Below are 55075 nucleotides of genomic sequence, written 5' to 3' on the forward strand. Positions count from 1 at the left end.
CGAGTACGTCACCGTCTCCGCCGGCTACGGCGTCGCCCCCCTGCCCGAGGGCCTGACGGCGCAGGAGGCCGGCGCGCTGGGCCTGGCCGGGACCGCCGCGCTCAACAGCGTGGACGCCGTCGCCCCGGCCGAGGGCGAGACGGTACTGGTCTCGGGGGCCACCGGCGGGGTCGGTGCGCTGGCCGTGCAGCTGGTCGCCGCCCGGGGCGCCCGCGTGATCGCCACCGCCCGCCCCGGCGCCGAGGCCGACTTCGTCACCGGCCTGACCGACACCGCGGTGGAGCTGGTGGACTACACCGGCGACGTGGAGGCCCAGGTCCGGGCCCTGGCACCGGAGGGCGTGGACGCGGTGCTGCACCTGGCCGGCGACGCCACCCAGCTGGTGGGCCTGCTGCGCAAGGGCGGACGGATCGCCTCCACCCTCGGCCTGACCCAGGAGGCCGTCGGGACCGGCGACGTCACCGTCCACCCGATCATGGCCGACCCCAACGCCCAGACCCTGGCCGCGCTGGCCGGCCGGGCCGCTGCCGGTGAGCTGCGGGTCCCGGTCACGGCCACCTACCCGCTGGAGCAGGCCCCCGAGGCGTTCGACGCCTTCCGCGCCGGGACCCTGGGCAAGATCACTGTCTCCTGCTCCTGACCGCCCCGCCGTGCCGCGTCCGGGCCGTGGCGGCCCGGACGCGGTGGGGCGGCAGCCGCCCACCACGTCCTCACACCCTGAGCACCCCGCGAAGGAACGAAGCCAGATGAACGTCACCGTCTTCGGTGCCACCGGCGCGATCGGTTCCCTGACCGTCGCCGCGCTCCTGGAGCGCGGCCACCGGGTCACCGCCTACGCCCGCAATCCGCAGAAGGTCCCCGCCTCGTGGGGCGACCGTGTCCGCGTCGTGGTCGGCGAGATGTCGGACGAGGAGGCCGTCGACTCGGCCGTGGACGGAGCGGAGGCCGTCGTCAGCGCACTGGGGCCGAGCATGGACCGCAAGGCCACCGGCCTGCCGCTCGTCGCCGGTACCGGCCACGTCCTGGAGGCCATGAAGCGCCACGGCGTGCGCCGCTACGTCGGCCACGCGACCCCGGCGGTACTCGACCCCCGGGAGAAGCCGACCCCGGTCACCCGGCTGATCGGCTTCATGCCGCGCACGTTCATGCCGCGCGCCTACGAGGAGATCACCGGCATGACCGAGCAGATCATGCGCTCAGGCCTGGACTGGACCGTCGTCCGCTTCATCGCCCCCAAGGACACTCCGGGGCAGGGCGGGCTCCGCGTCGGCTTCTTCGGCACGGACAAGCTCGGCTTCGCCGTCAGCCGCGCCGACATCGCCGCGTTCACCGCGGCGCAGGTCGACGACGACACCTACGTCGGCCGCGCACCCGCCATCAGCAACTGAAAAACCCGATCCCACACGAAGAGGGAAGAGTTCCCATGACCATCGCGATCATCGGCGCCACCGGCAAGCTCGGGGGCCTGACCATCGACGCCCTCCTCGACCGCGGCGTCGCCCCCGGCGACGTCCTGGCCCTGGGCCGCGACACCGAGCGTCTGGCCGAGCTCGGCGGGCGCGGGCTGCGCACCGCCGCCGTCGACCTGGACGACGTGGCCGGCACCGCCACGACGCTCGCGGGCGCCGAGAAGCTGCTCCTGGTCTCCTTGGGCGCCCCGGGAGACCGCGTGGCCCAGCACGACAACGCGATCGAGGCGGCCCGCCAGGCCGGCGTGCGGCACCTCGTGTACACGTCGGGCCTACAGGCGCCGACGACGATCCTCGAACTCGCCGCCGACCACAAGGCCACCGAGGAACTCGTGACCGCCTCCGGCATCCCCGCGACCTTCCTGCGCAACGGCTGGTACACCGAGAACCACCTACAGGACTTCGCCGGTGCCCGTGAGCGCGGCGTCATCGCCAACAGCATCGGCGACGGCCGCATCGCCACCGCCCCGCGCAAGGACCTCGCCGAGGCCGCCGCCGTCGTGCTCAGCACGCCCGGCCACGAGGGCCAGGCCTATGAGCTGTCGGGTGACACCGCCTGGTCGTTCGAGGAGTTCGCCGCCACCGCCCAGGAGGTCCTCGGTACCCCGGTGCGCTACCAGGCGCTCACTCCCGAGCAGGAGCGCGAGCAGCTCCTCGCCGCCGGTCTGGACGAAGGAACCGCGGGTTTCATGGTCACGCTCAACGCCAACATGCGCGACGGCGCCATGGCTCCCACGCCGGGTGACCTGTCCCGGCTCATCGGCCGCCCGACCGAGCCGCTGGCCACCACCCTGAAGACCTGGGTCTGACCACCGGGGCCGTCAGCGGAGGAGGAGGTCCCGAAGGCCTCCTCCTCACCCCTTCCCGCTCTTTCCCACCCCGCGTACCCGAAGGATTCCCTGCCGTGACCATCGCCCTGTGGACCGTGCAGGCCGTACTGGCCGCCATGTTCGCCGTCGCCGGTATCAGCAAGTCCACCCAGCCCAAGGACAGGCTCGCCGAGAAGCTGCCCTGGGTGGCCGACTTCTCCCTGACCACCGTCCGCGTCATCGGCGTCGCCGAACTCGCCGCCGCCGTGGGGCTGATCCTGCCCGCCCTCACCGGCGTCGTCCCCGTCCTGACCCCGCTGGCCGCCACCGGGCTGGTCGTGGTGATGGCCCTGGCCGCCCTCACCCACGCCCGCCGCAAGGAGCCCGGCGCCATCGTCTTCAACACGGTCCTGCTGTTGCTGGCCGCGTTCGTGGCCTGGGGCCGCTTCGGCCCCTACAGCTTCTGACCCGGCAGCACTTCCCGTCACACCCGGACCATCACGATCAGGTCGGAGGACCACCATGTCCGAGCCCACCCGGTTCAACACCGAGATCACCGTCCACCCCCGCCTACAGCACATCGGCATGACCACCGGCAACCTCGAACCCCTGCTGGCCTGGTACGAGACCGTGCTGGGCATGCGTCCCATGCACACCTCCGAGGACCCCGCCGGGCTCAGGAGCCAGGGTCTGGAGATCAGGGCCGTCTGGCTGAGCAACGACGAGCAGAACCACCGCATGGCCGTCATCGAGATCCCGGGCCTGACCCCGGACACCGAGCGCGCCGGTCACCACCGGCTCCAGCACCTGGCGTTCGAGTACAGCACCCTGGACGAGCTGTTGGGCACCTACGTGCGGCTCAGGCGCGAGGACATCCTGCCGGTCCTGGCCGTGGACGAAGGGTTGCAGACCGCGTTCTACTACGCCGACCCCGACCAGAACATCATCGAGATCAACGTCAACAACTACGACGACCCCTTCACCGCCATCGAGCACATGCGCTCCTCCACCGACTTCGCCCGCAAACCGCTCGGCGTTGACGTGGACCCCGAGCTGATGGTCGCCGCGCGTGAGGCCGGAGCGTCCGCCTGGCAGGTGCACAAGCGCGCCTGGGGCGACGAGTTCGCCCCCGCCCGGCCCTGGGACCCCACCGTCCTGCTCTGAGGCCACCGCGTCCGGGCCGACGGGGGCTGCGCTCCTGTCGGCCCGCACACCCACCGCACCGTCCCGGCACGGCGGGGCCGGGCCACGACCCACCCCGAGCCGCTCGGGCCCGACCGTCCTCACCGGGCAGCTCTCCGGCACCCGTGACCAGCGGGCCGTGCCCGCCACCAGCGACCGAACCAGGAACCGTCATGACCTTCGAACTTGGCGTCTACACCTTCGGCAACACACCCCGCACACCCGACGGCCGCCCGGGCCCCACCGCCCAGGCCGTCCGCGACGCACTGGAGGCGATCAAGCTCGCCGACGAGGTGGGACTGGGATACTTCGGGGTGGGCGAGCACCACATGCGCACCATGCCGCTGTCCTCACCCACCGCCCTGATCAACGCCGCCGCCGCGTCCACGAAGCGGATCAAGCTGAGCACCGCGGTCACCGTCCTGTCGACCGACGACCCGATCCGGGTGTTCCAGCAGCTGGCCACCGCCTCGGCCCTGGCCCCCGGACGCATCGAGGTGGTCGCCGGGCGCGGGTCCTCGACCATCACCTTCCCGCTCTTCGACCACGACGAGCGCGACTACGACATGCTCTACGCCTCCAAGCTCGCCCTGCTCATGGCCGTCAACAACGACGAGAACCTCACCTGGAACGGCCCGCACCGGACCCGGCCGCTACAGGACGTCACCGTCGTGCCGCGTCCCGAGGAGCCGCTGAGGATCTGGCTGGGCACCGGCGGCAGCCCGAACTCGGTCTACCGCGCCGTCGAGCTGGGGCTGCCGATGTTCCTGGGCATCCTGGGCGGCACCCCCGAGCACTGGGCGCAGTACGGGCACGCCTACCGCGACGCCTGGGCCCAGGCCGGGCGCCCCGCCGAGCGGGCCGACATCGCGGTGGCCGTGCACGGGTTCGTCGCCGAGTCCGGGGAGCGGGCGCGGGCGACCTATCTGGACTACGAGCACCGCATGATGGCCGACGGCTCGGCCGAACTCGGCCGCCCGGCCCCGGCGCGCACCGACCGCGCCGCGGCCCTGGGCCCCGGCGGGATGGTCTTCGTCGGCGACCCGAACGAGATCGCCGACCGGATCCTGCACCTGCACGGGCTGCTCGGCCACAGCCGCCAGATCCTACAGATGGACGTCGGCGGCATGCCCCAGCGCGACTTCCTGCGGGGCATCGAACTGCTCGGCACCCAGGTGCTCCCGCAGATCCGCGCCGAACTGGGAACCCCGTAGGCGCGGATCGCGGCACGGCGGAGAAGGGCCTCGACGGCCAGACCCGGCCAGGACCACGCAGAGCGCCGAGGGTTCCGCGTCACGAGTCGTCGCGCGGGGCCCTCGGTCGCACGGCTCCGGTTCACGCGCCCCCGGTGAGGTCCTCCAGCTCCCGACAGGAGGCCACGGTGCGCACCTGCTGCTCGGTGAGGCGGTTGAGCCGGGCCTTGGCCGCCCGCGCCTGCGCCCCCGTGGGCAGGAAGCCCCGGTGGATCTCGGGCAGCCACAGTTCCCAACCGCACACCACCCTGGCCGGGTAGCGGTACCACTGGCGCACGACCACCGAGCCGACCCGGATCGCGTGTTCGTTGCCCGGGGGCACGGCCGGTCGGTCGGGCTCCCGGGCCAGGTAGCGGTGCCCGTCGGCCAGGTCGCAGGGACCGCAGCCCAGCTCGCCCGAGCCCAGTGCCCGCACGCACTCGGGGCACACCAGGCGGTCCATGGCCGCGTCCACCACCCGCCAGGGGAACTGGCCGGGGTCGGAGAGCACGAGTTCGGCGAAGTCGCGTTCCCTGTCGCTGCCCGGCTCGGCGTCCCACTCGGCGCACGCCTGTGCCCAGGCCCGGTCGGTCTCCGCGCCGATGAGGCGCATCGTCTCGGCCAGTTCCCGGGTACGCCAGCCGTCGCGGGTGGGTGTCATACCCCGGACGTTAACCCGGCTGGCCCGTTCCGAGCGACGGGTTTTCCCGGTCGCCGAACCAGTCGGCTCGGACCAGGTGACAGCCGGGCGGGGGCCGCACGAACCCCGTCACGGGTTCGGACGACCCCTGCCCGGAACCGGGTCAGCACCAGGTGATCACGCCGCCGAACCGGTCGGCGAAGCGTTCGACGTCGCCGAAGGAGTGGATGCCCGGACCCTCGATCGGGCGGGCCAGTCCCCCGCCGGTCGGGTGGAAGACGCCGAAGTAGGCGTGCACGAGCTCGTCGGTGTCCTCGTCCCACATGTCCACATAGAACGCGCGAGGGCGGTTCTCGGAGTCGTGGTTCTGGTAGACAGGAGCCGGATCGAAGGGGCTGTTCGCGTTCATACGCGCCTTCCTTTGGTTCCAGGCCCGGGCGGGGAGCTGCCAACTACGCCGCCCGGGCCACTGTTTTGTACACCGCCAGCGTCCGATTTTCCGGATTCTCTGTGACGGCGACCTCACCTGCTGCTACGGTAAGTCACACGATCTAGGTGCACAAGCTTTTCTAAAAAAAGCTTCCAGAAGCTAGGAGGTCCGGATGGCACCCGTCCGCAAACCCAAGCGTGTGACGTTGCGTGGCCGCTGGCTGGGACAACGCCTGCGGGACCTACGTGAGGCGGACGGTCGCACCATCGAGGAGGTCGCCGACTACCTCCAACGGGCTATGGGCACCGTCAGCCGGTTCGAGACGGGCATCTACCCGATCCGCCGCACGGAGGTCATGGCGCTGTTGGACCTGTACGGCGCCAATGACCCGAAGCTGCGCGCGAACCTGTTGAAGATCTCCGACGACGTGTGGCAGACGGGTTGGTGGGACGGCTACACGAAGGACGTCGAGGACTGGTTCATCGACTTCGTGTGGCTGGAGGAATTGGCGGTAGAGCAGTGGCTCTTCAACAACACCCTCGTCTCCGGAATCCTCCAGACCGAGGCATACGCTCGTGTGGTCATGAGGGTGGCGGAACCGGAGGCCACCGATGACCAGGTGGACCGTTGGATCGAACTCCGAATGGCACGTCAGGCACTGTTGGAGCGGCAGGACCCGCCTCTCGTGCGCGTGGTGCTGGACGAGTCCACATTGCGTCGACAGGTGGGGTCTGCCCGGGTCATGCGAGGGCAGTTGGAAGCGCTGGCCACCACGATGGAGCGAGAGCATGTGGACATCCGGGTGCTTCCCTTCGATTCGGGAGCACACGCGAGCCCGAACGGATCGTTCAACATCTACCGGATGGCGAGCCCCTACCCGGAGGTCGCCTACGTTGAGACGCCCCAAGGGGCCCTCTACATCGAAAGCCCTGATTCTGGGCCGATGATGGAAATGTACGATCGGCTGTGGGACGCCTCCCTTTCGGCTGAGGAATCAGCTGGATTCGTCACGACCCTCAGCAAGGAACTCAGGTGACCGAAAAGACTTCGCAGCACATCGCCCCTCAGGAGCTGGACGGTGTCGCCTGGCACATCAGCAGCTTCAGCGAAAGCGGAGGCGGTAGCTGCGTCGAGGCCGGTCCCCTCAACGACGGTTCGGGGCGGGTCGCGGTTCGCCACAGCCACTTCCCCGATGGCGCTGCGATCGTCTACACCCGCGCCGAGTGGGAGGCCTTCACCCAGGGCGTCCGCTCCGGAGAGTTCGACTTCCACCGGTAGGCAGCACCCTCTCCCCCGACGTGACCGCTAGCGGGGACCGCACTCGGGGCCGAAGGTCCACACGCGCCCCGTGTTGCGGCCGTTCCTGCGGGTCGGTTCCCCCAGGAGCGCGGTGAGGCCGTTCTCGACGCGGTCCAGCAGATCCCGTCCGAACACGCACAGGGTGTTCTCCCAGGGATGTCCGAACGTGCCCATCCGCAGGTCACGGGTGGTGTAGATGTAGTAGTCCCCGTCAGGGAAAACCTGGCCGGGGACCTCGGGCTGACCGGGGCCGCCAACACGACGCGGGTCGAACCGGTAACCCGTGTGGTTCCAGTCCAGCCAGTACAGAAGCTCGTCAGGGCGCGCGAGGGCGAGCACCTCGGGAACGATGACCTGTTCCAGTTCGGGGTCGTTGGGCCTGTCCAGGAACCAGGTGGCCGAGCCCACGGGCTCGCGGATCCCGGGATACACCTCGATGCTGGGCTTGAAGGAGAACCGCTCGTAGAAGCGGTCCCACAGGTCGTCGTGCTCGGGGTCGGACAGGAGTTGCCGCACCGGTCGCTCCACGGCCGGGACCCCCGCCGGGGACCAGTGGTAGGAGCGCACGCTCGTCACCTCGTGGAAGCCCGAGCCGAGGTACATCCGCCGCAGCTCACCGTCGGCCTCGGCGGCGGCGAAGCGAATCCCGGCGCCGAACCACCCCCACCTGCGGGGCGTCGTCGGGCGGGTCCACTCCACCATCTCGCTGAGCAGGGTGGGACACGGCGCGGTCATACCCTCCACCACGGCGAACGGGGTTCCCGTGAGGACCTGGAACCAGGCCACCGCGTGAACGCGCCCCTCCTCCACCAGCTTCAGCGAGACTCCCTCGAACCGTGTCCCGTCCCTCATGTGCTCGGTGAGCGGTCGCCTGTGTGGTTCGCTCGCCTCGGCCAGACGCAGGGCCTGCTCGTCGTAGTGGTGGGTTCCCGGAAGGAGAATGTGGCCCGGAGGCGGGTCCACGTCGGGGACGGCGTCCAGCGGCGCGGCCAGGACCGGGCGTTCCCACCCGGGTGTGAATCCGGCCGTGACCAGGGCTTCGGCCAGGCCCGGGCTGTCGTGGGCGTGCACGCGCCACTCGACCGGTTCCGTCCTCCTGTCGGCCTCCTTCTGCTGGCCTCGGACGAGGGCGGTCATGTCGACGCCCGTGGTGTCGGTGTGGTCGACCACCGCGTGTGTGCCGTGGTGCACGCTCACCAGTGGCCCCTCGCGTTCCACGACCGCTCCGAGCGGTGGATGTTCGGGGACGTGTCCGCGTACGTGGGTGTCGTAGGCGGCCAGTAGCTCGCCGGTGTCCACAGCCACGCGTTCGCTGGTCACGGCTGTACCTCGGCCACCGCGTAGCCCGGTACGGACGGCCAGCGAACCGTCAACACCACGGACTCCTCCTCCGCGGTCCAGGAGTGGTCGGTTCCGTGCCCCCACACGACGTAGTCCCCCTGGTGTTCCAGGACGATGTCACGGTCGGGGAGTTCGACGCGGAAGCGCCCGCTGATGAGTACCAGGAGAGCGGTCCGTTGCTCACCCCTCACCCACTGCTTCCTCGTGTCTCCACGAGGGTGGACGCCCCACTTGATCTCCATAGATTCGCTGTATCGGGGATCATCAGCGTCCTTGAAGTGCCCGAGAAGCCACCCTCGATCCAGTGCCGCGTCCTTGCCCGCATTGCCCACGTACACACCGTTGTTCACACGAGTGGACGCTAGCAGTCGCTCCGGTCATGGGAACGTCCACGCCGGAGAGTTCGACTTCCACCGGTAACGAAAGCACCCGCCCGCAGTCGATCTTCCGGAGACGAGCGAGAGGGCCCGGCGGGATTCCGCCGGACCCTCCTGTCACATCAACCGGCGGGATCAGCCGCCGTCGTGTGCGGCCGACTGGCCGACCAGGCGGGACGCGGACGCCCCCGGGGCCAGCGTGAGCCGCTCCCACGAGGCGACGTCGCGCTGGAGCTGCCGGTCGTGGGTGGCGAGCACCACCGCCGCCCCGGTGGCGCCGAGACCCTCGGTGAGCTCGTCGACGAGGGCGATCGAGAGGTGGTTCGTCGGCTCGTCCAGCAGCAGCACGTGCGGCCGGGACGCCAGCGCCAGGGCCAGGTCGAGCCTGCGCTGCTGCCCCATGGACAGCTCACGCAACGGCTTGTCGGCGTCCGTCGACGAGAGCAGCCCCAGAGAACTCAGCGAGACCGCCTCGCCCTCCCGCAGGACTCCCCTGCTGACGAGCCGTCCCAGGTGGGCGGCGAACACCTCCCGAGCACGACGTGTCCCTGCCTGCGGCGACTCCTGCGTCAGCAGTTGCACCCGTGCGGTGCGCGCGGTGCGCACACCGCCGCCGGTCGGCTCGATCCGCCCGGCGAGCACCGCCAGCAGCGTCGACTTGCCCGCCCCGTTGGCCCCGGTGACCACCAGTCGCGAACCGGAGTCAAGGGTGACCGTGACCGGCTGGTCCAGACGCCCCGCGACGGTGACCTCGTCGGCCCTGACCAGGGTCACGCCGGGCAGCGCCGACAGCTCCGGCATCCGGAAGCGCAGCGGGGGCGGCGGCATGGTGACCGCGTGCGCCTCCAGGTCGTCGCGCCGACGGTGGACGGAGCGCACGAGCCCGGGCGCGCGGGTCGCCCGCTGGTGCTTGCCGGTGCCCTTGTCCGGACGCCAGCCGCTGACCAGCCGGTTCTGCGCCTCGGACAGGTCCTGGGTGAGGCGGGCGTGCTCGGCCTGCTGCTGCTCGTACTCGGCCGTCCAGCGTTCGCGTTCGGCGCGCCGTCCCTCCTGGTATCCGGCGAACCCGCCGCCGTGGACGCGCGGCCCGCCGTCGCGGCTCGGGTCGAGGTCGAGCATCGTCGTGGCCACGTCCGAGAGCAGGGCGCGGTCGTGGCTGACGAGCACCACGCCGTTGCCGTGTCCGCGCAGTTGGGCGGTCAGGAAGTCGAGCCCGGCGGCGTCGAGGTGGTTCGTGGGCTCGTCCAGCAGAAGGAAGTCGTGCGAGGCGCCCAGCAGGCAGGCCAGCCGGACGCGGTAGCGCTGGCCCACCGAGAGCTCCGCCAGCGGCCGTGACCGGTCGGTGACGGCGCCCAGGTTCTCCAGGGCGAGGTCGACGCGCCGGTCGGCGTCCCAGGCGTCCAGCACCTCGGCGGCGTTCAGGGCCGCCGCGTATTCCTCGGCTGCTCGGGGATCGCCCTCGGCCAGCCCTTCGGCGCTGGCGTCGAGCGCGGCCAGGGCCGCGCGGGCGTCGGCGAGTTCGATGTCGACCAGGTCCCCGACGGTGCGGCCGCCGGTCGCCCGCATCTCCTGTTCGGCGACGCCGAGGGTGCCGATGCGCCGCACGGTCCCGGCATCGGGTTCGAGCGCACCGGTGAGGATGTGCAGCAGCGTGGACTTGCCGCGGCCGTTCTCGCCCACGACTCCCCAGCGGGATCGTGGTGTGACGGTCATGTCGACGCCGGAGAGGACCGTGCGGCCGCCGCGGTCGATGTGGACGCCGTTGGCGGTCAGTTGCGCCCGCTCACCGGCGGGCAGCACGAGTTTGGGGTTGAGGGTTGCCACTGTTCCTCCGAACAGAGCTCCGCCCGGCGCGATGGCGGGTGTGCGGGAGCTCTTCGAGCTGACGGAAAGACCCGGAAGCGGGTCGGTGTACACGTCGGGCACCCGCGGCCACGCGGAGGCGGGGCGGGCGCTCAGGCTCGGATCAGAGGTACAGCGGTAGATGCACGAGGTCACCGTAGCAAACCGGTCAGTGCGAACGGAAAGGAATTTCGAGGCCCCCCGGGGGGCCAAGCGCCCTCGCCGTGGATGATGTTCAGCGCAGACCGTAACAGCGCCTTGCGGTCCTCGGCCATGGGGGTTCCCGTCCGGTCTTCGGGGAGGGCCGGATGGCACGTTGGCGGATGGCGCCGACACGACTCTGATCATCACGGTTACCAGGATCACGGTCCACCACAGCGGTTCCATATGCCACGGATACGGGCGCTGAAAACCGCGGATAAGAACGTGCGAGCAGGAATTCCAGGTGCCGTCGACCGTCTTACCGGTCCGGCAGAGCATGCTGTCCGCGGCGTGACGACATGTCCTCCTTTACCGCTAAAGATGGGGTTGACCAGCTGGAATGCCAGGTGAACACGTGCGGTGGCCGAATCCTTTGCGTGGGCATGCGCCTGACACGGGAAACGCCCGTCATGCAGAGAAAGGACGTGCTCATGCCTGTTCCCGCTGAGGAGATGGGATTCCTGTCCGAGGAGGACTGGGGAAAGCTGGCCAGGGCGCTCGACGCCAACCCCGAGCGCCTCAAGGCCCAGTACGCCGAGGCCGTCGCCGCGCACCTGCGTGACCCCCAGCCGGTGGTGCTGAAGGAGCAGCGCAACGCCCCGGCCCCGTCCAACGCCCCCTCCTTCGACTTCAGCAAGACCTTCGAGGCGACCATCGTTCCGGGTGTGCTGACTCTGCGGGTCGTCGTCTCGGCCTCGACCGGTGAGAACTGGTCCGCCCACGTCAAGGTCAGTGCGGTGGTCTTCGGTACGGAGCTGGGCAGCGCCGAGGCCAACCTCTCGGCGGTCAATTCCTACGTTGAGATCCACCCCAGCGTCCTGCTGGCCAAGGCCGATCTGAGGATCGGTTTCTCCGGTGAGCGGCTGTGCTTCTTCGTGCAGGGGCAGGCCTGCTACTGGGCCCTGAGCTGGCACTGCACCTCGGTGGACGCCCACAACCTGTTCTGCCTGCGCTCCTGAGGCCGAGGCCAGGACCGGGGAGCACAGGTGCCCCTGCGCTTTTCCGGTCCGGATCTCGCCGTGGAGACGTCCTGCCCGCGCCGGTCGCTGTGTCAGCGGTCAGGGCGAGAGGACGGCAGCCCCCGTGCGGCACCGACGTCGTACGGGGGCCGCCGTGCGCTCGTGCGGTGGCGGCCGTCCTCACCCCGGCCAGTGGCGTACAGGTACAGCAGCGCGTTCATGGAGGTGCCGCTCACCAGTTGACGCTGCCTGACCAGATCGGGGACCCGGTCCAGCGCCACCCATTCCACGCGCTCGGCCTCCCAGGCGTCCTGGGGCTCGCCGACCCTCTCGGCCGTTTGGGCGACGAAGATGTGGTGTTCGCTGTCGGTCAGCCCGCTGGAGGGCTGGACGTAGACCAGCGGGCGCAGCGGCCCCGGCCGCCACCCGGTCTCCTCCAGCACCTCGCGCGCGGCCGCCCGCTCGGGGCTCTCCTCCGGGTGCACACCACCCATGGGGATCTCGTAGCCCCAGGTGTCGGTGATGAACCGGTGCCGCCACAACAGCAGCGCCCGGTCCCGTCCGTCGAGCACCACGGCACCGGCCCCGGGCGGTCGGCGGATGAGCCGGTGGTCGAACCGGTGCCCGTCGGGCAGTTCGACGTCCGCGGCCCGCACGTCGATCCACGAATCGGTGTACAGGGGCTTTTCGGAGTGGACGGTCCAGCGCACGGGTGGCCCTTTCCGTTGGACGGGAAGCGGGAGCAGCAGACTCCCATGTTCGCGTGTGCGCGCGTGGTTGTCGGTTCGCGCGGCCTGGCCGGGTCCTGCCGCGCTGCTTCTCCCGGCCACCCCGCCCGCTCGCTCGCCACGAACGCGGCGCGGCTACGCGGGGCTTCTGCTTTCAGTGGCCGGTGTGGTCCGGGCGCGCTCGTGCCGGGCTGTTGCCACGGTCACGTTCGCGCTGGTCCCTCCGTCGGCCGCACACCGACGAGGCCTAGAAACGGGCCCATGCCGTCTGACCAGGGGGTTGCTCAGGTTTGGTGTTGTCTTTCCCACCCGCCTCACGTGGTTTCCAACACTTTCCAAAGCGTTGACCAGCGCATACGTTGCACGGGTGAACTTTATGCGATCGATACCCAAGCTGACGTTTACCGCGACCTCCAGCCTGCTCATCACCGGCGGGCTGCTTCTGGCCGGACCGGGCGCCGCAGCCGCGGACACGGCCTCCGCCAAGGAGATCGCCGACACCCTCAACGACAAGCTGAATGACGACATGGCCGGTCACATGACCGAGGAGCACGTCGAGAACGCCCGCGCGATGGTCGAGGCGGCCAAGGACCGCGACCTGGGCGAGGACGCCGCCGCCCTCGCGGTCGCCACCTCCATCGTCGAGACCCACCTGGACAATCTCGACTGGGGCGACCGTGACAGCGTCGGCCTGTTCCAGCAGCGCGACCACTACGGCTCGCAGGAGGACCGGCTCGACCCCGCCTGGGCCACCAACGCCTTCTTCGACGAGCTCGAGCGCGTCCACCCCGACGGCAGCTGGGACGACGACCCGATGGGCAGGGTCGCCCAGGACGTCCAGCGCTCGGCCTACCCCGACCGGTACCAGCACCAGGTCGACGACGCCGAGACCATCGTGGACCATCTCTGGTAACAGCCGTCCCAAGGCAGACAGTGGAGCGTGCGAACCCCGCTCTCGCATGCTCGTCCGGCGGAGGCCGGTGACCGGACACCCGGTCACCGGCCTCCGCCGTTTCCGGCTTTTGTGCCGGGTTCTCGGGCGCCCCGCGTGTGCGGGGCCGGTTCACGCCTCCTGGCGGGCGGCGTTGGCGGCGAAGGCCTCGCGCAGGTACACGCTCAGCCCCTCGGCGTGGGCGTCGACGGTGGCGGTGAAGCGCTCGTCGTCCACGTACAGCTGCCCCAGTCCCCGGTGGACGCAGGTGGTGCAGTCGTAGAACCAGCGGGTGATGTGGGCGCGGTGCCGCTCGGCCAGGTCCATCACGGCGGGGCTGTCGGGCGCCTGCCCGTCGTTCATGGCCGCGGCCAGGGCCAGGTAGATCTCCTCGCCCTCGGCGTTGAGCCGCTCCCAGTCGGCCTTGGTGTAGGAGCTCACCCTGCGCTGGGACTGGGTGTAGGCCTCGCTGCCGCCCCAGCGCTGGCGGGCCTCCTCGGCGTGGGCGTCCACGTCGAAGTCGCCGAAGAGTTCGAGGCGTTCGGCGGGGGTCAGGTCGAGTTGCATGGTGTCGGCCTCCATCAGGCGTTCGATGCCGCGCGCCATCGTGCGCAGGCGTTCGATGCGTTCGGTCACCAGCCGGTGCTGACGGGCCAGGTGGGCGCGGGTGTCGGCGGCGGGGTCGTCGAGCAATGCGGCGATCCGGTCCAGGCCGAAGCCCAGCTCCCGGTAGGTCAGGATCTGCCGGAGCCGCTCCAGGTCCCCGTCGCTGTAGCTGCGGTAGTCCGACGGGGTGCGTCCGGCGGGAACGAGCAGTCCGATCCGGTCGTAGTGGTGCAGGGTCCGGACGGTCTGTCCGCTCATCCGGGCGACCTCGCCGACGGTGTGTCCCATCTGTCCTGGTGCTTCCTCGCTGGTGGTGACGTGTGCCCGAAGTTAGGGCCTGACGCCGCGTCAGGGTCAACCACTTTCCCCGGCCAGGCCGCCCCGCGTCCACCACCGTCCCTTACCCATCGGTAACATCTGGGGGCATGAGCCCTGACCACACCGCCGATGACTTCCGGTTCGACCGGGACACCCGTGTCGAGAAGCTGGCCGACGGCGAGTTCGCCGCCACCCTCACCAACGCCTGGACCACCTTCACCTCCCACCCCAACGGGGGCTACGTCCTGGGCGCCGCCCTCAACGCGCTGCGCCAGAACCTGAGCCAGCCCGACCCCCTGGCCGTCTCGGCGTTCTTCCTGCGCCCCGCCGCCCCCGGCGCGGCCACCGCGCGCACCGAGGTGGTGCGCGAGGGACGCCGCACCGCCACCGGTCAGGTCCGCCTGGAGCAGGGCGGCAAGGAGATCGTGCGCGCCACCGCCACCTACGGCGACCTGTCCCCCGACCCCACGGCCCGGGTCCTGACCCTGGACGAGCCCCCGCGCCTGCCCGCCCCCGAGGACTGCCCCGTCCCGCCCGAGTTCGACCGCCCCGAGGGCCTGGGCATCGCGCGCAGCGTCGAGTACCGCTACCCCGGGCGGCCGGGCTGGCTGGACGGCCGCAAGGACGGCCGCCCGCACGCCGAGTTCTGGATGCGCTTCGCCGACGGGCGCGAGCCCGACACCCACGCGCTGGTCTCGATGGTGGACTTCGCTCCCCCGGCCGTGCTGGAGATCGGTGAGTTCGCCACGATCACCGTCGAGCTGAGCGTGCACGTGCGCGCCAGGCCCGCCCCGGGGTGGCTGGCCTGCCGTGTGTTCACCAAGCACGTCTCCGGCGGCCTGCACGAGGAGGACATGGAGATCTGGGACGGCACGGGCACACTGGTCGCCCAGTGCCGCCAGCTGGCCATGCTCCTGTAGCCGCCGTTCCCCGTTGTGGGACGGGGCCCCGTCACTCGCTCCGGCGGCTCGCGGAGCTCGCCGCCATGGCGGTGTGGGGACCCCTGTCCCTCACACCGTCCCGGGTGAACGCCGTGCCGGACGGTAACCGGTGAGCCAGGCGGCGGCGGTGGTGGCGACCAGGGTGGCGACAAGGGGACCCCAGGGAACCGCGGGCGGCCACTCGCCCCAGGCGTGCAGTGCCGCCGCCATCGCCACGCCGCCTCCGGTCAGGCCCAGGAGCGCGGCTGGGACGGTGAGGGCGAGCAGACGTGCCGCGACCATGCGGCGCACGAACCGGGGTGGTGCGCCCACCGCGGCCATAACCTCGTCATCACGGGCGTTCTCCGCGGCCGAGAGCGCCCCCGCGATGGCCGCGGTCCCCACCGCCGTGGCAGCGGCCAGGCCCGTGAACAGCCACAGCACGTAGGAGATCTCCGCTCCGTCGTAGCCGCTCTCGACGTGGAGGCTGGCATGTCCTCCCAGGTGACGTTGGGTGGCGGAGCGAGCTGCCTCGACCTGCTCGGGGGCGGGCGCGGTCTCCGTCACCAGCAGGGCGTCACGAACCGGGCCGCTCACCAGGCCGTGTTCGTCCAGGGTCCGCGGCCAGATCAGGGCATGGGGCAGGTGTGTCTGGACGTCGTCGGGGACCACGGACTCCGCCTCCAGTTCGACGGCCTCCCCAGAGGAGCTGCCGCCCGGCCGCAGGAGGACCCGTCCCGAGCTGTGTCGCAGTGCGCTGTCCGTCAGTACGACCCGGCCGTCCCGTAGGGCGCGAAAGGCCCGTTCTCGTTGGTCCTCCTCGGGGAAGCGGGCGAGGACCAGGCTCTCGTCGGCCACCGCGACGGACTGGACCGGTGTGATCCCCGCGGGCAGGTCACGCGAACACTCGTCATCGCCGCCGCCGGAGGAGAGCGCGCACCGCCATGCGTCGTTGTCCAGGACGAGGCGTACCGGGCCGTCGCCGATGGGCATCGCGGCGTAGCGGATCCGGACGACCTCAGCACCGCCCAACGCCTGGGTGACCGGGGACAGCGCGGCGTCGTCGGAGGGCAGTGGTCCACTCACCATGGCCTGGCCGTTGAGGAACGCGGGTACGTAGGTGCGGGCGTTGTGCCGGTCGGCGCTGTGGATGAGCACTCCGACCACGGAGGCGGCGGCCATGACCGCGCAGACCGCCACCGCCAGAGGCAGCGACCGCGACGGGCTGCGGGCGGGAGCGCGCAGCGCCACCCGGGCACGCACCGGAAGGCGTGCGGCGACCGCCGCCAGGGTGCGCAGCAGCAGTCCGCACGAGCCGAGCAGCCCGAGCGCGTAGGCGACGGCGCCCGCCCCGGCGAGCGGGACGGTTCCGGCGGCGGTGCCGCCGACCAGAGCTGCCAGTCCCGCTGCCGCGAGGAGGGGCCACGTCCACGTGCGGTGGCGGTGGGTCACCGGGCGTGGAGCGTCGCGCAGCACCGCGGCCGGGCCCCGCCGCGAGACCGACCACGCGGGCAGCCACGCGGCGACCAGCCCCGCCACCAGGGCCAGGAGTACGATCCAGGCGAGCTGGTCCGGGCGGATCACCGGCTTCCCCCAGGACAGGCCCACGATCCGCTCCCCCACCGGTTGGGCGACCAGCGCTCCCGCGACTCCCAGAGCCGTTCCGGCCAGGGCTCCGGTCGCGGCCACCAGCACGCCGTGGGTCAGTACCGTCAGACGCAACAGGGAGGGGCGGGCTCCGGCCGCGGACAGCAGTCCCATGTCCCGGCGGCGGCGCTGGGCGGAGAGGGTGAACACCGCCGTCGCCAGGAGCGCGACCTCACCCAGGCCCAACGCGGTGAACAGCAGCACCGCATGGTCGTCGTCACGTGTGGTGTCCTCAGCGGCTGGCGGTGCGCCCGGTGTGGGGCCCGGGGTGCGCGGGTCCACGGTGAAACCGAGTGGATCGAGTGACCGCACCAGTTCGGGTTCACGCATGTCCGGGGGCAGCCCCCCGATCAGCCATGGCCCGGTGCTCTCCGGCGAGGCGGTCAGCGCCGGATCCTGGGGCAGGCCCACGAGGAAGTCGCGATCATGGCTGCTGGGATCGACCACCACTCCGGTGACGGTGGCGGTGTGGCCCTCTCCCACGGTGACGCGGTCGCCGATCCCCGCACCCGTGCCGCGGCTGAGGTGCCGGCTCGCCAGCACCTCACCGCTTCGCTCGGGTACGCGCCCGTCGGTGACCTCCAGCAGACCGTGGGTCAGCGGGTCGGCCAGGTCCACCAGGACCACCGAGGTGGGAACCCGGCCGTGCGCCGTCTCCACCGGGAGCACGGAACTGGTGGCCGGAACGATTCTGGCTTCCTCGGGCAGGGCCTGACGCAGCCGGGTGGCGGAGGCCGTGTCCGTCTCCGAGTACACACGCGCCTGGGCCTCGCCCATGGCCGCCGTCCGCTCCTCCTCGGGGGTGGGGACGGCGGTGCTGTAGAGGATCTGCACCAACACGGCGACGGCCACCGGCAACCCGAGCAGTCCGGCCCCCAACAGGGCGCTCCTGCCGTCCTGCCTGACCATCCGCCACGCCAGGAGCAGACTGAGCGGCCTTTTCACCATGTCTCCCGGAGGATGCCCCGGCCTTGAGGCCGGGGAGGAATCCGGGCAGGCAGTCGGCACCTTTCCCGTTTTGCCTTACACATACTTCTCCTTGCTCTAACCTTTGCCGTATGCGGACGGCGTACAAGTGCCGGGCCTACCCGGACCCCGAACAAGCGGCCCAGCTGGGTCGCACGTTCGGGTGCGTGCGCCTGGTGTGGAACAAAACGCTCGCCGACCGCCACACCGCCTACCACCAGCACGGCCGCACGACCTCCTACAAACAGACCGACGCCGCGCTGACCCAGTGGAAGAAGACCGAAGACCTGGCGTTCTTGTCCGAGGTGTCCTCGGTGCCGTTGCAGCAGACCCTGCGCCACCAGCACAGCGCGTTCTCCCACTTCTTCGCTGGACGCGCCCGCTACCCCCGGTTCAAGACCCGGCAGGGCCGACAGTCGGCGCACTACACCCGGTCGGCGTCTCGCATCAAGGATGCACAGCTGTTCCTGGCTAAACAGCAGGCACCGCTTGAGGTGGCGTGGTCCTTCAACGACGTCGACCTCGCGTCGCTGGACCCGACCATGGTCATCGTTTCGCGTGAGGCGGACGGGCGCTGGTATGTGACCTTCGCCGTGGACACCGACGATCCTGACCCGGCACCGGACACTGGTTCTGAGGTGGGTGTGGATCTGGGGGTGAAGGACTTCGCGATCCTGTCCACGGGCGAGAAGATCGCCAACCCCCGCCACGTGGAGCGCAAGGCCCGCAACCTCAAGCGTTACCAGCGGCGCATGGCCCGCACCCAGCGCGGGTCGAACAACCGCCGTAAGGCCAAGCGCAGGGTCGCGGCCGCGCACCGCAAGGTCCGCCACGCCCGCGCTGACTTCCTGCACAAGACCACGACCCGCCTGGTGCGCGAGCACGACCTGATCGCGATCGAGGATCTGAACGTGCGGGGCCTGACCGTCTCCGCACGCGGCACCGTTGAGCGACCCGGTCAGCGGGTCCGTCAAAAGGCCGGGCTGAACTGGTCGGTTCTGGACGCTGGCTTTGGTGAGTTTCGCCGTCAGCTGGAGTACAAGGCCGTGCGTGCGGGTCGCACGTTGGTGGTGGTGGATCGGTGGTTTCCTTCCAGCAAGACCTGTTCTGCGTGCGGGTACCTGCTGGATCGGCTTTCGTTGGGCACCCGGGTATGGACGTGCCCTTCCTGTCGCACCCGGCATGATCGGGATCTCAACGCGGCCAAGAACGTCCTTGCGGCTGGTCGAGTCGCAGCCCGGGAAGCAGTCTCGGGTGATGCCTGGGGAGCTGGTGTGAGTCGGCAAGGGTCCTCCCTTCCGCTGTCGGCTGCGAAGCAGGAAACCGGGCCCGTGAGGGTCGCCGCGCGAGCGGCACCGGACCGTTAGGTTCGGTCGGAATCCCCCTCCTTTGAGGAGGGGGAGGAAGTCAAAGCACGCCTCCCCGAGCTGGAGCGAGTACGCCATCGCGCATCACCATCACCCGGTCGGCCAGCGCCGACCATTCCTGGTCATGGGTCCCCACCAACACACCAGCGCCGTGTTCACGCGCACGGGCGACCAGGGCCTCCCGGACCGCCCGCGACGACGCGGAGTCCAGCGCGCCGGTCGGCTCGTCGGCGACGACCAGTCGGCGGGGCCCGATCAGTGCGCGGGCGATCGCCACCCGCTGGCGTTGGCCGCCGGACATCTCCTCGGGATAACGGTCGGTCAGCTCGGCGACACCCAGCTCCTCCAGCGCCGCAAGCGTGTGTTGGCGCGCTCCACGAGTTCCCTGTAGTTCCAGTGGGAGCGCGACGTTCTCCTGAGCGGTGAGCACGCTCAGCAGGTTGTATTCCTGGAAGACGTATCCGATGCGGCGGCGTCGCAGGTCCGCACGGCGTTTGGCGCTGGTGCCGGTGACGTCTTCGCCGTCGACGCGCACCGTTCCCCGGGTGGGTTCCTGAAGGCATCCGGCGATCTGTAGGAGGCTGGATTTTCCTGCCCCGCTCTGGCCGTACACCACCACGACCTCCCCGCGTTCGATCCGCAGGGACGCTTCTCGGACGGCTACGACCCGGGCTTCGCCCGCACCGTACTCCCGGACCACTTCGTTCATTTCCAGAGCCGGTGCTGTGTTCTCGATGTGCACCTGTGCGCCAGTCATCGCCCTCGCCGCCGATTCCCTTGACCCGTACAGCGGCGGTTCGGGCGCGGTGGTGGGGCACTGGTGCACACCGAACGCCGCTGCACGGTACCTCGTCATTTCCGCCTGCGTTGTTCCCGCGCCCCAGGGATGCATTCAGTGGGAAACAGGGGGAACGCCATCAGTGTGATGGCGGTGATGTCACCGAACCTCGATAATCGCGGCTCGCGCGTCTCCGACCGTGCAGCTCACGGTGACGTTTCCGTCGCCGTTCTGCCAGTCCGAGTACCGGTCGGGCTGGAAGGCGCAGTCGGCGCGCAGACGCCACTCCTCTCCCAGCCTGCCGAAGCAGCTCGCGTAGGCGTCACCGTTGCTGACGCCCTTGTTGCAGTCGAGCGCCATAGCGCTGGCACTACCGGCGGCGGTGTTGGCCCAGGCCGGGGCGGCAGCGGCGGCCAGCCCCGCCACCAGAAAGACGATCACGGCCGGTTTTTTCAGGTTTTGGAACATTTACGCGCATTTCCCTTTCCCTGCTTCTTTCGTTGCGCCGGAAGCGTAAACAGGCCGCAAGGGTCAAGTCAATGGTTCGCGGATCAAGGAATAAGATAATATCGTGGGAGGTATTCTGGTGCGGGGCAGGAAATTTTTGGTCGAAACGCTGGTCGAATCCGGGCCGTCGGCCAAGCCGCCCGACGACCCGGCAGCCCTGCGCCCGGGTCAGACCACCGCGCGGAAGTGCGTGGTCAGGCGCTGGTCCTCGTCCAGGATGTGGAAGGCCACCCCCGGAGGCTGGTCGCGGTTGGCCGCGGGCTCGCCCTCCCAGGGCATGCGCAGCGTCCACGTCACACCGGGCGCCAGCAGCAGGGGCCGCCCGGCGAAGGTGGACGCCCCGCCGGTGTGGGCGTGCCCGACCAGGATCCCCGCCACCCGGGGGTGGGCCCGCAGCAGTCCGGCCAGGTCGTCGGCGTTGTCCAGCCGCATGGAGTCGGGCAGCGGGTGGTGGACCCGCACGGGCGGGTGGTGCAGGGCCAGCAGGGCGGGCCGGTCGTCGGGCAGGGCGCCCAGCGTCTCGTTGATCCACACCAGGGTGGCCGTGTCCAGGTGGCCGCCGTCCTCGCCCGGAACCGTCGAGTCGCAGGCCAGCACCGCCGCACCGCCCACCTCGTGCACCTGGTTGAACGGTGCGGCGGACGGCTCCTGGCCCAGCAGTGACCCGCGCATCCGCTCGCGGTCGTCGTGGTTTCCGGGGCAGACCAGCACCGGGAAGGGCAGGTCCAGCAGCTGGGCCGCCTCGCGGTACTCCTCGGCGCTGGCGTGGTCGGCGATGTCGCCGGTGACCAGGAGCGCGTCCGGCGCCTGGGCGAGGCCGCGCAGGTACTCCACGGTCCGGGCGGCGCGCCCGGTGGTGCGGTCGGTCCCGTCCAGGTGCAGGTCGCTGATGTGGGCGAGCAGGAGCGTCATGGCCGTCCTTCGTCGGTCGCGGGTGCGTCACGCCCTCCGGGACCGCGCGGACCTGCCGGTCCCGCCGCTGGGAGGGCGCACGGAACCCGTGTGGCCGGGAACCCCCTCGGCTCCCGCTCCGCGCCCGCCCCAGGCCGTTGACCGGCCGTTTCCCGTCGGGTGAGACGAGGCTATTGCGCACGCCGCGGGCGGGACAGGGTGGTTGTCCACCGCGATCGGCGGACACGGTCACGGGCGGGAACCGGGGCGACCACAACAATCTCTGTGTTCAAAACGACCAGAAGATTTACCGGCCGGCAAACCGTGGGTCATGCTCTCGAAACCGGTGCGGATGCGACCGGCGCCACGGAGCGGTGTAACGGCCGCCACGCTCCCGCCTCGGGCGGTCCGTCGGCCCGCGAGCGCCCGCCCGCACCGCGGACCGGCAGCAACGGAGAGAGCCACCCCATGAGCATCCAGCGCATTCTGCGCGTCGGCGGCGCGGTCGCCGCGGCCGTCGTCATCGGCGCCGCGGCGGTCAACGCCTCGTCGACCGGCGGTGACGGCGCCGAGGCCGTACGCAGCCGACTGACCACGATCGTGCCCGCCGCGCCCGGCGGCGGCTGGGACCTGGTGGGGCGCGAGGCGCAGAACGCCTTCCGCGAGGCCGGGATCGTCGCCAACAACCAGGTGGTCAACGTTCCCGGCGCGGGCGGCACCATCGGCCTGGCCCAGGCGGTCCGCCAGGAGGGCCGGGCCAACATGCTGATGGTGACCGGTACCGTCATGATCGGCAGCATCATCGTCAACAACTCCTCGCACGACCTCCAGGACGTCACCCCCATCGCCCGGCTGGCCGACGACTACGAGGTGGTCGTGGTCCCCGACGACTCCCCGTACCAGGACATGGGCGACCTGGCCGAGGCCTGGCGCGAGGATCCGGGCGGGATGGCGATCGGCGGCGGCTCCCTGGGCGGCACCGACCACCTGCTGGCCGGGCTGGTCGCCTCCGACGTCGGCGTCGACCCCCAGGACGTCAACTACATCGCCTTCTCCGGCGGCGGCGAGGCGCTGACCTCGCTGCTGTCGGGCAGCGTCGACGTCGGCATCAGCGGCTACAACGAGTTCAGCGACCAGATCGAGGCGGGCAACGTGCGCGCCTTGGGCGTCTCCGCGCACGAGCGCGTCGAGGGCATCGACGTCCCCACCCTGGCCGAGCAGGACATCGACGCGGTCCTGCCCAACTGGCGGGGGTTCGTGGCTCCGGCCGGCATCACCGAGGAGGAGCGGGCCGAGCTGACCGCGATCGTCACCGAGATGCACGACACCCCCGAGTGGACGCAGACCCTGGAGCGCAACCGCTGGGACGACACCTTCCAGACCGGCGAGGAGTTCGAGGAGTTCCTCGCCCTGGAGACCGAGCGCATCACCACCATCACCGAGGAACTGGGCCTGTCTTGAGTACCGACGCCACCACCCCCACCCGGGCGACGGAGCCCGCCGCCCCGCCGCCCCGCCCCTCCTGGTGGCGGGGCAGGTCCGAACTGCTGGTCGCCGCCCTGGTGCTGGGCATCGCCGGGTTCATCGCCGTGCAGACCGCCGCCATGCCGGTGCCGCCGGGCACCGAACCGCCCGGTCCGCGCTTCTTCCCCACCCTGGTCGCGATCTTCATGGGCGCCACGGGCATCGCCCTGGCCGTGCAGGTCGTCCTGCGTCCGGCCCGCACCGCCGACGCGCCGACCACCGGGGAGAACCCGGACGCCGCCACCGACGGGAGCGCCCCCTCCGGTGAGGAGGGGCCCGTCCGCATCGACTGGCGCTGCCTGGGGATCGTCGTCGCCTCGCTGACGGTGTTCATCCTGCTCCTCCAGCCGGTGGGCTGGCTGCTGTCCGCGGCGCTGCTGTTCTTCGGCGTCGCCTACGCCCTGGGCAGCCGCCGCTTCCTGTTCGACGCCGTGCTGTCGCTGGTGTTCTCCTCCGTCATCCAGCTCGCCTTCGTCGCCGGTCTGGGCCTGAACCTGCCGGCCGGAATCCTCGGGGGCATCTTCTAAATGGACGTTCTCAACAACCTCATGGCGGGGTTCGCCAACGCGCTGAGCCCCGAGTACCTCTTCCTGGCGCTGCTGGGCGTCATGCTCGGCACCGCGGTGGGCGTGGTGCCCGGCCTGGGCTCCTCCATGGCCGTCGCGCTCCTGCTCCCGGTCACCTTCCATCTCGACCCCACCGGCGCGTTCATCATGTTCGCCGGTGTCTACTACGGCGGGCTGTTCGGTGACTCCACCGCCGCCATCCTGATGAACACGCCGGGGCAGGCCTCGGCCATCGCCACCGCCATCGAGGGCCACAAGATGGCCAAGCGGGGGCGGGCACCGCAGGCGCTGGCCACGGCGGCGATCGGCGCGTTCATCGGCGCGATCGTGTCCACGGCGCTGGTGGCGTTCTTCTCCCCGGCCATCGTGCAGCTGGCGTTGCAGTTCGGCCCCGCCGAGTACTTCGCGCTCACCGTCTTCGCGTTCGTGGCCACCTCCGCGGTGGTCTCGCACTCGGCCGTGCGCGGCCTGATCGCCCTGGGCATCGGCCTGGCCATCTCGATGGTGGGCATCGACGGACTCAGCGGCGCCGAGCGCTTCACCCTGGGCGTACCCCAGCTCTTCGAGGGCTTCAGCATCATCACCGTGACCGTGGCGCTGCTGGCGATCGGCGAGGTGCTGCACGTGGCCGCCACCGCCCACGCGGGCGGCGGGGCCGACGGCGGCCTGCGGCGCAGCGCCACCCCCTGGCTGAGCCGCGCGGACCTGCGGCGCACCCTTCCGGCCTGGATGCGCGGAACCCTGTTCGGCCTGCCGTTCGGGTCCATCCCGGCCGGCGGCTCGGAGATCCCGACCTTCCTGGCCTTCGGCAGCGAGCGCAAGCTCGCCGCGCGGCGGGCCCGGCGCGGCAAGGGCGAGAACGAGTTCGGCAACGGCGCCATCGAGGGTGTGGCCGCCCCGGAGGCGGCCGCCAGCGCCACCGCCGGAACCGCGATGGGCACCTTGCTGGGTCTGGGCCTGCCCACGTCGGCGACCGCCGCGATCATGCTGGCCGCCTTCCAGCAGTACGGCATGCAGCCCGGTCCGCTGCTGTTCGAGCGCGACGGCGACCTGGTCTGGGCGCTGCTGGCCAGCCTGTTCATCGGCAGCGTCATGCTGCTCATCCTGAACCTGCCCTTCGCGCCGCTGTGGGCGAAGCTGCTGCTGGTCCCCAAGCCGTACATGTACGCCGGGATCGCCGTGTTCTCGTCCCTGGGCGTGTACGCGGCCGCGTCCTCCATGGTGGATCTGTGGCTGATGCTGATCCTGGGTCTGGTGGCTCTGATGATGCGCCGCTTCGACATCCCGCTGGCCCCGGTGCTGATCGCGGTCGTCCTCGGGCCGGTGGCCGAGACGGAGCTGCGCCGCGCCCTGGCTGTGGGGCAGGGCGAGGTGTCGGTTCTCGTGGACAGCGGGATCACCCTGGGGATCTACGGGCTGCTCCTGGCGATCGGCCTGATCGTGGCGGTCGGCCGACTGCGCGCCCGGCGGGCCGCGCGTAAGGACCACACCCCGGTGGAGGCGGGCCGCGGCTGACCCCGGCCCGGCCCCCTCGGGCGCGGCGGCACGGACCACTCCCCCGCGCCGCCGCGCCGTTTCTGTTCAGGCCCGTGCCCGGGCTGCCGCCGACCGGTGTCCTTCCGCGACCGGCCCCGGTCTCAGGGAGTCCCGTGGGTCGTGGCCGCGGGCTCGTCCCCCCGTGGGCGCACGCCCGTGATCGCGATGTCCAGCAGGCGGCTCGCCTGTGCGCCGTCGGGGTGGTCCTCGGTGGCGAGCGAGATGGCGCTGACGAGCGCGACCAGGTCCTCGGCGCGCACACCGGGGCGCACCGCCCGCGTCTGTCGGGCGCGGTGCAGGAGTTCGCCGGCCGCGGCGGTGATCATCGCCGCGCAGCCGTCGTCGCGCTCCAGCAGGTCGGCGTCGCGGCCGTCCCGCAGCAGCGAGGCGGCCAGGCCGCGGCTGGCCGCGGCGTAGGCGTTGAGGTTCCGCAGCCAGGCGAAGAGGGCGTCGCCCGGCTTGCGCGTGCGGGCGTGCTCCCGCGCCCTCGCGCAGAGCGCTTCGACCCGGTCGTGGAAGACCACCTCCAGCAGGCAGCGCCGGGAGGGGAAGTGCCGGTGCAGGGTCGCCGATCCCACTTCTGCCCGGCGGGCGATCTCCTCCAGTGAGGCGTCGGCGCCGTGGGCCGCGAACGCCTCCTCGGCCACGGCGACGATGCGTTCGTAGTTGCGCCGGGCGTCCGCACGCAAGGGCCTTCGCGTTGTGCTCTCGACCACCGTGACCTCCTGCGCTTGCTAAGTGGGGTGCCTCTCCGGTTATCTTAGCGGAACGAAGTGGGGGGCCACCCCACTTCCTTGTCGAGAGTCCGGGGAGAACGACCATGCGCGCTGTGCAGTACGAGCGATTCGGCCCGCCCGAGGTGCTGTGCGTCAACGAGGTGCCCACGCCGAGCCCGGGAGAGGGCGAGGTGCTCGTCGAGGTGCACGCCGCGAGCGTGGACGCGGGTGAGGTCGCCTTCCGCTCGGGCAGGATGCGCGGGATCACCCGCGCCCGGTTCCCCCGGGGCGTGGGCGTCGACTTCACGGGCCGCGTCGCGTCGGTGGGTGCCGGAGTGCGCACCTGGCGGGCCGGGGACGCGGTGTGGGGGCTCACCCCGCACTTCGCCTTCGGGGCCATCGCCGACTACGTCGTCGTCCCCGAACGGCGGCTCGCCAGCGCGCCCGGGAACCTCGGCCTCCTGGAGGCCGCCGCCCTTCCGGGGGCGGGCACCACCGCCCTGACCGCGCTGACGGACAAGGCCCGCCTCGCGCCCGGTGAACGGCTCCTGGTCCGCGGCGCCACCGGAGGTGTCGGCAGCGTCGCGGTGCAGCTGGGCAAGGCGCTCGGCGCCGAGGTCACCGCCCTCGCCGGGGCACGCAACCTCGACTGGATCCGAGGAATCGGCGCCGACGAGGCTCTGGACTACCGCACGACCCGGCCGCGGGACCTCGGCCGCTTCGACGTCATCGTCGACCTGGTCGGCACCGACCTCGGCGCCTACCAGACACGGTTGGACCGGCGCGGGCGCATGGTCGTGCTCGCCTTCGACCCGGACCGCGTCCTCAGGTCCCTGGTCGGCACCGGGCTCCGGGCAGCCGCGCGGCCCGGCCGGACCAAGCTCTTCAGCAACAACCCGTCGGCGGACCGCATCGCCGAACTCACCCGCTTCGCCGAGGAGGGGAAGATCCGTCCCCTGGTCGACACGGTCTTCCCGATGGCCGACGTCGCGGAGGCCCACCGCGGGCTGGAGGCGGGCGGCGTCCGCGGGAAGTACGTCATCGACGTGCGACGCCCGTAGCGGCTCCACGCGTGCTGCGGCGCCGCCGCAGCACGCCCTGCCGGGGCGAGAACAGGTAGGCCAGGGTGAAGGCCGCCGACTGGGCCAGCACGATCGCCCCGCCGGTGGACACGTTCAGGTGGAAGCTGAGGAACACCCCCGCCACGGCCGCCACCACGGCCACCGCCGCGGAGATGACCAGCATCCGCTCGAAGCGGTCGGTGAGCAGGTAGGCGGTCGCGCCGGGGACGATGACCATGGCCACGACCAGGATGATCCCCACCGCCTGGAGGGCCACCACCACCGTGACCGACAGCAGCCCCAGCAGCAGGGTCTCCAGCAGCCGGGGGTTGATGCCCACCGCGTGCGCGTGCACCGGGTCGAAGGCGTACAGGGTCAGGTCGCGGTGCTTGTACCAGACCACCGCCAGCACCACCCCGGCCAGGACGAGCACCTGCCAGATGTCGGTGTCCGACACCCCCAGCACGTTGCCGAACAGGATGTGCCCCAGGTCGGTCTGGCTGGGCACGCGCGAGACCAGGACCAGGCCCAGGGCGAACATGGCCGTGAAGACCACGCCGATGACGGCGTCCTCCTTGACCCGGGAGGTGCGGTTGACCACCCCGATCAGGGCGACCGACCCGGCGCCGAAGACCAGCGCGCCCACGGCGAAGGGCAGCCCGAACAGGTAGGACAGCACCACCCCGGGCAGGACGGCGTGGGAGACGGCGTCGCCCATCAGCGACCAGCCCACCAGCGTCATCCAGCACGACAGGACCGCGCACGCCACCCCGGCGACCACGCTGACCAGCAGGGCGCGCCGGACGAAGTCAAAGCCCAGGGGCACCGTGAACCACTCCGCGACCGCGGTCAGCGCGTCCATGCCGTTCCCTCCTCGTCGGTGTGGATCCCGAAGGCCTCCATGAGGGTCTCCGGGCGCAGGACCTCCTCGGGGGCGCCGTGCGCGACGACGCGGCGCTGGAGCAGCACCGCCTCGTCGCACAGGGCGGGCACCTGGGCCAGGTCGTGGGTGGACACCAGCAGGGTGTGGCCCTCGCCGCGCAGTTGCAGCAGCAGTTCGGTGATGCGTCCCTCCGAGCGCTTGTCGATCCCGGCGAAGGGCTCGTCGAGCAGGAGCACGTCGGCGCCCTGGGCGATGGCGCGGGCCACGAAGGCGCGTTTGCGCTGGCCGCCGGAGAGCGCGCCGATCTGGCGGTCGGCCAGGTCGCTCAGGTGGGTGCGGTCCAGGGCGTGCTCGACCGCCTCCCGGTCGGCGGGGCGGGGGCGTCGCCGCTGTCCCATGCGTCCGTAGCGGCCCATCATCACCACGTCGCGCACGCGTACCGGGAAGGCCCAGTCGACCTGCTCGGACTGGGGCACGTAGCCCACCAGCCCGCGGCGGCGGGCGGCGGCCCCGGTGTGCCCGAGGATCCGCACCCGGCCCCCGTCGGTGGGGACGAGGCCGAGCACGGTCTTGAACAGGGTGGACTTGCCCGACCCGTTGGTGCCCAGCAGGCCGCAGACACGGCCTGGGGCCACGGACAGGCTCACGCCGTCCAGCGCCAGGACGTCGCCGTAGCGGACGGTGGCTTCGGTGACCTCGATGGCGGCGTTCAACGCTCCTCCCCCCGCAGCCCGGCCACGATGGCCTCGGCGTCGTGGCGCAGCAGGTCCAGGTAGGTGGGGACGGGGCCGCCCTCCTCGGACAGGGAGTCGACGTAGAGGGTCCGGCCCATGGCGGCGCCGGTCTCGCGCGCCACCGAGCGCTGGGAGCCGTCGTTGACGGTGCTCTCGCAGAAGACGGCGGGGACCTGGTTGTCGCGGACGAACTCGGTGACGGCGGCGGTCTGCTGGGGGGTGCCCTGGGTCTCGGCGTTGACCGGCCACAGGTACATCTCGGTCAGCCCCGCGTCGCGCGCCAGGTAGGAGAAGGCGCCCTCGCAGGTGACCAGGGCCCGGGAGCTGTCGGGGACCCCGGCGAGTTCGGCCTCCAGGTAGTCGCCGACCTCACTGATCTCGTCCTTGTAGGCCTCGGCCGCCTCGGCGTAGACCTGCTCGCCCCCGGGGTCGAGTTCGGTGAGGGCGTCGCGGATGTTGTCGACGTAGACGGGGGCGTTGTCGGGGGACATCCAGGCGTGGGGGTTGGGCTGGCCCTCGTACTCCCCCGCGGAGATGGGGATGGTCTCGACGCCGTCGCTGAGCACGGCGGTGGGGGCCTGCACGCGTTCGGTGAACTGGCTGAACCAGGCCTCCAGGCCGAGCCCGTTCTCCAGGATCAGGTCGGCGTCCTGGCCGCGGACGAGGTCGTCGGGGGTGGGTTCGTAGCCGTGGATCTCGGCTCCGGGCCGGGTGAGGGAGGCGACCTCCACACGCCCGTCGGCGACGTTGCGTGCCATGTCCGCCAGAACGGTGAACGTGGTCAGGACCAGGAGCCGTCCGTCGTCGCGCTCCTGCCCGGCGGAGGAGGAGCAGGCGGTCAGGCCCAGGACAAGGGCGAGGGAGGCGGCGGGGAGCCTCGCCGACCAGGAATGTGAAGAAGCCTCATCTTGAAAGTTCGGCACGCCTAACTTTTTACCACAAGAGGGCCAAACTACACATCGCGGCGGGCACGTCGTGATTGCGGATCCGGGACCGGAGACCCGGATCCCGCGCCCTGGGCACCGCTGACCCACCCGTGCGGGTGAGCCGACACACGGGCGCGGCGGGCCCCGGAAACCGCGCTACCCAGACGGACGCCACGGACACGCGAACGCAGCGGGCCCTGCCAGAACCCGCGTCGGGCCGTCCGACCGATCGCTGACGAGGGCCCTGCTCAGCCCAGGTCGGCCAGGGCCGCCCGGGCCGCGGCCGTCCAGCGCGGCGCCCCGGCCCTGGCGGCCACGCGCAGGGCCAACCGGTAGTGCTCCGCGGCCCGCTCCCGGCGTCCGAGTACGCGGTCGAGGTCACCGAGCTGGTGCGCGACCGGTCCCAGGGTCAGCAGGCCGCTGCCCGCGCCGGCCAACTCCCCGGCGGCGGGTGAGAGCAGGCGGTGGGCGCGCTCCATCGCGGGGCGGTCGCCGACGGCGGTGGCGGCCCGGGCGGCCAGACAGGTCAAAGCCTCCCTGAGCAGGCCGGGCGGTGCGTCAGGCGGCGGGAGCGCGGAATCAGGGGAGGCCAGGGCGTCCGCCCAGGGAGCGTAGGGGCCCCAGTCCTGGCGCGGGTCCACCGGTGCGGGTTCGGCGTCCTGAAGGCGCAGGCACAGCAGCGCCAGGGGCAGGACGCCCTGCTCCACCCCCGGCATGCCGGTGTCGGCGAGCCGTACGCTCGCGGCCCGGTAGGCGGCCTCGGCCTCCTCGGCGGACCCCCGCACGGCCGTGCGCAGCGCCTCGTACCACCGGGTGAACACCCCCACCAGCGGAATCCCGTGGCGCGAGCCCAGCCGGTCGGCGCTGACCGCGTGGGCGTCGGCGGCGCCGAAGTCGGCGAGCGCGGAGTACGCCTGGACCAGGACGAGGTGGCCGAGCACCTCGAAGGTCACCAGGCCGTGCCGGGAAGCCAGATCGACCAGCTCCGCACCGATCTCCACGCGGCGCGGGGCCCGCCCGGCGCCCTGGAAGGACTGCATGAAGCGGGCGTTGAGCGCCAGGCACAGCAGAGCCGGGTCGCCGAGCCCGCGGGCGGTCTCCTCGGCCTGGCGGGCAGCGTCCGGGCCCCGGACGGTGGCGGCGCCGCGCAGTTCCAGGGCCAGGGCGCACAGAAGGCGGGCCCGCTGCTCCCGGCGGTCCTCGGGCAGAGCGGCCAGGGTGCGCTCGGCTGCTCCGGCGACCTGGCGGGCCAGCGCCTCGTCGTCGTTGCGCGGCCACAGGGCGGGCACGTCGAAGGCGGTGATGACCTGTGCCGTCAGCTCCACGTCGCCCAGTTCCTCGGCCGCGGCGACCGCCCGGGCGCGGTGGCGGCGGGCCTCCTCCAGACGGCCGGTGACGGCCAGCGCCCGCACCATGCCCGTGACCGCCTCCAGGCGTTCACGGACCCGCTCCTGACCGGAGCGGTCGTGGGCGGCGACGGCCTCCCGCCACAGCCGGGCCGCCTCGTGCGGAGCGAAGCGCTCCTCTGCCCGCAGCGCGGCGGCGCGCGCGTGGTGTGCGGCCCGGGCGGCCGTGGCGCGGGTGCCCGCACGACCGAAGTGGTGGGCGAGCACGTCGGCCCGGTCGGGGTGCAGCGCCTCGACGGCCTCGGCCACCGCCGTGTGCCAGTGCGCCCGGCGCGGTCGGGAGAGGTCCTGGTAGAGGGTGTCGCGCACCAGCACGTGCGCGAAACGCAGGCCGGGGGCGCCGTCGGGCTCGTCCGGTTCCGCGCGGTCGGTGAGGAAGCCCGCCTCCAGCGCCTCGTCCAGGGCGTCGAGCAGGGCGTCCCCGCCCGGGGACAGGGCCGACAGGACGTCGGGGTCGATGTCGCGGCCGATCACGGCGGCCTGCCGCAGCAGGGTCTGGGCCCCGGGCGTCAGGGAGCCCAGGCGGTGGCGGATGACGTCGCGCACTCCGGCGGGGACCGCGTCGAGTGCGGTGCCGTCCCCGTCGGACAGCAGTCGGGCCAGCTCACGGACGAAGAAGGGGTTGCCGCCGCTGCGCCGGTGGACGGTACGCAGGGCCCGCCCGCCGACGTCGTGGCCGACCAGGGCCCGGACGAGTGCGTCGGTCGCGTCCTCGCTCAGCCCGCCCAGGTAGGCACGGGCCGGTTCGCCGGGGGCGAGCCGGGCCAGGGCCGCGGTCAGCGCGGGGAGGACCTCGCCGGTCCGGTAGGTCCCCACGAGCAGCACCGGACCGGGGAGCGGTTCGGCGGCCAGGAAGGTGAACAGTTCCAGGGTCTCCTCCGCCGCCCGGTGCAGGTCGTCGAAGACCAGGAGGACGGGGCCGCGCCGCGAGGCCGAGGCGAGGAGGCGGGCGGCCTGGCGCAGGACGCCGAACCGGGTCGCCGCGGGGTCCGGGGTGGTACCTCCGGGCGCTGCGGGGTCTGTCCCCGTGGAGTTCGGGGCGCTGGGCCCGGTGGGACCTGTGACGGGTGTTGAGACAGCGGTGTCGTCGTCCCGGCCAAGGCCAGTGGTGCCCTCATGGACCGCGGTGTGCGTGGTGCCCGTGGTGTCCCGGTCGGTGTCCGCGGTCGCCGCCAGCACGGCGGCGATCTGCGTCCAGGGCCAGGCGGCGGGCGCACCCTCGTGCTCGGGACCGCGCCCCCAGGCCGTGGTCCACCCGCGCCCGGCCAGCCGCCGCGCGAGCTCCTCGGCCAGGGCCGACTTGCCCGCCCCGGCGTCACCGGAGACCAGCGCGACCCGGGCCGGAGCGTGCGGCGCGGCGGAGGCGGCGGCACCCTCCAGCAGCTCCAACTCCCGGTTTCGGCCCACGAGGGGCCGCCGGACGCGTTCGGGCGCGGCCTCTGCCCGCGACGGAACCGCGGTGACGGTCGCACGCGGGGTGAGGTGGGGCGCCTGGGCCAGGACGTCGGCCTCCAGCCGCCGCAGCTCGGGGCCGGGATCCACCCCCAACTCGTCCGCCAGGGTCCGGCGGGCCCGGCGCAGCGCGGCCAGCGCGTCGCCCTGACGGCCCGAGCGGTACAGGGCCAGCGCCCACTGCCGCCAGGCGTTCTCGCGCAGGGGGTGGGCCAGGGCGTGCGCCTCCAGGGCGGACACGGCGTCGCCCGCCCGCCCCAGCGCCAGGAGCGCCTCGGCGTGCCGCTCCACCGCCAGCAGCCGCAGCCCCTCCAGCCGGTCGGCCTCGGCGCGCGCCCAGGGGTAGGCGGTGAACTCGGCGTAGGCGGGTCCCCGCCACAGCGCCAGCGTCCCCTCCAGATCGTCCAGCGCCTCTCCGGGCCGGTCCTCGGCGAGCAGCGCGCCGCCACGGGTCACGGCCGCGCCGAAGCGGCGGGCGTCGACCGCCTCGGGGCGGGTCCGCAGCGCGTAGCCCGGTGGCGCGGTCACCAGCAGCCGGGCGGGCCGCCGCGCGGGCCGGTCCGGCTCCAGGGACCGGCGCAGCGCGGAGACGAAGGTGCGCACCGCCGCCACGGAGCCCTCGGTGGGCGCCTCCCACAGGTCGTCCACGAGGCGGTCGACGGGCACGGCACGGCCCTCGGCGACCAGGAGCCGGGCCAGGACCGCGCGGTGCCGCGGCCCCTTGAGGGCGAGCGGCCCGTGCGCGCCGACGGCCTCCAGGGGGCCCAGCACGCGGAAGAACACCGCCGTCGCCTCCGTCGCCTCCCCCGTCATGGCAGCAAACCTATCCGGCCGTCCGCACCGGCCGGGGCCGCCGACGCCCCTGCTCAGCCGTTGCTCATCGGCTGCTCATCAGCGCCCGGCAGGCTCGTGGACGACCGAGTTCCCCGGCGACCGCCGGGGATCCGACTTCGACCCACCGGAGGACACCACCGTGGAACCGAGGATCCAGGGATTCGACTACCAGCGCGTGCCCGTCGCCGAGGGCGTGGCGCTCAACGCCGCCGTCGGCGGGTCGGGCAGCCCCCTCGTGCTGCTGCACGGCTTTCCCCAGACCCACCTGATGTGGCGCCACGTCGCGGCCGACCTGGCCGCCGACCACACCGTCATCTGCCCGGACCTGCGCGGCTACGGCGACAGCGACAAACCCGCCGACACCGACGGGAACGCCTACGCCAAGCGCACGATGGCCGCCGACGTCGTCGCCCTGGCCCGCGCCCTGGGCCACGAACGCTTCGCCCTGGCGGGCCACGACCGGGGCGCCCTGGTCGCGATCCGCGCCGGGCTGGACCACCCCGACGCCGTCACCCACCTGGCCTCACTCGACGTGCTGCCGACCCTGGACATGTGGGAGGTGATGCGCGGGGCCTCGGCCGCGGTGGGCTTCCACCTGTACCTCATGGCACAGCCGCCCGGCCTGCCCGAGCAGCTGATCGGCGCCAGCCCGGACGCGTTCTTCGGGCACTTCCTGGACATCTGGACGCGCGACCCCGAGGCGATCCCCGCCGAGGTGCGCGCCGCCTATCTGAGAGCCTCCCGCGAGGCCGTGACCTCGATCGTGGCCGACTACCGGGCCTCGGCCGGGATCGACGTCGAGCACGACGAGGCCGACCGCGCGGCCGGTCGGCGCCTGGCCATGCCGGTGTCGGTGCTCCAGCAGGACTGGGGTGCGGCGCTGGGCTACGACGCCGCCGCGGTGTGGCGGGCCTGGGCACCCGACCTGCACCACAGCACGGTGACCTGCGGTCACTTCATGGCCGAGGAGGCCCCGGCCGAGGTGGTCGGAGCGCTGCGCGACCTCCTGGCGCGGTAGGCGGGTCACGGGGCGGCGACGCGCGTCTGGGTGCTACACCGCGGCCCGCGGAGCCAGCGACCCGGGGGGAGGGAAACCACTCGGCGCGGTCGCGCGCGGTGTACATGCTCCAGTAGTGCTCGGCGAGGTCGTCGGGGAAGGCGACCGCCTCGACGCCCTCGATGCCGAGTTCTTCGACGAGGGCGTCGAGGCGGTCCTTGCGGCGGGCCACCAGGGCGACCCGGAAACCCTCGCGCCCGACGCCTGGCGCCGCGGACTCGCCTTCGTGCTCGACGGACTGCGCGCGGACGCCGCAAGGGGTCCGCAATGGGGCCGCCTCCCGGAGCCCCGCTGCCCCCGCTGCCCCCGCAACAGGTGTACGACGTCATGGGCAGGCTCACCGGCACGCCCTGAGCGGGGCGCGAGCGGGAGGTGCTGGAGCGCAAACCCGCCGACCTGGGCTGACCGTTCCACTCCCCCGGAGAGCGCCGCGCCACGGCCTCCCCGACTCCGGTCCTCCGACGGACCGGGCTGACCAGGGGCGGCGCTCCGGCGGGGTCGGAGCACCGTCGTACCTCAGTACCATGGTCGCTCGGCGCGCATGGAGAACCCGCTGTCCCTGCGGGCTTTTCGACGTCCACGGGGCCGCGACGGCCCGCACCGCAAGGGAGTCCGATGGGGGCCGAGCCGCACCGCGCACTGCGTGGCCGTTACCAGCTGCTGGCCGAGATCGGCCGGGGCGGAATGGGCCGGGTCTGGCGGGCCCACGACACCGAGCTCAACCGCACCGTCGCGGTCAAGGAGATCCTCCTGGGCCCGGGCCTGGACGACCACGAGCGCGACCGGATGGCCGCCAGGGCCCGGCGCGAGGCGCAGGCCACCGCGATGGGCGGACACCCCAACATCGTCACCGTGCACGACATCGTCCAGGACGACGGCCGCCCGTGGATCGTCATGGAGTTCCTCAGCGGGCGCTCCCTGCACGCGCTGGTCCGCCAGGAGGGCCCGCGCGGCGCCCGTGTGACCGCCCAGTGGGGACTCGCTCTGCTCAGCGCGCTGACCACCGCGCACGGGCAGGGGATCACGCACCGCGACGTCAAACCTGAGAACGTCATGGTCACCGACACCGGACGGGTGGTGCTCACCGACTTCGGCATCGCCACCATCGCCGACACCTCCTCCGTCACCCAGACGGCCGGGGTGATGGGCTCCCCCGCCTACCTGGCCCCCGAGCGGCTGGCGATGAGCCCGGCGACCCCTGCGAGCGACCTGTGGTCGCTGGGCGCGACCCTGTACCACGCGGCCACCGGCACCTCCCCCTTCCGCCGCGAGGGCATCCCCGCGACGCTGCACGCCGTGACCTCCGAGGAGCCGCCCGACGTCCTGGGGCGGGGTCCGCTGGCCCAGGCGGTGCGGGGCCTGCTGGTGAAGGACCCGGCCGGGCGGATCGACGCCGACCGCTGCCGGGCGCTGCTGACCGCGGAGGGGGGCACCGCCGCCGCGGCCTTCACGGCGCCCTCGGCCACGACCGTGTCCGTGCCGACTCGGCCGGGAACCGCTCCCACACGCGAGGTCCTCCCGGGGCCGGTGCCCGTGCGGCCCGGGATCCCGGGGCCGGTTCCGCGGGCCCCCGCGGCGCTCCCGCCCCAGACGACGGTCACGACGGCGCCGGGGCCGCAGCGGGGCGGGCGGCTGTCCTGGCCGATGGTGGTGCTCACCCTGGGCCTGGCCTCGCTGGTGGCGGTGGCGGCGCTGGTGGTGGTGCTCGACCCGTGGGGCTCCGACACCAGTGTCGCGGCCTCCGGGGCGGGGACCGGGGACTCGGGCTCCGAGGAGCCCTCCGACCCCGGCGCCGGCGAGCAGGAGACCGGGGACAGGGACGAGGAGAGCGCCACCGAGGAGACCGGCGCGCCCCAGGAGGGCGGCGCCGACGGCGACCCCGTGCCCGGGACGACCTGGACCGAGGACCCCGAGGGCTTCGGCCTGCGGACCCCTGAGGGCTGGATCCGCCGGGTGGACGGCAGCAGCGTCTTCTACGAGTCCCCCGCCGACGCCAGCTACCTCCAGATCGACATGGCCCAGCACCCCACCGACGACGAGTACCAGCACGTCCTGGACCAGGAGCAGGGCGTGTACGACTCGGGGCGGCTGCCGGGCTACGAGCGGGTGCGGATCGCGGACGTCACCGGTGACACCGGCTTCCACTCGGCCGCCGAGTGGGAGTTCACCTGGCAGGACGAGGCCGGCGAGACGCGCCGCGTGCTGACCCGCAACATCGCGGCGGCGCCCGGGGTGTACTACACGCTGGCCTGGGCCTCCACCGACGCCTCGTGGGCCGCCCAGGACGCCCAGCGCACCGCCGCCCTGGAGTCCTTCGTTCCGGCCTGACCCCGCTCCGGTCCGAACCGCTCCGGCCTGACCCGCACCGCCGCCCTCGTCCGCGCCGCCGTCCGGGGGACCAGCGCCGTGGCGCCGGGCGGTGTGTCCCGCGCCACGGCCGCGTTCAGCTGTCCAGGTAGCGCAGCACCGCCAGCACCCGGCGGCTGTAGCCGGAGGTGTACCCCAGCCCCAGCTTGTCGAAGATCGCGTTGACGTGCTTCTCCACCGCGCTCAGCGACACGTACAGCCGCTCGGCGATCGAGGCGTTGCTCAGCCCCTGCGCCATGTGCTCCAGGACGTCGCGCTCGCGCGGGGTGAGCCGGGACAGCGGGTCGGTGTGGGTGGTGCGCGCCAGCAGCTGGCGCACCACCTCCGGATCGAAGGCCGCCCCGCCCTCGCGCACCCGCTCCAGGGCCTCCAGGAACTCCCCCACCTCCGACACCCGGTCCTTGAGCAGGTAGCCGACCCTGCCCGAGGCCCCGGCCAGCAGTTCGGCGGCGTAGCGCTGCTCCACGTACTGCGACAGCACGAGCACCGCGACCCCCTCGTGCTCGGCGCGGATGCGCAGCGCCGCCCGCAGCCCCTCGTCGGTGTGGGTGGGCGGCATCCGCACGTCCACCACGGCGGCGTCGGGCGCGTGCTCGGCGACCGCGGTCATCAGCGCGTCGGCGTCGCCGACCGCCGCCGCCACCTCGTGCCCTTCCTCCTCCAACAACCGCACCAGGCCCTCCCTGAGCAGGACCGAGTCGTCAGCGATCACCAGGCGCATGGGGGCTCCGTATCGTGGTCAGGGGCAGCACGGCGCGTACCGTGGTCGGGCCGCCCCGGGGACTGTGTACCGCCAGTGTGCCGTCCAGGGCCCGCACCCGCCTGGCCAGGCCGGTCAGTCCGCCGCCCTCGGGGTCGGCGCCGCCGCGCCCGTCGTCGAGCACCCGCAGGTCCAGGGCGCCGTCGGCGTCGTCCAGGTGCACGATCACCGCCTCGGCCCCGGCGTGCTTGACGGCGTTGGTGATGGCCTCGCGCGCCACGAAGTACACCGCCGTGGCCAGTTCGCGGGGCGGCGGGGATGACAGGTTCGCGCGCACCTCCACCGGCAGCGGGCTGCGTTCGGCCACCTCGGTCAGTGCCGACTCCAGGCCCAGGGTGTCCAGAGCGGTGGGATAGACCCGCCAGGCCACCTCCCGCAGCTCGTCCAGCAGAACCCGCGTCTCGGTGTGCGCCTGGCGGACCAGCCGTGCCGCGCGTTCGGGGTCGTGGCCGCGCTGGACCCGCCCCAGCAGCATGGCCAGCGCCACCACGCGCTGCTGGACCCCGTCGTGCAGGTCGCGTTCGATGCGCCGCCGCTCCTCGTCCACCGCCCGCACGATGCCCGACCGGGTGGAGGTCAGCTCGTCGATGCGCCGGTGCAGCAGGTCCTCGTCGCTGGGGCCCACCAGGCGACGGGCCAGGGCGCGGTCGGCGGCCGAGGCCAGCGCCACCACCAGCCACGTCGCCGCCAGGACGAGCAGACCCATGAGCAGGCCCATGTTGACGCTGGAGACGTACATCCTCGCACCGGGCACCAGCACGGGAATGTTGGTGCCGCTTCCGGTGAACAGCTCCAGTGCGGCCCCGCCGGCGAAGACCGCCACCAGCAGCAGCGCCGTGGGCACCAGGTAGCCGCACACCAGCGCCACCGGAAGGCGCAGCAGCAGATAGGCCACGCGCGGAGCGGCTTCGGGCCCCGGGTGGACGGTGCCGGCCCCTGTCCACCGGGCCAGGCGTGCCAGGTCCGCGTCGCCCAGGCGCACCGCCCACCGGGTCACCGCGCCCCGGAAACGGTGCCGGGCCGGAGGGGTCAGGAGCGGGGCGAACACCAGCGCCACGGCCGCCGCGAGGACCCAGACCAGCGTGAGCACGGCTGTGCACAGTCCCAACAGGGTGCCCGCCAGCTCGCGTCCGGCCCGTGCCAGCGGCGCGGCCGCCGCCCGCGCCCAGGCGTGGGGGCCGCCCCCGGCCCCGGCCCACTCGGGCATCCGCCACTCCCCCCCTCTTCCTGTCCGACCGTCCGTACCCGCCGCTTCACGCGTCCCGGAGCCGGAGCACCAGGGCACCCGCCGCCAGGCTCGCCGCGGTCCAGCACACGAGCACCGCGCCGCCCGCGGCGGGCGTGAGCGCGTGGTCGAACCGCCCGATCACGAAGGCGCTGTCCACGAACGAGATCCCGGCGAGGAACGGCATGCGTCCGGCGAGGTAGACGCCCACCTCACTGCCCAGCAGCAACAACATCACCGGCAGGCCCAGAATCAGCATGAACACCGTGGTCAGCGCCGCCGCGGCCGACCGCAGCGCGGCACCGACCCCCACGGTGAGCACGGCCACGGCGGTCAGGTACACGGCCATGCGTACCACGTCCGCGGCGGCCTGCCCCGGGTCCAGGGTGCCGTACCCCTCCAGGTAGGGGTGCCGCATCACCAGGTGCGCCAGAAGCGTACCGGCGGTGGCCATCACGAGGGCGGCCGCGAACACGGTGGCGGCCACGGACAGGGCCTTCGCCGCGAGCACGCGTGTCCGCACCGGGACCGCCTGGAGGGTGGGGTGGATGGAGCGGGAGGAGTACTCGGAGGTGATGGCCGGCAGCGCCACGGCGATGACGGCGAACTGCACGACCCACATGGTGGCGTAGGCCGCCATCTCCGAGGCCGGGACCTCGGCGGTCGGCACGTGCCCGTTCTGCATGTTGCTGACGGTCGAGAGCGCCGCGCCCGGCGCCACCAGGGCCATCAGCAGCAGGGCTGCGGCCAGGCCCCACCAGGTGGAGCGCACCGAGCGGAGCTTGACCCACTCGGCGGAGGCGGCCGCCGCCAGGTCGGACAGGGCTCGCGCCGGGCCCGGGGCTCGGTCGGCGGCGGGGGTCGGGGGTGCCCCGGTCTCGGTGGAGGTCGTCACGGTCGGCTCCTGTTCGCGGTGGTGTACTGCACGCTGTCGGCGGTCAGCTCCCGGTAGGCCTGTTCCAGGGACGCGTCGCGCGTGCTCAGCCGGTGCAGGGCCACCCCCGCCCGGTGGGCCAGTTCCCCGACGCGTTCGACGGGCACGCCGGTGACCACCAGTTCACCCGGGCCGGTGCGCTCCACCCCGGCCCCCTCCGCCTCCAACGCGGTGACAAGGTCCTCCGGGTGGGGCGCGCGCACCAGCACGGCCGTCCACGCGCTGTTGCCCAGCACCTCGGCCAGGGGCGCGTCGGTGATGAGCCGACCCCGACCGAGTACCACCAGGTGGTCGGCGGTCAGTTGCATCTCGCTCATCAGGTGGCTGGAGACGAACACGGTGCGCCCCTCGTCCGCCAGGGAGCGCATCAGGTCGCGGATCCAGCGCACGCCGTCGGGGTCCAGACCGTTGACGGGCTCGTCGAACAGCAGCAGGCCCGGGTCGCCCAGCAGGGCGGCGGCGATGCCCAGGCGCTGGCTCATGCCCAGGGAGAAGGCCCCCGCGCGCCTGCGCGCCACCTCGGCCAGCCCCACGGCCTCCAGGACCTCGTCCACGCGGCGGTCGGGGATGCGGTGGGTGCGGGCCAGCCCCAGCAGGTGGGAGCGGGCGCTGCGTCCGGGGTGCACGGCGCGGGCGTCCAGGACGGCGCCCACGTGGTGCAGGGGCCGCTCCAGCTTCCGGTAGGGACGGCCCCCGACCAGAGCATGTCCGGCGGTGGGCCGGTCCAGGCCCAGCACCATCCGCATCGTCGTGGTCTTGCCCGCGCCGTTGGGACCCAGGAAGCCGGTCACCCGGCCCGGGCGCACCTCCAGGTCCAGCGAGTCCACGGCGAGGGTCTCCCCGTAGCGCTTGGTCAGTCCCCGCAGGGTGATCATGTGCTGTCCTCGTCTCGTCGTTCGTGCGGCGTGACCACGCTAGGAACCGGGGCCCCGGCCGGGCCATGGGGCGGACCGCCAGGTCGGGTGCGGTGTGCGCCCTGGCAGGGGTGGGGTTTTCCTCAGGGTGGGGGCGGGGACGAGCCGTCGGCGCCGGGTCGGTGGGGCCGTTTCGTCCCCGAGGGCGCCCGGTCCCGGATAGCCTCGGTCCGTTCCCCGTTTTCAGGAGGTGCGCGGTGTCCCGGACCTGGACCGCGATCGACTTCGAGACCGCCAACCACGACCGCGGCAGCGCGTGCGCGGTCGGCCTGGTGCGGGTGCGCGACGGCGCGGTCGTGGACCGGTACACCACGCTGATCCGGCCGCCGAGGCAGGTGGACTTCTTCTCCCGTCACAACATCGCCGTGCACGGCATCACCGCGGCCGACGTCGCCGACGCCCCCTCCTGGGAACAGGTGCACGCGCGCATCGTGGAGTTCGCCGACGGCAGCCCCCTGGTGGCGCACAACGCCGCCTTCGACATGGGGGTGCTGCGCCAGGCCTGCGGGCACACCGGACTGTCCCACCCGGCGTGGGAGTACGCGTGCACGCTGGCGCTGTCCCGGCGCACCTGGGGCGGGCTGCCCGACCACAAGCTGCCGACCGTGTGCGCCCACATCGGGTACCGGGTGACGCACCACCACCGCGCCGACGCCGACGCCGAGGCCGCCGCGCGCATCGTGATCGCCGCCATGGAGCGCTACGGCGCCCCGTCACTGGCCGACCTGGCCCGCGCCGCGCGGATGGACCTGCGCCGGGTGGAGGCCTCGGCCGGGAGCGCGGTGTCCGCCCCGGTCCCGGCCGCCGCCGTGCCCGCGCCCGCCCTGTTCGCCGTGCCTGCCGTTGCGCCCGCCGCGCCCGAGGACCGGTTCGGCCGGTGGCAGCGCGACGCCCAGACGCCGCTGCCCGAGCCCTCTCCGGACGCGGACCCCACCGGGCCGCTGTACGGGCGCACCGTGTGCGTCTCCGGGGACCTGGAGTCCATGGACAAGCCCGAGGTGTGGCGGCGCGTGGCCGAGGCGGGCGGGCGGCCCGCCAAGAACGTCACCAAGAAGACCGACGTGCTCGTCCTCGGGGGCCACGGCGGCCCCGGCAAGACCGCCAAGCACCTGCGGGCCGAGACCTATCGCGCGCGCGGCCAGCGCATCGACCTGGTCACCGAGGCCGAACTGCTGGCCCTGCTGGGGATGACCACCCACCTCTGACCGGCGCGCGCTTCCCGCTTCCGCACCGGAAAAAGAGGACCGGCCCCGCCGGTACCGCGCACGGGGCCGCCCGCGCCCCGAGACGGACGCGGGCGGCCCCGTGGCGGTCGGTCAGCCCCTCTCGTTCGGCGACGTGGGAAAGCGCAGGATCGCGCCGTTCTCCGCACTGGTGTGACCGTGGTCGAGTACCTCGCCGAAACCGGCGTCGGCCGCCATCGCCGAACGCAGCATCAGCGCGCTGGCCGGGGCCCGGAACGCCGAGTCGGGGTCGTCCAGGTCCGCCGGGTCCTTCGACACCAGCACCGGCTCGCCGGGCGAGCCCCACAGCTCGGGTTCGCCGTCGCGGTCGGCGCCCAGCAGCAGGGTGCGCACCCGCGCCTCCGACAGCATCGGCAGGGTGGGCTCGGTTCCGCGCACCGCCTGGTCGTTGGCGAGCTTCTGGTGGTAGTCGGCGATGATGTCGTCGTGGCCGTCGATGACGAAGTCGCGCAGCGCCTCCGCCGCGGCCTCGTGCAGGCGCTCCTCGGCGTCGGGGCCGCCCCGCCCGCCGGGCACCAGCCTGATCGGGATGCTCAGCTTGCGCTCGCCCAGGTTGTCGCGCAGGTAGGCGATGGCCTCCTCGTCACCGCCGACGAAGATGATCCCGGCGTCCACCTCGGCGACGGCCTCGCGCACCTGCTGGGCGATCCGGGCGGTGTTCTCCCGCCAGGTCTCCATGGGGTAGTGCTTGCCGTCGAAGCGGCCGTTGTACCCGCTCAGGACGCCGGGCCCGCCGCGGCCCATCGGGTCGATGTTGCGCAGGTCGGCGCCGGCGAAGTCCTTCTCGGAGGCCGGTCCGCTGGAGGGATGGCCGGTGTAGGAGAACACCTTGGCGTTGACCCGGTCCAGCGCCACCAGGACGTAGGGCAGGTAGCGCCCCCGGTCGACGACCACGGGAAGGGGATCGGGAACCGGCATGCGCAGGACGCGGCTCTGCGCGGGCGGTTCGGAGAGCGTGTACGCGCCGAGCAGACGTCCCTCGGAGGCGAACAGGGAGTGGCCGTGGTTGCCGAAGGCCCGGGAGGAGCCGTCCCTGACCGCCTGTTCCAACACGTCGAGGGTGGCCTTGTCGGTGCCCAGCGAGGAGAGCTCGTCCCGCAGGTGGCGCCAGCGCAGTTCGAGTTCCTTGCCGGCGTCGGTCCTGTCGCGGCTGGTGTCCAGGTGCACCGAGGCGACCGGAGCGTCGCTCTCGTACAGAGGTCGCAGAAAACCCAGGTCCATGTGTCCGCGGGGCGTGTGTCCCCGCCCCGCCCACCTCCTTCTCGGGGTCGGTCTGCGGGCCATCCTCGGGCCCATGATGCTTGCTTCGGGGCACGCCACGTCGGCGCAGACGCGCTTCTTGCCCAAGGATTTCCTGTCCTTGGACGGGCCCCTACCCGAAGGACCGGAAGACATGAGTGAACAGGCATGGGTGAACGCACAGGAGAGGGTCCCCAACTGTCGGGTGCGGAGGGGACGCGCCTCCCTAGCGTGGGTGACGCCAAGAAGGAGGAGGGCACCATGCTGGACCGGCTCAACCGGGCCTTGGAGAAGGTCGAGGAGGACACCGGAACGCCGGTGGACGTGGCGGAGATGGCGCGGATCGCGCTCACCTCCGAGCACCACCTGCGTCGCCTGTTCTCGGTACTGGCGGGGATGCCCCTGTCAGAGTACGTGCGCCGGCGCAGGCTCACCCTCGCGGGGGCCGAGGTGCTCGGGGGCGGCGAGAGCCTGCTCGACATCGCGGTGCGCCACGGTTACGGGTCGGCCGAGGCCTTCGCCCGGGCGTTTCGCGCCATGCACGGCGTGGGGCCGGGCGAGGCCCGCAGGACCGGCGCGGTGCTCGCCTCCCAACCGCGGATGTCCTTCCGCCTGACCGTAGAAGGGAGCACCACCATGCGCTACCGGATCGTGGACAAGGAGGCCTTCCGCCTCGTGGGTCCCAAGGCACGGATACCGATCATCCACGAGGGCCGCAACCACGTCATGGAGGAGTTCGTCAGGAACCTGGACAAGGAGGTTCGAGCGCGCGTCGCGGAGCTTTCCGACCAGGAACCACGCGGTGTCCTGGGTGTCACCGCCGCCCTGTCCCCCGATCGTGGGGAGGGAAGTCAGATCGACTACTACGAGGCCGCGGCGACCTCCGCGCAGGGCGCGGAGGGCATGGAGACACTGGAGGTGCCGAGCGGTACCTGGGTGGTCTTTCCGAAGTCGGTGCCCGTGGCGGAGTGCCCCGAGGGGTTGCAGCACATGTGGGCGGACGCCTTCGGCCAGTGGTTCCCCGCCAACACGGCCTACCGGGCCACCGAGGGGCCGGAGATCCTGCGGGTCTCCTACACCGAGGACGGCGCCACCGCCGAGGCCGAACTGTGGCTGCCCGTCGAGCGCGTCTGAGCGCCACGCGGTCCCGTGCCCACGGCGCGGGGCCGCTGACCGCCGGTGTCCGCGGGCTCTGTGCCTGACGGCCACCGGCGGGACCGGCTGGCGGAACACTCCCTAGACGCGGGTCCGGCAGCGGTCCAGGAACCGGCGCAGCACCTCGTTGAACCGCGCGGGCCGCTCCAGGTTGGGCAGGTGCCCGGCGCCCTCGATGATCTCCACGACCGAGTCCGGCACCAGCACGTGCATGGACTCGGTGAGATCGGGCGGGGTGAACACGTCGTGCTGGCCCCCCACCAGCAGGGTCGGCGCGGACACCCGGCGCAGCAGGGGCACGTAGTCCTGGCGCCTGGCGCGGCCCAGCAGGGCGGCCGCCGCGCCCTCGGGCGGGGCCGCGTACATCATCGCGCGCACGTGGTCGGCCACCGCGGGCAGTTCGCGTACGTTGTCGGCGGTCATCATGCCCACGAGCATCTCGTCGCCGTAACCGCGCATGCCCTCGGCGCGCAGCCGCTCGGCCAGCGCCACGCGGGCGGCCCTGCCCTGTTCGGTCTCGGCACTGGGGTTGGTGGCGGCCAGTGTCAGCGAGTCGACGCGGTCGGGGAAGAGCCGGTACAGCTCCAGGGCGATCTGGCCGCCCATCGACAGTCCCACCACGCTCACCACGTCCAGGCCCAGGTGGTCCAGGAGCGCGTCCAGGTCGCGGGCGAAGGTGTCCAGGTTCGTGGTCCCGGGGACGACGGTGCTGCTTCCGTACCCGCGCAGGTCGGGGGCGATCACCCGGTAACCGCGCCCTGCCAGAGCCCTGACCTGGGGTTCCCACATGGTGCGGTCGAAGGGGTGACCGTGGATCAGGAGGGTGGGGTACCCGGCCCCGCGGTCGGTGTAGGTGACGTTGATCCCGCGCACGGAGGCGATGCCCGGGCCGTCACTGCTCGCCGTGTTCGTCGTCTGATGTGCCACAGGAACCGATGCTATTCAGGCGGGCAAGGGCCCTGGCCACCGAGGGTCCTCCAGAGGCGGGGCACGGTCGGGCCGTAGGTGGTCCCTCGACACCTACGGCCCGCGGGTACCGCGGCCCGCCGTCCTCGGGCGCGGTACGGCGTGGCGGGCGTGCGCCCGCCACGCGGTGCCGGACGCGGAGCGCCCGACTACAGGGGAGACGCGCGCGGACGCCGTCGGGTTCGGACGGGATTCAGCGGTGTGCCGCCCCCTTCCGGTCAGGGGACAGGCCGGACCGACGGGGCGGACGGGCCCCGCGCCCGCCGTGGCCCAGGACGAGCGCCGCCACCAGGTAGGGCGCCGCGAACAGGGCGAACGCCAGGGCGTGCCCGGTCATGGCGAACACCCCCGCGTACAGCAGGTAGGAGGCCGTGGTGAGGGCGTCGGTGCCCAGCCCGGCCAGGGAGGTGACGGTGGCCCGGCTGGACCCGGTGATGCGGTCCTGGAGGCGGGCGTCGGCGACCACGCCCGCGGTCTGGCAGAGGCCGAAGCCCACGCCGATCAGCACCCATCCCGCCGGGCCGCCCAGCAGGGCTCCGGCGGCGATGGCGGGCGCTGCCAGGCCCACCAGGACGGCCAGGAGCCGTACGGGCAGCCGGGAGGCGGGACCGGCCAGCAGGCCGCCCAGGGGCACGAAGATCCATACCACCAGGACCGCCACGGGGACGGTGGCGGTGGGGACGCCGGACTCGGCGACGAGCAGGGGGACGTACTCGTCCAGCGTCCCCCAGAACGCGGTCACCGCGACCACGAGCACGATCGCGCCGCGCACCCGTCGGTTGGAGCGGGCCTCGGCCAGTCCGCCGCGCAGGGCGTCCAGGTAGCCGGAGGGCCCCTCCTCCTCTGTCTCCGCCTCCGTGTCCTCGGCCGTCGCGGCGGCGTCAGCGGACACGGAGCCGCCCGTGGTGGCGCGGTGCTCGGGCAGGGCCAGGGCCGCCAGGGCGCACAGCACACAGGCGGTGACGCTGGCCGCGCCGACCGCCGCGTAGCCGCCGTGGGCCATGACGGGGATGGCCAGCAGGGTGGCGGCGCCGACGGCGGCCACGTCCAGGGCCCGGGTCACGCCCATGACCCGGGCGTAGCGGTCGGACGCGTCGCGGCGGGCGAGTTCGGTGTAGACGAGGGCTTCGAGGGCGCCCGAGGACAGGGCGCCGCCCGCACCCCACAGGACGAAGCCGAGAGCGAAGGTCCAGTAGCCGGGCCACAGCAGCCACAGCGTGAACGCGCACGCGGCCAGGAGCGGCGCGGCGGCCAGCAGGTAGCGCCGCGGCACCACGTCGGCCCAGGCCCCGGCGGGGACGGACACGACGACCGAGGACAGCGACCAGAGCACGAACAGGGAGCTGATCTGGGCGACGGTCAGGCCGGTCTCGTCGAACAGCAGTGCGTACAGCGGGTAGAGGAGGACGAACTCCCCCAGGGCCGCGTAGGCGTACAGGGGTCGGGTCAGACGGGACGGACGCGTGCCGGGGGCACGCGAGGACAGGGTGGTCATGGAGGTCTCTCGGTCGAGCGGAGGCGGACACCGGGGCGGGGATCGCCCGGGGTGGGCCGCGTGCTCGGACCGAGGACCGGCTGGGGACTTAATGTCGCTGGAACATGCCTCCAGGATAGGCGTGCGCCCGTCGCCGCGACAGGGGGTGTGGACAACCCCCGCGAGGGCTGTCGTGCCACGCGGGTCCCGGACGCGGCCGCCCTCACCCGCACGGCGGCCGCGTCCGCGCGTCGCCGTCAGTCCGCGCGGCCGGGGCCGGGGACGATGCGCTCGACAGCGTCGGTCACCAGGTCGTGGAGCCGGTCCTGGGCGAAGAGGTCGGGCAGGGTGAGCCGTTCCAGGATGAGCCAGTTCAGCGCCAGGTAGAGCAGGACGACGGTGGTCGCGTCGCCGGGCATGCCGGACTCGATGTGGAAGGCGATGTTGGCGTCCACGTCGGCGCGGATGCGCTCGGTGAGCAGCTGGCGCAGCTCCGGCCGCCGGGTGGCCTCCAGGCGCAGTTCCAGCAGGGCCAGGTAGCCGGAGGGGAAGCTGCTGACGCGCTCCACCATCTCGTGCATCAGCTCGGTGACCCTGTCGCGGTCGCGCGGTCCCCCCTGGGCTGCGGCGATCACGTCGCTGTCGGGGTCCAGGCGTTCGTAGAAGCGGTGGCCGACCTGGGTGAGCAGGTCGTCGCGGTTGTTGAAGTAGTTGGACGCCGTGCCGTTGGGGACGGCCGCCTCGGTGTCCACGGCCCGGAAGGTCAGTCCTCGCGCGCCCTCGCGGGCGAGCACCTCGATGGCCGCGTCGAGCAGGGCCGCCCGGCGTGCCGGATTCTGCCTCATGTCAGATCTCTCCTCAGAACGAAGTTGACATCACTTCGATCGTAGTACTATGTTCTTACCACTCCGAGCAGAGTACTACGATGTAAGCAGATCTGAGAGGAAGCCCCATGCGTGCCACCCCCATCCGACTGGACCTGACCGCCGCGCCGTTCGCCGAGGTCCGTCCGAAGATCGCCGTACCCTTCACCCCGCTCCCCGCCCAGCCCCATCCGCGACGCAGATACCGCGACGAGCAGCCCCAACCCCGTTCGGTGCGGCGTGCCAGGCCGCTGCCCAAGCCGGGCGGCGTCCGTTGACCACCGCCGCGGGCGTGGTCAGATCCCGTGCAGCTCGCGGGCCCAGGCCTCCAGCCCGGCGGCGAACCCCTCCCGCTGCTCCGGCGAGAGCCGGTCGAAGGTCCGCAGCAGGGACCGGGCACGGCTGGCCACGAACGCGCGCATGAGGTCGAGGTGCTCGTCGGCCAGCGACACCAGGGCGCGCCGCCGGTTGGCAGGGTCCTCGCGGCGCACCACCAGTCCCACCCGGGACAGGTCGCCGACCAGTTCGCTGACGGTGGAGGGGCCCACACCCAGACGCGAGGAGAGCTCGCCCATCCCGAGTTCCTGGCCGTGGACCAGCTGGGACAGCACCGCGCCGTGCCGGGCGGTGAGGTGGTGGTCGGTGAACAGCCGCCGCAGTGCGGCGGGCATCTCGGCGTGGGCGCGGCGGTAGTAGGTCTCGATCAGGGGCACGAAACGCAGCGCCCCCTCCACCAGTTCGCGGTCCGGCACGCGTGTCTCGTGGGCCTCTTCCCGGCCCGGCCCCTGCTCCATGCGCCGATGCTACCGGGGGGCGTGACGTGGTCGTTCGGAGCTCAGTCGGCGACGCCGACGGCCCGGCGCACGGTGGCCGGGTCGTCCAGGACCCGCAGCAGCGCGTGCGCCAGGTCCGCGCGGGAGATCCGGTACCCGGAGGGCACGTTGCGGCCCAGGACCAGGCGGTACTCCCCCGTGGCGGGGGCGTCGGTCAGCTGGGGCGGGCGTACGACGGCCCAGGCGGCGCCGCTGACCTCCAGGGCGGCCTCCATCCGCCCCAGGTCGAGGTAGGCGTCGCGGAAGAGCCTGCCGACCAGCGGCATGAACCGCGTTCAGGGCCTGGTCCACGACGTGGCGCCCAGGACGGTGATGCGCATGCTGACTCCTCGCAGGGGCTGGGGGGTTTCGGAACAACATCATAGTTCGGATGACCGAAGTGCTTGTTCGGGATCGGTTTCCTCCGTGACGGCAGCGGAGGCTTCGGTCAACGCTGCCTCGGACGCACACCGGCGGCGTTCTCCGCCCGCACGGACGACGGGATCCGACGAGCACCCCAGGTGGGTGAGGCGCTCCTCCCGGTTCAGGTGTTCAACCGCACGCCCGGTCCTCCAGGGTGGTGGTGTCCTCGGGAACTCGTGTCCGGATGCTGGGCCCGAAAGTTCTGTCGGATCGCCGCGCTCCGCGACTCCCTCGCCGCATGTCCCGGCGGACGGTCCGATCATGGCCCCGTCGCACGGCCCGCACAACGAGTTTTCCGATCCTTCAGCGTGTTGCGGGCCTGACCTGCGCCGCAACAGGCTGTCACCTGTTAGTCACCCTAAGGGGCCCAACGTTCACCACCCGGTGGTTGGGACGTTCCGCCCGCCATGGCCGGATAGAGCACGGTCCCCCGCCCGGCCCGACACGGGGTCGGGTTCCCCCGCGACCCGATCAGGAGACCGTCCATGCCCGGAATCCCCCGCACCCCCGCCCCCGTTCCCCTCCCCGCCGCGACCGTCAGCAGCGCCACCCGGCGCCAGGCCCTGGTCGGCGGCGCGGCCACCCTGGGCGCCGTCGCGCTGGGCACCGCCTGGAGCCCCGGCGTCCAGGCCGACGCCTCCGTCCGCGCCGACGCCGCCACCCGGTCGGGCGGCATCGCCGAGCCCTTCACCCTGGGCGTCGCCTCCGGCGACCCCTTCCACAGCAGCGTCGTGCTCTGGACCCGCCTGGCCCCCAACCCCTTCGCCGAGGACGGACTGGGCGGCATGCCCGACCGGCGGGTGGAGGTCGAGTGGCAGATGTCGGAGGAGGAGGGCTTCGGTCTCCTCTCCGCGTCCGGAACCGTGGAGACGGGCCCCGACGCCGCCCACTCGGTGCACGTGGAGGCGCAGGGGCTGCGGCCCGGCGCCGAGTACTTCTACCGGTTCCGCGTGGGCAACGAGATCAGCCAGGTCGGCCGCACCAAGACCGCCACGCCTCCCGGGATCCGCACGGACCGGTTCTCCTTCGCGTTCGCCAGCTGCCAGAGCTACGCCGCCGGGCACTACAACGCCCACGCGCACCTGGCCGAGGAGGACCTGGACCTGGTCGCGTTCCTGGGCGACTACATCTACGAGACGGGCGGCCAGGGGAGCCTGGGCCGGGGTCACCTCCCCGACCGGGAAGTCCGCACCCTGGCCGAGTACCGCGTCCGGCACGCCCAGTACAAGAGCGACGCCAACCTCCAGGCCGCGCACGCCGCCTTCCCGTGGGCGGTGGTCTTCGACGACCACGAACTGGAGAACAACTGGGCCGACGACCAGTCCAACGGAGAGGACGTCCCGGCCGAGGAGTTCCTGCGTCGGCGCGCCCAGGCGCTGAAGGCCTACTACGAGCACATGCCGCTGCGCTTCGCCCAGACGCCGGTCGGTCCCGACATGCAGCTCTACCGCAGACTGGCCTTCGGCGGCCTGGTGGACATGCACCTGCTCGACACCCGCCAGTACCGCGACCCGCAGGTGTCCGACGCCGAGCGCGGCGACCCCTCGCGCACCCTGCTCGGTGCCGGGCAGAAGCGGTGGCTGCGGGAGGGGCTGTCCTCGTCGCGGGCCCGCTGGAACGTGCTCGCCCAGCAGGTGTTCTTCTCCCAGCGCGACTTCGCCGAGGGGGAGGCGACCGACTTCAGCAACGACGCCTGGGACAACTACCTCGTGGACCGCAACGAGGTCCGTGACCAGCTGGCGCGCACGCGCAACGGGGTGGTGATCACCGGGGACGTGCACGCCAACTACGTGTGCGACGTCAAGGCCGACTTCGACGCCCCCGAGTCGCCGACGGTGGCCACCGAGCTGGTGGGCACGTCCGTCACCAGCGGCGGTGACGGCACCGAGCAGGCCCCCGGTGACGAGGTGCAGCTGCGGGAGAACCCGCACATCAGGTTCGTCAACCGCAAGCGGGGCTACGTGCGCAACGTCGTCACGCCCACCGAGTGGACGGCCGACTACCGCGTCGTGGACCGCGTGAGCGAGCCGGGCTCGCCCATTCGCGACCGGGCGCGGTTCGTGATCGAGGACGGTGTGGCGGGCGTGCGCGCCGAGGGGTGAGCCCTGACGCGGGTCCGGACGGCGGGTGCGCGCCACCCGTCGCCCGGACCGGGTCGAGGCGACCGGCTCAGCGGCGCTGGATCTCGGTCAGGTCGATGTCGATGGGGAAGGGCCTGGAGGTCTTGAGGCGCTGCCGATGAACTGTGGGCCTGGCGTATCCGCCGGTGGGAGCGAGCTCATGAGCGAACACCACGGCTTCGCCCCGGTCCTGTTCGATCAGCCAGAAGTTGGGGATACCGGCCTCGGCGTACAGCTGCGGTTTGCGCTCACGGTCACGCAGCTCCGACTCGGGAGAGACCACCTCGACCACCAGTTCCACCGCCTCGGGTGCGAACCAGGTCTGCTCCGTCCCCCCGGTCGCCTGGGTCTGCACCAGGAGGAGGTCGGGTTCGGGCCTTTGCCGCGGACCGAGTTTGAGGGTCATCTCCCTGCGCACGCGCAGGCGGTCGGGGGCCTGCTCGAACAGGCGGGTGTCCAGGACCGACAGCACAACCGTGTGGAAGTTGCGTTGAGGGGTCACCAGTACCAGGCTTCCGTCGATGAGTTCGGTGTGCGGCGGAAGATCCGGGATGCTGTCCAGGTCGTCGGCGGTGAATCCCTCCGGAGGCGGGGTCAGCGGCTCGTACCGGGATTCGGTGGAGGACTGGCGTTCGGCCACAGGGGAAACGGGCATGTCGCTGCCTCCGGTCGTCGGATCGTTCTCGTCACCCACGGTAGCCACATCCTTCGGACGGCGACGGCGTTTCGGGGAATCTCCTACCCCTGGTCGTCGGGGCTGATCCACAGTGCCTCGGCGGCCACCAGGCCCAGGGCCTGGGAGCGCTCGGGAGCGCCCTCGTCGCGACCCACGGTGATCTGCATCGACCCGGCGTAGGGGCGGCGCTCGGCCACCTCCACGCGCATCCCGATGCCGATCTCGATGTCGGCCAGGTAGCGCAGCAGGTCGGGGTCGGTGTCGTTGACGCGCACGATCACGCCGCTGACGCCCTTCTCCGCCTCCGACAGCAGCAGGCTCTCGCGCTCGACGATGTGGCCCTCGCGGGTGGGGATGGGGTCGCCGTGCGGGTCGACCACGGGATCGCCCAGGTGGTGGGCGATGCGGTCGACGAACTTGTCCGAGACCACGTGTTCGAGGATCTCGGCCTCGTCGTGCACCTCGTCCCAGGAGTAGCCCAGCTCGGCGACCAGGTAGGTCTCCAGCAGGCGGTGGCGGCGCAGCACCGACAGGGCCGCCTTGGTCCCGGGCTCGGTGAGGTTGACCGCGCCGTAGCGGCGGTGCTCCACCAGGCCCAGTTCGCTGAGTTTGCGCAGCATGCCCGACACCGAGGAATTGGACACCGACAGGCGCTCGGCCATGCGGGAGATGGTCACCGGCCCGGTGCCGCGTTCCTGGAGGTCGTAGATGACCTTCACGTAGTCCTCAACCGACGTGGACGGTCGTGTCGGTGCGTTGTCCATGGCCACAACCGTATCGCGGACGCCTCATCGGCCACCATGTGCGCACCAGCCCTGTGGACAACCCGAGCCGGCCGGAAGGGTACCCGGGCGTGGCCTGGGAGAACGGGGTTTGGTCGAATCGGAGCGTGGAACAGCACAGCACGTCCTCCTCCCCCCGACCCCCGGACCGCATGAAGCGCTGGCGGTCCGCGACCGAACTGCCGCTGGTCGCCGCGGCCCTGGTGTTCATCGGCGCCTACGCCTGGCCCGCCGTCGACCCCGACCTGTCCCCGTACTGGCAGGAGCTGTGCGGGGTGCTCATCGCGGTCGTGTGGGCGGTCTTCGCCGCCGACTACGCCGTACGTCTGTACCTGTCACCGGACCGGTGGACCTTCGTACGACAGAACCTGCTGGACCTGCTGATCGTGGTGCTGCCGGTCCTGCGCCCCCTGCACCTGGTCCGGCTCCTGACCGTCGTGTCCCTGCTGCACCGGCACATGTCGGTGTCCCTGCGCGGGCACGTACTGCTGTACACCGCGGGCATCACCGTCGTCATGCTCGTCATGGCCTCGGTGAGCGTCCTGCGCGCGGAGCAGGGCGCCCCGGACGCCAACATCACCACACTCGCCGACGCGTTCTGGTGGTCGCTGGTGACGGTGTCCACCGTCGGCTACGGAGACCTGTACCCGGTCACCGGCACGGGCCGCCTGATCGCCGCCTTCCTCTTCGTCATGGGCATCGGTCTGCTCGGCGTCATCACCGGGACGCTGTCCACGTGGCTGGTCCAGCGCGTGGAGGACGGCAACGGGACGCGCGAGCGGGCCGCCGACGAGGACACCGCGCGGCAGCTGCGTGAACTCACCGAACAGGTCCGCGAGCTGAGGGCCGAGCTGGGCCGCGCCGCCGCGGCGGCCGAGCCGGCGCCGTCGGAGAGCGGGCGAGCCGACCCGTGAGTGACCGGCGTGCCAGGGCCCGGCGCATCGCGCGGTGTCCGGCCGCTCCACCGGAAAGGAGGGAGCGTCTCCTTCCGGCGAGGGCGCTCACTCGCACAGGGGGACCTGTGGACGACCTCAGGCGCGGCATCCCCGGGGGTCCGGATCCGGCGTGGGACGGCCGCGCGAGAGGACGTGTGTCCCCGTCGCGCTGATCTCGCGCACCTGCACCGAACCGCAGGCGCAGCGCACCCACACGGTGAGGCCGCGGCCGGTGGTGTGCCGGGACACGACCCGGAAGGGCTGGTCGTCGGGCCAGCCGCAGTGCGGGCAGACAGTGGTCATCGTGCACCTCCTCCTCGGTTCCGCCACCAGCTTCGCCCTCAAAACTGTTAAAGTCCAGGTTGATTCTGTGAATGAAACCGTGAAGAATCACCTTCATGATCGACCTTCGACGCCTGCGTATCCTGCGGGCCGTCGCCCACTACGGCACGGTCACCGCGGCGGCGGAGGCCCTGCACTTCACCCCCTCGGCCGCCTCCCAGCAGATCCGCCAACTGGGGCGGGAGCTGGGCGTCGCCCTCCTGGAGCCGAACGGCCGGGGCGTGCTGCTCACCCCGGCCGCGCGCAGCCTGCTGGGGCACGCCGACGCCATCCAGGCGCGGTGGGAGCAGGCCGAGACCGAGATGCTCGGGCTGGGCACCGAGCCCTCCGGAACCCTGCGGGTGGCGGCCTTCCCCACCGCGCTGTCGTGCCTGCTCGTGCCGATGGCCGCCGCCCTGCGCGCCGACCACCCGCGACTGGATGTGCGACTCCTGGAGGCCGAACCCGGCGAGTGCGTGGACCTGCTCTTCCGGGGCGACATCGACCTGACCGTCATCGAGGTCGCGCCGGGCTCCCCGCCGCCCACCGACGTCCGCTTCGACCAGGCGCCGCTGCTGGACGACGTGCTCGACCTGCTGGTGGCAGACGGTCACCGCCTCGCCGGGCGTGCGAGCGTGCCGCTGGAGGAGGTCGCCACCGAGCCCTGGGTGCTGTCGCCGCCGGACACGACCTGTCGCGCGCACGCCGTGATGGCGTGCGGTGCGGCGGGCTTCACGCCCCACGGGCCGCACCAGGCGCGGTCGTGGAGCTCGGTGACCACCCTGGTCGCGCACGGCCTGGGGGTGGCGCTGGTGCCCCGCCTGGCCGACGTCTCCCCCGCCCTGCCGGTCACCCGGGTGCGCGTGGAGGGCCCCCGCGCGCCAGTGCGCAAGCTGGTGACCTGTACCCGCAGGGGTTCGCGCGAGCACCCCTCGGTGACGGCGGCCGTGCGGGCCCTGGAGCGGATCGCACCCGAGGCCACCGCCTGAGCCCGCGGTGGTCGTTCTTGCCCGGTAACGACCCGCGACCACCGGCGGCTCGGTGGGATCCGCCCTCACCGCGCTGCGCGAGTGCGCCCCAGACCGCGGGCTCTTCGACGGGAACGAGGAGGAGCACGCGCGCCGTCACCGTGTTCCCCTGTTCCTGCTGCTGGCGGGACGGCTCGCGTGAGGGATCACCCCGGGCGGCGCGCGACCACCGAGAAGTTCAGCGGGATCCTGGGGGCGCCCTCGGGCAGCCGCCACCCCTCCGGGCACTCCACCAGGCCGGGAAAGGCGGGCCAGTCCATGAACGGGTGCTCCCCGAGCGCCTCGACGACCAGTCCGGCCTCCAGCAGCGCGCCCGTCACCTCGGCCAGGTCGTGGCGCCACTCGTGGTTGACGGTCTGCGTGATGGAGTCCGTGGGACCGTCGGTGTAGGTGGCCGCGTCGTCGTAGACGTTCGCTCCCCCGCCGCTGAGGTAGTCGCCGCTCACCTGCCACGGCTCGAAGTCCATGGCGCCCAGGATCGGGTGGTCGTCGCGGATCGCGAACACCCCGCCCGGTTCCAGCAGGTCGTGGATCGACCTGGCCCACGAGCGCAGCTCGGGGAGCCACACGATCGTCCCGGCGCTGGTCACGACCACCTCGAACGTGCGGTCGACGGCCTGCGAGGCCTTACACGCGTCGCCTTCGACCCAGGTGACGTCCGCGCCGACGGCGTCGGCGATGCGCCGGGCGTGGGCCAGCGAG

The 55075-nt window shown here is 72.4% G+C and carries 54 protein-coding genes and 1 pseudogene (2 of these 55 cut by a window edge); 25 read left to right on the forward strand and 30 right to left on the reverse strand.

The window, feature by feature from the left end; genetic code table 11:
* From ACSIH6_RS04890 to ACSIH6_RS04915, 6 genes are all read left to right on the forward strand, one after another.
* On the forward strand, nucleotides 1-640 hold the 3' portion of the coding sequence (locus tag ACSIH6_RS04890) for an NADP-dependent oxidoreductase (protein ID WP_435106997.1). 299 nt of this gene lie to the left of the window's left edge; only the last 640 of its 939 coding nucleotides appear in the window; its start codon lies off the left edge, out of view; the stop codon is at nucleotides 638-640.
* 106 nt (nucleotides 641-746) lie between these two features.
* A complete protein-coding gene (locus tag ACSIH6_RS04895) occupies nucleotides 747-1388 on the forward strand; it encodes an NAD(P)-dependent oxidoreductase (protein ID WP_435106998.1) in 642 nt (213 codons plus the stop codon).
* A 35-nt stretch (nucleotides 1389-1423) separates the two neighbouring features.
* Nucleotides 1424-2278: an SDR family oxidoreductase gene (locus tag ACSIH6_RS04900; RefSeq protein ID WP_435106999.1), complete on the forward strand. Its 855-nt coding sequence runs from the start codon at nucleotides 1424-1426 to the stop codon at nucleotides 2276-2278.
* Between the two features lie 95 nt (nucleotides 2279-2373).
* Nucleotides 2374-2745 carry a DoxX family protein gene (locus ACSIH6_RS04905; protein ID WP_435107000.1) on the forward strand — a complete coding sequence of 124 codons (372 nt, stop codon included), beginning with the start codon at nucleotides 2374-2376 and terminating at the stop codon, nucleotides 2743-2745.
* A 55-nt stretch (nucleotides 2746-2800) separates the two neighbouring features.
* Entirely contained in the window at nucleotides 2801-3442 is a 642-nt protein-coding gene (locus ACSIH6_RS04910) for a VOC family protein (protein ID WP_435107001.1), read from the forward strand.
* 191 nt (nucleotides 3443-3633) lie between these two features.
* Nucleotides 3634-4674 carry an LLM class flavin-dependent oxidoreductase gene (locus tag ACSIH6_RS04915; RefSeq protein WP_435107002.1) on the forward strand — a complete coding sequence of 347 codons (1041 nt, stop codon included), beginning with the start codon at nucleotides 3634-3636 and terminating at the stop codon, nucleotides 4672-4674.
* 121 nt (nucleotides 4675-4795) lie between these two features.
* Here ACSIH6_RS04915 and ACSIH6_RS04920 read toward each other — a convergent pair whose 3' ends face one another.
* On the reverse strand, nucleotides 4796-5353 hold the full coding sequence (locus ACSIH6_RS04920) for a hypothetical protein (RefSeq protein WP_435107003.1): 558 nt from the start codon (nucleotides 5351-5353) through the stop codon (nucleotides 4796-4798).
* Between the two features lie 142 nt (nucleotides 5354-5495).
* Nucleotides 5496-5741, reverse strand: coding sequence for a hypothetical protein (locus ACSIH6_RS04925; protein ID WP_435107004.1), 246 nt, complete (start codon nucleotides 5739-5741; stop codon nucleotides 5496-5498).
* A 193-nt stretch (nucleotides 5742-5934) separates the two neighbouring features.
* Here ACSIH6_RS04925 and ACSIH6_RS04930 point away from each other — a divergent pair, with 193 nt between their 5' ends.
* Together ACSIH6_RS04930 and ACSIH6_RS04935 are read left to right on the forward strand one after the other, a co-directional pair.
* Nucleotides 5935-6798: a helix-turn-helix domain-containing protein gene (locus tag ACSIH6_RS04930; RefSeq protein ID WP_435107005.1), complete on the forward strand. Its 864-nt coding sequence runs from the start codon at nucleotides 5935-5937 to the stop codon at nucleotides 6796-6798.
* Nucleotides 6795-7040, forward strand: coding sequence for a DUF397 domain-containing protein (locus ACSIH6_RS04935; RefSeq protein WP_435107006.1), 246 nt, complete (start codon nucleotides 6795-6797; stop codon nucleotides 7038-7040). The genes ACSIH6_RS04930 and ACSIH6_RS04935 overlap by 4 nt, the downstream gene beginning before the upstream one ends.
* A gap of 27 nt (nucleotides 7041-7067) precedes the next feature.
* On the opposite strand, the gene ACSIH6_RS04940 is transcribed toward ACSIH6_RS04935, so the two are convergent.
* The 3 genes from ACSIH6_RS04940 to ACSIH6_RS04950 form a co-directional block, all read right to left on the reverse strand.
* The gene (locus tag ACSIH6_RS04940; RefSeq protein WP_435107007.1) at nucleotides 7068-8381 is read right to left on the reverse strand and encodes a DUF2716 domain-containing protein; all 1314 of its coding nucleotides are present in this window, start codon (nucleotides 8379-8381) and stop codon (nucleotides 7068-7070) included.
* The gene (locus ACSIH6_RS04945; protein ID WP_435107008.1) at nucleotides 8378-8752 is read right to left on the reverse strand and encodes a cupin domain-containing protein; all 375 of its coding nucleotides are present in this window, start codon (nucleotides 8750-8752) and stop codon (nucleotides 8378-8380) included. The genes ACSIH6_RS04940 and ACSIH6_RS04945 overlap by 4 nt, the downstream gene beginning before the upstream one ends.
* Before the next feature lie 162 nt (nucleotides 8753-8914).
* Complete coding sequence (locus tag ACSIH6_RS04950) at nucleotides 8915-10603, reverse strand: ABC-F family ATP-binding cassette domain-containing protein (RefSeq protein WP_435107009.1); 1689 nt, start codon at nucleotides 10601-10603, stop codon at nucleotides 8915-8917.
* 629 nt (nucleotides 10604-11232) lie between these two features.
* Between ACSIH6_RS04950 and ACSIH6_RS04955 the strand changes: the two genes are divergently transcribed.
* Entirely contained in the window at nucleotides 11233-11781 is a 549-nt protein-coding gene (locus tag ACSIH6_RS04955) for a hypothetical protein (RefSeq protein ID WP_435107010.1), read from the forward strand.
* A 185-nt stretch (nucleotides 11782-11966) separates the two neighbouring features.
* On the opposite strand, the pseudogene ACSIH6_RS04960 reads toward ACSIH6_RS04955, so the two are convergent.
* Nucleotides 11967-12491, reverse strand: a pseudogene (locus ACSIH6_RS04960) (NUDIX hydrolase); the annotation flags it as partial.
* Nucleotides 12492-12885: 394 nt separating this feature from the next.
* Between ACSIH6_RS04960 and ACSIH6_RS04965 the strand changes: the two are divergent.
* The gene (locus ACSIH6_RS04965; protein WP_435107011.1) at nucleotides 12886-13422 is read left to right on the forward strand and encodes a hypothetical protein; all 537 of its coding nucleotides are present in this window, start codon (nucleotides 12886-12888) and stop codon (nucleotides 13420-13422) included.
* 150 nt (nucleotides 13423-13572) lie between these two features.
* Here ACSIH6_RS04965 and ACSIH6_RS04970 read toward each other — a convergent pair whose 3' ends face one another.
* The gene (locus tag ACSIH6_RS04970; RefSeq protein ID WP_435107012.1) at nucleotides 13573-14334 is read right to left on the reverse strand and encodes a MerR family transcriptional regulator; all 762 of its coding nucleotides are present in this window, start codon (nucleotides 14332-14334) and stop codon (nucleotides 13573-13575) included.
* Nucleotides 14335-14471: 137 nt separating this feature from the next.
* On the opposite strand from ACSIH6_RS04970, the gene ACSIH6_RS04975 reads away from it, so the two are divergent.
* The gene (locus ACSIH6_RS04975) at nucleotides 14472-15284 is read left to right on the forward strand and encodes a thioesterase family protein (protein WP_435107013.1); all 813 of its coding nucleotides are present in this window, start codon (nucleotides 14472-14474) and stop codon (nucleotides 15282-15284) included.
* A gap of 90 nt (nucleotides 15285-15374) precedes the next feature.
* On the opposite strand, the gene ACSIH6_RS04980 is transcribed toward ACSIH6_RS04975, so the two are convergent.
* A complete protein-coding gene (locus tag ACSIH6_RS04980; RefSeq protein ID WP_435107014.1) occupies nucleotides 15375-17879 on the reverse strand; it encodes an FtsX-like permease family protein in 2505 nt (834 codons plus the stop codon).
* A gap of 110 nt (nucleotides 17880-17989) precedes the next feature.
* On the opposite strand from ACSIH6_RS04980, the gene ACSIH6_RS04985 reads away from it, so the two are divergent.
* The gene (locus ACSIH6_RS04985; RefSeq protein WP_435107015.1) at nucleotides 17990-19264 is read left to right on the forward strand and encodes an RNA-guided endonuclease InsQ/TnpB family protein; all 1275 of its coding nucleotides are present in this window, start codon (nucleotides 17990-17992) and stop codon (nucleotides 19262-19264) included.
* Nucleotides 19265-19304: 40 nt separating this feature from the next.
* On the opposite strand, the gene ACSIH6_RS04990 is transcribed toward ACSIH6_RS04985, so the two are convergent.
* The 3 genes from ACSIH6_RS04990 to ACSIH6_RS05000 all read right to left on the reverse strand — a co-directional run bounded on the left by ACSIH6_RS04990 (nucleotide 19305) and on the right by ACSIH6_RS05000 (nucleotide 21461).
* Nucleotides 19305-19973: an ABC transporter ATP-binding protein gene (locus ACSIH6_RS04990; RefSeq protein WP_435107016.1), complete on the reverse strand. Its 669-nt coding sequence runs from the start codon at nucleotides 19971-19973 to the stop codon at nucleotides 19305-19307.
* A gap of 228 nt (nucleotides 19974-20201) precedes the next feature.
* Nucleotides 20202-20483 (reverse strand): hypothetical protein, encoded by a 282-nt coding sequence (locus tag ACSIH6_RS04995; RefSeq protein WP_435107017.1) that lies wholly within the window; start codon nucleotides 20481-20483, stop codon nucleotides 20202-20204.
* Between the two features lie 234 nt (nucleotides 20484-20717).
* Entirely contained in the window at nucleotides 20718-21461 is a 744-nt protein-coding gene (locus tag ACSIH6_RS05000) for a metallophosphoesterase (protein WP_435107018.1), read from the reverse strand.
* 447 nt (nucleotides 21462-21908) lie between these two features.
* Between ACSIH6_RS05000 and ACSIH6_RS05005 the strand changes: the two genes are divergently transcribed.
* The 3 genes from ACSIH6_RS05005 to ACSIH6_RS05015 are packed head-to-tail and all read left to right on the forward strand — an operon-like array spanning nucleotide 21909 to nucleotide 25045.
* On the forward strand, nucleotides 21909-22901 hold the full coding sequence (locus ACSIH6_RS05005; RefSeq protein ID WP_435107019.1) for a Bug family tripartite tricarboxylate transporter substrate binding protein: 993 nt from the start codon (nucleotides 21909-21911) through the stop codon (nucleotides 22899-22901).
* Nucleotides 22898-23491 (forward strand): tripartite tricarboxylate transporter TctB family protein, encoded by a 594-nt coding sequence (locus ACSIH6_RS05010; RefSeq protein ID WP_435107020.1) that lies wholly within the window; start codon nucleotides 22898-22900, stop codon nucleotides 23489-23491. The genes ACSIH6_RS05005 and ACSIH6_RS05010 overlap by 4 nt, the downstream gene beginning before the upstream one ends.
* Entirely contained in the window at nucleotides 23492-25045 is a 1554-nt protein-coding gene (locus ACSIH6_RS05015; RefSeq protein ID WP_435107021.1) for a tripartite tricarboxylate transporter permease, read from the forward strand.
* Between the two features lie 122 nt (nucleotides 25046-25167).
* On the opposite strand, the gene ACSIH6_RS05020 is transcribed toward ACSIH6_RS05015, so the two are convergent.
* Entirely contained in the window at nucleotides 25168-25782 is a 615-nt protein-coding gene (locus ACSIH6_RS05020; RefSeq protein ID WP_435107022.1) for a TetR/AcrR family transcriptional regulator, read from the reverse strand.
* Between the two features lie 104 nt (nucleotides 25783-25886).
* Between ACSIH6_RS05020 and ACSIH6_RS05025 the strand changes: the two genes are divergently transcribed.
* Nucleotides 25887-26843, forward strand: coding sequence for an NAD(P)-dependent alcohol dehydrogenase (locus ACSIH6_RS05025; protein ID WP_435107023.1), 957 nt, complete (start codon nucleotides 25887-25889; stop codon nucleotides 26841-26843).
* Here ACSIH6_RS05025 and ACSIH6_RS05030 read toward each other — a convergent pair.
* The 4 genes from ACSIH6_RS05030 to ACSIH6_RS05045 form a co-directional block, all read right to left on the reverse strand.
* The gene (locus ACSIH6_RS05030) at nucleotides 26821-27705 is read right to left on the reverse strand and encodes a metal ABC transporter permease (RefSeq protein ID WP_435107024.1); all 885 of its coding nucleotides are present in this window, start codon (nucleotides 27703-27705) and stop codon (nucleotides 26821-26823) included. The two genes, ACSIH6_RS05025 and ACSIH6_RS05030, sit on opposite strands and share 23 nt — an antisense overlap.
* Nucleotides 27693-28439: a metal ABC transporter ATP-binding protein gene (locus ACSIH6_RS05035; protein WP_435107025.1), complete on the reverse strand. Its 747-nt coding sequence runs from the start codon at nucleotides 28437-28439 to the stop codon at nucleotides 27693-27695. The genes ACSIH6_RS05030 and ACSIH6_RS05035 overlap by 13 nt, the downstream gene beginning before the upstream one ends.
* Nucleotides 28436-29383, reverse strand: a complete 948-nt coding sequence (locus ACSIH6_RS05040) for a metal ABC transporter substrate-binding protein (RefSeq protein WP_435107026.1) — start codon at nucleotides 29381-29383, stop codon at nucleotides 28436-28438. The genes ACSIH6_RS05035 and ACSIH6_RS05040 overlap by 4 nt, the downstream gene beginning before the upstream one ends.
* A gap of 251 nt (nucleotides 29384-29634) precedes the next feature.
* Nucleotides 29635-33057, reverse strand: a complete 3423-nt coding sequence (locus ACSIH6_RS05045; protein ID WP_435107027.1) for an ATP-binding protein — start codon at nucleotides 33055-33057, stop codon at nucleotides 29635-29637.
* Between the two features lie 160 nt (nucleotides 33058-33217).
* Between ACSIH6_RS05045 and ACSIH6_RS05050 the strand changes: the two genes are divergently transcribed.
* Complete coding sequence (locus ACSIH6_RS05050; protein ID WP_435107028.1) at nucleotides 33218-34096, forward strand: alpha/beta fold hydrolase; 879 nt, start codon at nucleotides 33218-33220, stop codon at nucleotides 34094-34096.
* Between the two features lie 654 nt (nucleotides 34097-34750).
* Nucleotides 34751-36463, forward strand: a complete 1713-nt coding sequence (locus tag ACSIH6_RS05055) for a serine/threonine-protein kinase (protein WP_435107029.1) — start codon at nucleotides 34751-34753, stop codon at nucleotides 36461-36463.
* Between the two features lie 115 nt (nucleotides 36464-36578).
* On the opposite strand, the gene ACSIH6_RS05060 is transcribed toward ACSIH6_RS05055, so the two are convergent.
* Genes ACSIH6_RS05060 through ACSIH6_RS05075 form a run of 4 tightly spaced genes read right to left on the reverse strand, consistent with a single transcriptional unit; the run spans nucleotide 36579 to nucleotide 40296 of the window.
* A complete protein-coding gene (locus ACSIH6_RS05060) occupies nucleotides 36579-37223 on the reverse strand; it encodes a response regulator (RefSeq protein WP_435107030.1) in 645 nt (214 codons plus the stop codon).
* On the reverse strand, nucleotides 37204-38469 hold the full coding sequence (locus ACSIH6_RS05065; RefSeq protein ID WP_435107031.1) for a sensor histidine kinase: 1266 nt from the start codon (nucleotides 38467-38469) through the stop codon (nucleotides 37204-37206). The genes ACSIH6_RS05060 and ACSIH6_RS05065 overlap by 20 nt, the downstream gene beginning before the upstream one ends.
* Before the next feature lie 46 nt (nucleotides 38470-38515).
* Complete coding sequence (locus tag ACSIH6_RS05070) at nucleotides 38516-39382, reverse strand: ABC transporter permease (protein WP_435107032.1); 867 nt, start codon at nucleotides 39380-39382, stop codon at nucleotides 38516-38518.
* Nucleotides 39379-40296 carry an ABC transporter ATP-binding protein gene (locus ACSIH6_RS05075; protein WP_435107033.1) on the reverse strand — a complete coding sequence of 306 codons (918 nt, stop codon included), beginning with the start codon at nucleotides 40294-40296 and terminating at the stop codon, nucleotides 39379-39381. The genes ACSIH6_RS05070 and ACSIH6_RS05075 overlap by 4 nt, the downstream gene beginning before the upstream one ends.
* 236 nt (nucleotides 40297-40532) lie before the next feature.
* Between ACSIH6_RS05075 and ACSIH6_RS05080 the strand changes: the two genes are divergently transcribed.
* Nucleotides 40533-41540 carry an exonuclease domain-containing protein gene (locus ACSIH6_RS05080; protein WP_435107034.1) on the forward strand — a complete coding sequence of 336 codons (1008 nt, stop codon included), beginning with the start codon at nucleotides 40533-40535 and terminating at the stop codon, nucleotides 41538-41540.
* 111 nt (nucleotides 41541-41651) lie between these two features.
* Here the strand turns inward: ACSIH6_RS05080 and ACSIH6_RS05085 are convergent, their stop codons facing one another.
* Nucleotides 41652-42800: a baeRF2 domain-containing protein gene (locus ACSIH6_RS05085; RefSeq protein WP_435107035.1), complete on the reverse strand. Its 1149-nt coding sequence runs from the start codon at nucleotides 42798-42800 to the stop codon at nucleotides 41652-41654.
* A 279-nt stretch (nucleotides 42801-43079) separates the two neighbouring features.
* Between ACSIH6_RS05085 and ACSIH6_RS05090 the strand changes: the two genes are divergently transcribed.
* Nucleotides 43080-43952, forward strand: coding sequence for a helix-turn-helix domain-containing protein (locus tag ACSIH6_RS05090; RefSeq protein WP_435107066.1), 873 nt, complete (start codon nucleotides 43080-43082; stop codon nucleotides 43950-43952).
* A 102-nt stretch (nucleotides 43953-44054) separates the two neighbouring features.
* Here ACSIH6_RS05090 and ACSIH6_RS05095 read toward each other — a convergent pair whose 3' ends face one another.
* The 3 genes from ACSIH6_RS05095 to ACSIH6_RS05105 form a co-directional block, all read right to left on the reverse strand.
* On the reverse strand, nucleotides 44055-44846 hold the full coding sequence (locus tag ACSIH6_RS05095; protein ID WP_435107067.1) for an alpha/beta fold hydrolase: 792 nt from the start codon (nucleotides 44844-44846) through the stop codon (nucleotides 44055-44057).
* Nucleotides 44847-45132: 286 nt separating this feature from the next.
* A complete protein-coding gene (locus tag ACSIH6_RS05100) occupies nucleotides 45133-46434 on the reverse strand; it encodes an MFS transporter (RefSeq protein WP_435107036.1) in 1302 nt (433 codons plus the stop codon).
* A 236-nt stretch (nucleotides 46435-46670) separates the two neighbouring features.
* On the reverse strand, nucleotides 46671-47258 hold the full coding sequence (locus ACSIH6_RS05105) for a TetR/AcrR family transcriptional regulator (RefSeq protein WP_435107037.1): 588 nt from the start codon (nucleotides 47256-47258) through the stop codon (nucleotides 46671-46673).
* A gap of 107 nt (nucleotides 47259-47365) precedes the next feature.
* Here ACSIH6_RS05105 and ACSIH6_RS05110 point away from each other — a divergent pair, with 107 nt between their 5' ends.
* Nucleotides 47366-47554 (forward strand): hypothetical protein, encoded by a 189-nt coding sequence (locus ACSIH6_RS05110; protein ID WP_435107038.1) that lies wholly within the window; start codon nucleotides 47366-47368, stop codon nucleotides 47552-47554.
* Between the two features lie 18 nt (nucleotides 47555-47572).
* Here the strand turns inward: ACSIH6_RS05110 and ACSIH6_RS05115 are convergent, their stop codons facing one another.
* On the reverse strand, nucleotides 47573-48070 hold the full coding sequence (locus tag ACSIH6_RS05115; RefSeq protein ID WP_435107039.1) for a MarR family winged helix-turn-helix transcriptional regulator: 498 nt from the start codon (nucleotides 48068-48070) through the stop codon (nucleotides 47573-47575).
* 41 nt (nucleotides 48071-48111) lie between these two features.
* Nucleotides 48112-48375: an NAD(P)H-binding protein gene (locus tag ACSIH6_RS05120; protein ID WP_435107040.1), complete on the reverse strand. Its 264-nt coding sequence runs from the start codon at nucleotides 48373-48375 to the stop codon at nucleotides 48112-48114.
* 621 nt (nucleotides 48376-48996) lie between these two features.
* Here ACSIH6_RS05120 and ACSIH6_RS05125 point away from each other — a divergent pair.
* On the forward strand, nucleotides 48997-50613 hold the full coding sequence (locus tag ACSIH6_RS05125; RefSeq protein ID WP_435107041.1) for an alkaline phosphatase D family protein: 1617 nt from the start codon (nucleotides 48997-48999) through the stop codon (nucleotides 50611-50613).
* A 67-nt stretch (nucleotides 50614-50680) separates the two neighbouring features.
* On the opposite strand, the gene ACSIH6_RS05130 is transcribed toward ACSIH6_RS05125, so the two are convergent.
* Nucleotides 50681-51286, reverse strand: a complete 606-nt coding sequence (locus ACSIH6_RS05130) for a Uma2 family endonuclease (protein WP_435107042.1) — start codon at nucleotides 51284-51286, stop codon at nucleotides 50681-50683.
* Between the two features lie 83 nt (nucleotides 51287-51369).
* Nucleotides 51370-52071, reverse strand: a complete 702-nt coding sequence (locus ACSIH6_RS05135; RefSeq protein ID WP_435107043.1) for a metal-dependent transcriptional regulator — start codon at nucleotides 52069-52071, stop codon at nucleotides 51370-51372.
* A 125-nt stretch (nucleotides 52072-52196) separates the two neighbouring features.
* On the opposite strand from ACSIH6_RS05135, the gene ACSIH6_RS05140 reads away from it, so the two are divergent.
* The gene (locus ACSIH6_RS05140) at nucleotides 52197-53003 is read left to right on the forward strand and encodes a potassium channel family protein (protein WP_435107044.1); all 807 of its coding nucleotides are present in this window, start codon (nucleotides 52197-52199) and stop codon (nucleotides 53001-53003) included.
* A 117-nt stretch (nucleotides 53004-53120) separates the two neighbouring features.
* On the opposite strand, the gene ACSIH6_RS05145 is transcribed toward ACSIH6_RS05140, so the two are convergent.
* A complete protein-coding gene (locus ACSIH6_RS05145) occupies nucleotides 53121-53327 on the reverse strand; it encodes a hypothetical protein (RefSeq protein WP_435107045.1) in 207 nt (68 codons plus the stop codon).
* A 95-nt stretch (nucleotides 53328-53422) separates the two neighbouring features.
* Between ACSIH6_RS05145 and ACSIH6_RS05150 the strand changes: the two genes are divergently transcribed.
* Both ACSIH6_RS05150 and ACSIH6_RS05155 read left to right on the forward strand, forming a co-directional pair.
* Nucleotides 53423-54334, forward strand: coding sequence for a LysR family transcriptional regulator (locus ACSIH6_RS05150; RefSeq protein ID WP_435107046.1), 912 nt, complete (start codon nucleotides 53423-53425; stop codon nucleotides 54332-54334).
* A gap of 52 nt (nucleotides 54335-54386) precedes the next feature.
* Nucleotides 54387-54515, forward strand: a complete 129-nt coding sequence (locus ACSIH6_RS05155) for a hypothetical protein (protein ID WP_435107047.1) — start codon at nucleotides 54387-54389, stop codon at nucleotides 54513-54515.
* A 4-nt stretch (nucleotides 54516-54519) separates the two neighbouring features.
* On the opposite strand, the gene ACSIH6_RS05160 is transcribed toward ACSIH6_RS05155, so the two are convergent.
* Nucleotides 54520-55075, reverse strand: the 3' portion of a protein-coding gene (locus tag ACSIH6_RS05160; protein WP_435107048.1) for a class I SAM-dependent methyltransferase. Its footprint extends 284 nt past the window's final position; only the last 556 of its 840 coding nucleotides appear in the window; the start codon falls outside the window, past its right edge — the gene reads right to left on this strand; the stop codon is at nucleotides 54520-54522.

This window comes from Nocardiopsis synnemataformans (assembly GCF_965343085.1).
Classification (GTDB): Bacteria; Actinomycetota; Actinomycetes; order Streptosporangiales; family Streptosporangiaceae; genus Nocardiopsis; species Nocardiopsis alborubida.

Bases quoted from the DNA above. Each gene is read 5' to 3' on its own strand.
- ACSIH6_RS04895 (WP_435106998.1), top strand. From the start codon at position 747: ATGAACGTCACCGTCTTCGGTGCCACCGGCGCGATCGGTTCCCTGACC.
- ACSIH6_RS04900 (WP_435106999.1), top strand. From the start codon at position 1,424: ATGACCATCGCGATCATCGGCGCCACCGGCAAGCTCGGGGGCCTGACC.
- ACSIH6_RS04910 (WP_435107001.1), top strand. From the start codon at position 2,801: ATGTCCGAGCCCACCCGGTTCAACACCGAGATCACCGTCCACCCCCGC.
- ACSIH6_RS04915 (WP_435107002.1), top strand. From the start codon at position 3,634: ATGACCTTCGAACTTGGCGTCTACACCTTCGGCAACACACCCCGCACA.
- ACSIH6_RS04920 (WP_435107003.1), bottom strand. From the start codon at position 5,353: ATGACACCCACCCGCGACGGCTGGCGTACCCGGGAACTGGCCGAGACG.
- ACSIH6_RS04925 (WP_435107004.1), bottom strand. From the start codon at position 5,741: ATGAACGCGAACAGCCCCTTCGATCCGGCTCCTGTCTACCAGAACCAC.
- ACSIH6_RS04930 (WP_435107005.1), top strand. From the start codon at position 5,935: ATGGCACCCGTCCGCAAACCCAAGCGTGTGACGTTGCGTGGCCGCTGG.
- ACSIH6_RS04955 (WP_435107010.1), top strand. From the start codon at position 11,233: ATGCAGAGAAAGGACGTGCTCATGCCTGTTCCCGCTGAGGAGATGGGA.
- ACSIH6_RS04965 (WP_435107011.1), top strand. From the start codon at position 12,886: ATGCGATCGATACCCAAGCTGACGTTTACCGCGACCTCCAGCCTGCTC.
- ACSIH6_RS04970 (WP_435107012.1), bottom strand. From the start codon at position 14,334: ATGGGACACACCGTCGGCGAGGTCGCCCGGATGAGCGGACAGACCGTC.
- ACSIH6_RS04975 (WP_435107013.1), top strand. From the start codon at position 14,472: ATGAGCCCTGACCACACCGCCGATGACTTCCGGTTCGACCGGGACACC.
- ACSIH6_RS04980 (WP_435107014.1), bottom strand. From the start codon at position 17,879: ATGGTGAAAAGGCCGCTCAGTCTGCTCCTGGCGTGGCGGATGGTCAGG.
- ACSIH6_RS04985 (WP_435107015.1), top strand. From the start codon at position 17,990: ATGCGGACGGCGTACAAGTGCCGGGCCTACCCGGACCCCGAACAAGCG.
- ACSIH6_RS04990 (WP_435107016.1), bottom strand. From the start codon at position 19,973: ATGAACGAAGTGGTCCGGGAGTACGGTGCGGGCGAAGCCCGGGTCGTA.
- ACSIH6_RS05000 (WP_435107018.1), bottom strand. From the start codon at position 21,461: ATGACGCTCCTGCTCGCCCACATCAGCGACCTGCACCTGGACGGGACC.
- ACSIH6_RS05005 (WP_435107019.1), top strand. From the start codon at position 21,909: ATGAGCATCCAGCGCATTCTGCGCGTCGGCGGCGCGGTCGCCGCGGCC.
- ACSIH6_RS05015 (WP_435107021.1), top strand. From the start codon at position 23,492: ATGGACGTTCTCAACAACCTCATGGCGGGGTTCGCCAACGCGCTGAGC.
- ACSIH6_RS05025 (WP_435107023.1), top strand. From the start codon at position 25,887: ATGCGCGCTGTGCAGTACGAGCGATTCGGCCCGCCCGAGGTGCTGTGC.
- ACSIH6_RS05030 (WP_435107024.1), bottom strand. From the start codon at position 27,705: ATGGACGCGCTGACCGCGGTCGCGGAGTGGTTCACGGTGCCCCTGGGC.
- ACSIH6_RS05045 (WP_435107027.1), bottom strand. From the start codon at position 33,057: ATGACGGGGGAGGCGACGGAGGCGACGGCGGTGTTCTTCCGCGTGCTG.
- ACSIH6_RS05055 (WP_435107029.1), top strand. From the start codon at position 34,751: ATGGGGGCCGAGCCGCACCGCGCACTGCGTGGCCGTTACCAGCTGCTG.
- ACSIH6_RS05060 (WP_435107030.1), bottom strand. From the start codon at position 37,223: ATGCGCCTGGTGATCGCTGACGACTCGGTCCTGCTCAGGGAGGGCCTG.
- ACSIH6_RS05065 (WP_435107031.1), bottom strand. From the start codon at position 38,469: ATGCCCGAGTGGGCCGGGGCCGGGGGCGGCCCCCACGCCTGGGCGCGG.
- ACSIH6_RS05075 (WP_435107033.1), bottom strand. From the start codon at position 40,296: ATGATCACCCTGCGGGGACTGACCAAGCGCTACGGGGAGACCCTCGCC.
- ACSIH6_RS05085 (WP_435107035.1), bottom strand. From the start codon at position 42,800: ATGGACCTGGGTTTTCTGCGACCTCTGTACGAGAGCGACGCTCCGGTC.
- ACSIH6_RS05090 (WP_435107066.1), top strand. From the start codon at position 43,080: ATGCTGGACCGGCTCAACCGGGCCTTGGAGAAGGTCGAGGAGGACACC.
- ACSIH6_RS05100 (WP_435107036.1), bottom strand. From the start codon at position 46,434: ATGACCACCCTGTCCTCGCGTGCCCCCGGCACGCGTCCGTCCCGTCTG.
- ACSIH6_RS05105 (WP_435107037.1), bottom strand. From the start codon at position 47,258: ATGAGGCAGAATCCGGCACGCCGGGCGGCCCTGCTCGACGCGGCCATC.
- ACSIH6_RS05110 (WP_435107038.1), top strand. From the start codon at position 47,366: ATGCGTGCCACCCCCATCCGACTGGACCTGACCGCCGCGCCGTTCGCC.
- ACSIH6_RS05115 (WP_435107039.1), bottom strand. From the start codon at position 48,070: ATGGAGCAGGGGCCGGGCCGGGAAGAGGCCCACGAGACACGCGTGCCG.
- ACSIH6_RS05120 (WP_435107040.1), bottom strand. From the start codon at position 48,375: ATGCCGCTGGTCGGCAGGCTCTTCCGCGACGCCTACCTCGACCTGGGG.
- ACSIH6_RS05125 (WP_435107041.1), top strand. From the start codon at position 48,997: ATGCCCGGAATCCCCCGCACCCCCGCCCCCGTTCCCCTCCCCGCCGCG.
- ACSIH6_RS05130 (WP_435107042.1), bottom strand. From the start codon at position 51,286: ATGCCCGTTTCCCCTGTGGCCGAACGCCAGTCCTCCACCGAATCCCGG.
- ACSIH6_RS05135 (WP_435107043.1), bottom strand. From the start codon at position 52,071: ATGGACAACGCACCGACACGACCGTCCACGTCGGTTGAGGACTACGTG.
- ACSIH6_RS05145 (WP_435107045.1), bottom strand. From the start codon at position 53,327: ATGACCACTGTCTGCCCGCACTGCGGCTGGCCCGACGACCAGCCCTTC.
- ACSIH6_RS05150 (WP_435107046.1), top strand. From the start codon at position 53,423: ATGATCGACCTTCGACGCCTGCGTATCCTGCGGGCCGTCGCCCACTAC.